The organism is Bacillus sp. 0209A (assembly GCF_036765095.1).
Classification (GTDB): domain Bacteria; phylum Bacillota; class Bacilli; order Bacillales; family Bacillaceae; genus Bacillus; species Bacillus subtilis_G.
The window spans coordinates 229833-287503 of sequence record NZ_JBAIZV010000004.1 but is presented as its reverse complement, the minus strand read 5'-3'; the positions used below and the strand labels follow the sequence as shown (position 1 = coordinate 287503).

Genomic DNA, 57671 nt, shown 5'->3' with positions numbered 1-57671 from the left:
CATTCAACTATCCGCTAATATCAGTACACTCGTTATTTGTGTCATCGTAATTCTGCTTGTCACTTCGATTGCCGTGTCATTTCCTCACGTCAAAGCAGCAGAATTCAAGCCGTTTCTTCCGCATGGCTGGTCTGCCGCAGGATCTGTTTCTGTAATGATTTTTTTCTCTTTTGTAGGCTGGGAAATGATTACACCATTGGCTGAAGAGTTTACACATCCTGAAAAAGATGTCCCGCTCAGCTTGTTTTTAGCAGCAACTTGTGTGGCAGGGCTGTATATCATGCTGTCGTTTGTGACGATAGGTACTCATTCATACGGAGTGAATGGAGAAATCGCATCACTTGCCATGCTCATATCAAAAGGAGTCGGTGAAGGCGGAGTATATGTAACGGTGTGTTTAGCACTGTTTATCACATTCGCCACCATTCATGCTAATATTGCGGGTTTTTCCAGAATGGTGTACGCATTGGCGAGAGAGGGGCACATTCCCGTATATTTCGGGAAACTCAGTGAGACAAAACTTACGCCTATCCGTGTATTAACAGCGCTGGCCGCAGTGTTTGGCTTCGTGCTTGCGGCATATGGCCTTTTTAAAACCGATTTAACAACACTGTTAAAAGGGCCGAGTGCGGCATTCATCGCATCATACATATGTACAATGGCGGCAGCGCTAAAACTGTTGAGCTGGAGAGATTCAGGCTGGTGGATGGCGTTAGGGGCTTTTGCGGCGTGCGCAGTGATTTACTCATTCAGCGGCTGGGCAGTCCTTTATCCAGCAGCACTGGCAGCCGCAGGGTATCTCTATATGAAGACAAAGAAATGTCATGAGAAAAAGCCTGATCACGTTTCGTGATCAAGCTTTTTTTGTTCATCTGTCTTGATGCTCTTGTTCGTTATGACCGGAAGCGCTGTTTTGAAGCATGTAGGTCACAGGGCAGAAGCGCAGGATTCCCGATCCTGCTTTCATGGCCCCCATAAAGATGTAAAAGAGGTGCATTCTGCACCAAGGCTTTTTCGTAAACTTTGCGCTGGCGGCTGACATAATCGTCAGTCCGCAGGCGATTCTGAAGACGGCATTGATGAGACTGATGTTTGGCTTCATGGAAATCCGCTCCTTTTTAATTAAAAAAGTTTTTTAATTGAACCTTCAAAAATTTGTAACGTTTTTATCATGCGTGATGAGGAAGGATGTGATAACATGAGTCTAATACATGTAAAGGAGAGTATGTGAATGTCCGAACGCACCTTTAACTGGAAAAACAAAGACATCAGGGCACAGGTTGATGTTGTAGACTCAAAGCTGCTTCCAACGCTCCTTTTACGGAATGCTCTCGTCTTAAATCCATATGTAAAACAATGGCTGAAAAAAAACATTTGGATTTATCAGGACCGCATTGTTTATGTGGGCCATGAACTTCCGAATAGAGCCGAAGAAATTCATACAATTGATTGTGAAGGAAAATACATTGTGCCAGGGTACATCGAACCGCACGCACATCCTTTTCAAATATATAATCCCCAAACGCTGGCGGAATATGTGTCTCAATACGGAACAACGACATTTGTGAATGATAACTTATTTTTGCTTTTACAAAGCGGAAAAAAGAAAGCGCTTACCATTTTAAATGAACTCAAAAAGCAGCCTGTTCAATATTTTTGGTGGTCACGTTATGACCTCCAAACCGAAGTTCTGAACGAGGACCACGTTCTTCCGTTTGATGTCAGAAAGCAGTGGATTGAACATCCGGATGTGATTCAAGGCGGAGAAATGACCGGATGGCCGCGTTTGGTAGATGGTGATGATTTAATGCTTCACTGCATGCAAGCTACAAAGAAGCAGAGAAAACGCATTGAAGGGCATTTTCCCGGCGCTTCAAATAAAACGCTTACAAAAATGAAGCTGTTCGGAGCGGATTGTGATCATGAAGCGATGACAGGTGATGAAGTGATGAGAAGGCTGGAACTGGGCTATTATGTTTCCCTTCGGAACTCTTCCATTCGCCCTGATGTAAGAAAAATCTTGCGGGAGCTGCATGAGAAGGGTTTCCGCTATTATGACCATTTCTTTTACACGACAGACGGCGCGACGCCTAATTTTTATAAAGGCGGCATGACAAACGAGCTGATCCGCATCGCGTTAGAAGAAGGAGTCCCGGCAATCGACGCCTACAATATGGCATCATTTAATATTGCAAAGTATTATCAAATGGATGATTATTTAGGAGTTGTCGGACCGGGAAGGCTGGCATCGTTGAACGTACTAGAAGATCCGTTAAATCCCAATCCCGTGACCGTTCTCTCAAAAGGGGCCATCCTTCGTGAAGATGGCTGTGATTTGAAGGCGTTTACAAAGACGGGCTGGAGCAAAGGCGGTCTTGTCCCGCTTGAGCTTTCATATGATATGACGATGGATGATTTACAGTTTTCCATGCCGATGGGCGTGAAAATGCGGAATGCGGTCATTATGGAGCCGTATATGATTGAGATCGACAATTCGATGGAACAGCTCTCGTTTGACCATGATGAAAGTTATTTGACGATGCTTGACAGACATGGGAAATGGCGTGTCAATACGATGATAAAAGGCTTTGCCTCAAGCGTGCAGGGATTTGTGAGCTCCTTTACGACGACAGGTGATATTGTCGCGATCGGAAAAAATAAAGCGGATATGCTGCTCGCTTTCGCCCGCATGAAAGAGATCGGAGGAGGAATCGTTCTTGCGGAAAACGGGAACATTCTGCATGAAATTCCGCTTGCGCTGTGCGGCTGCGCCTCTTCGGAAGCGTATGAAGACGTGCTGGAGAAGGAACAAAAGCTGAAAGATCTTTTGACTGAAAGAGGTTACGAGTTTTGTGATCCCGTCTATACGCTGCTCTTTTTGCAAAGTACGCACCTTCCGTATATACGCATTACGCCTAGAGGAATCTTCGACGTCATGAAAAAAACTGTACTCTTTCCATCGATAATGCGTTAAAATATAAAAGAGCGGGGAGCCGACATATGAAAAAATGGATGACAGTTTGCGTGCTGTGTATCGTGTTTTTTCTGCTGGTATCCTGCCAGCAGAAGGATGCTGTCCCGGATTCTGAAAAGAAGCCGAAAGCTCCTTTGACAGGACTGGAGACGGAACAGAAGGTGACTGAACGCCGGCCTGTTGCTGTTATGGTGAATAATCACCCGAAGGCGAGGCCGCAGTCAGGACTGTCTAAAGCCGATATTGTCATAGAAGCGCTTGCCGAAGGGCAAATTACGAGATTTCTGGCCATTTTCCAAAGCCAGATGCCCGAAACTGTCGGGCCTGTGCGGAGCGCGCGGGAATATTTCGTCACTCTCAGCAATGGCTTTGACAGCATATTTGTCCATCACGGCTGGAGTCCCGGCGCCAAAGAGCAGCTGGAATCCGGAGCTGCCGATTATATGAACGGATTGGATTTTGACGGAAGCTTATTTTGGAGAGCTGATTTCAGCAAACCGCCCCACAATTCCTACACGTCTTATGATTACATAAAAAAGGCGGCGGAGCAAATGGGATATGAGCTGAAGCAGAAAACAGATCCGCTGCTGTTTCAAACATCAGAAGCAAAACCTGCAAATGACTTTTACAATGTTCGGGTAGATTATGGAACAAAGAACGTTACGAATCTTGTCGAATACAACTATGATAAAAAAGCCGAAGCTTATACAAGAAGCTCTGATGGTGTCATTACGACAGACCGGGAAACCGGAAAGCCGGTTGCAATGCAGAATATTTTCATTGTTGAAGCGAGCCATCATATTATTGATCAAGATGGAAGGCGGGACATCGATCTAGAATCAGGGGGGAAAGGTCTGTTGTTTCAGCGCGGAAACGTTATTGAAACAGACTGGAAACAAGTAAACGGCAGAATTGTGCCGGTGAAAGACGGCAAATGGCTGCCGCTTGTGCCCGGAAAAACTTGGATCAATATCGTGCCTGATCTCGATGCGGCTTCCATTAGTAAAGGAGAAGGTGTGTAACGATGCAAATCGATAAATTACGCGGCAAAGAGCTGGACCAGTTATTCAACTCGATCTTATCGCTGAAAGACCTGGAGGAATGTTACCGGTTCTTCGATGATCTTTGCACAATTAACGAAATTCAATCGCTGGCTCAGCGCCTAGAAGTGGCGCGCATGCTTCGCGAAGGTAACACGTATCATAAGATTGAAACAGAAACAGGCGCTTCCACGGCTACGATTTCCCGTGTGAAACGCTGCTTAAATTACGGAAATGACGCTTATGAAATGGCGCTTGACCGTGTGAAGGAGACGGAAACAGGGTCTTCTTCAAACTAACAAAGAGCCGCCCTGCCGTTTGGCATGGGCGGTTTCTTTATGAAACAAATTGGTTGATCAGTTTGTCGATGTCGACGATGCTTCCGTCTTCTTTTCGATAGACAACATGCTCCTTGGAAAAGTGGATGGGCGAATTGATGCCGGCTGCAGCTGCGAGATTAAACAGTCCCTCGCGCAGCGAAATGACGTAGTTGCAGACACGATGCTGTTTTTCCTCAACGCTTAGTGCTTGTTGCAGTTTTGGATCTGTTGTCGCTACACCTGCCGGACATGTATTGGTGTGGCAGACGAGGGCGCGGATACAGCCGACAGAAAACATCATCCCGCGCGCAATATTGACAAAGTCAGCGCCGAGGGCTAAGGCGACCGCAATTTTGTCAGGAGTCAGGAGCTTTCCGGAAGCAAAAATTTTCAGCTGGCCGCGCAAGCCGTATTGTCTAAGCAGTGTATCAACCATAGGCAGCGCTGTCATAATCGGAAGGCCGACTGTGTCAGCGAGCTCATAAAAGGAAGCGCCAGTACCGCCTTCACTCCCGTCTATCGTAATAAAATCCGGATGCTTTCCGCTTTTCTGCATATAAGAGAAAAGCTCGCGCAATTCGTCAGGGTGGCCTGCGACAAGTTTGATTCCCACAGGCTTTTGCCCGACATCTCTAAGTTTCTCGATAAAGTCGAGCATTTCAGGAGCGTTTGAAAATTCATGAAAGCGATTCGGGCTGTCAATTGATTTCCCGGGTTCGACATTCCGGATGTCTGCCACTTCCTCTGATACTTTGGCGCCATCCACATGGCCGCCGCGGGTTTTCGCTCCTTGCGCCAGCTTTAGCTCAAACGCTTTAATTTGGTCAAGCCTGCTTTTTCTTTTAAACTCCTCCCATGAAAATTCTCCGTTTCTTTTGCGCACGCCGAAAAGACCCGGACCGATTTGGCAAATGATATCGGCGCCGCCCTTTAAGTGATACTCAGATAATCCCCCTTCACCGGTATTCATCCATGTGCCGCCAGCCTGATGAAGCCCTTTTGAGAGCGCCGTAATCGCTCGTTCTCCAAGGGAACCGTAGCTCATGGCGGACTGGCCGACTAATCCCTTCACATAAAAAGGCTTCTCGCATGTATGGGAGCCGATCACCTGCACATCATCAGGGTGGAGATAATACGGATCGGCCTTGATTTGTTCGGCGTGTTCCTTTCGTTTGAACAGATTGTCAGCTTCTATTTCATAGATTTGGGTTTCAATTTTAGGTGTTTGGTTTACGTGCAATTCTTTTTTTTGTTTCGGAAATAGAGCATTACGGATATAAAAGCCCGGTTTGTCAAAATCTTTTACAGATCCAAAGCCCATCATTCTGCTTTTGTATTTGCCCGAGATAACGGTTTGCTCATATTCCTTTCGTGAAAAGGGCTTGCCCTCATTGTCATTGTTGAATAAATACTGCCTGAGTTCCGGCCCGATTTTTTCAAGGATATATCGAAATCTTCCAAGCAAGGGGTAGTTGCGGAGGATCGAATGCTCCTGCTGTTTTTCATCCTTTATGTAGATCCAGAGAAACAAAACGATGGGGATGGCAATGATCCCGATAAGAAAAGCGATAAGTGCAATGATGAGGGTTTCCATCTGTCATCCTCCCTTTTTTATGTAACCTTTTCCACAGTTGAGCGCTTTCCAAACAATAACAGAAGGGAGTCATTTGCCTAGGCCTTGATGCTATTGAAGGCTTTCTAGAGCTTTCTTTTTTTATGAAAAAAGAATCAAAACACCTTTTTCAGTGAATAACGAGATTAACGGCTTTTTCCGTTTTTACGCGCTATGTGAATTTGTTATAATGTTTAAATGGTAACAAACGAATGGAGGAACGTATGACGTGTACGATGTAACGGAGTGGAAGCATGTCTTTAAACTCGACCCAAATAAAGATTTGCCTGATGAACAGCTGGAGATTCTTTGTGAATCAGGAACGGATGCGGTCATTATCGGAGGAAGCGATGGTGTGACAGAGGACAATGTCTTGCGCATGATGTCAAAGGTGAGACGGTTTTTAGTGCCGTGTGTCCTTGAGGTGTCAGCGATTGAAGCGATCGTTCCCGGCTTTGACTTATATTTTATTCCGAGTGTACTAAACAGCAAAAACGCGGACTGGATTGTCGGAATGCACCAGAAGGCCATGAAGGAATACGGAGAACTGATGTCTATGGAAGAAATTGTGGCGGAAGGCTACTGCATCGCAAATCCGGATTGCAAAGCGGCTGCATTAACTGAGGCGAATGCCGATCTGAGTGTTGACGATATTGCCGCCTATGCGCGTGTGTCTGAGCTGCTGCAGCTTCCCATTTTTTATTTGGAATACAGCGGTATGCTTGGAGACATAGAAGCCGTGAAGAAAACGAAGGCTGTATTGGAAACGTCCACCCTGTTTTACGGCGGCGGCATCAAGGACGCGGAAACGGCAAAGCAGTTTGCGGAGCATGCGGACGTGGTTGTTGTAGGCAATGCGGTGTATGAAGATTTTGACCGGGCTTTAAAAACAGTAGCGGCTGTGAAAGGCGAGTAGTAAATTGTACGGATTTGGTTTATGATAGAACATATGTTTTGTATAGGCGGGTGAACGAATTTTGAATTACATTAGCAATCAATTATTAAGCGGATTAAACCCTGTTCAGCAGGAAGCTGTAAAAACAACGGACGGGCCCCTCTTGCTGATGGCGGGAGCGGGAAGCGGAAAGACGCGTGTTCTGACACACAGAATCGCTTTTTTAATGGCGGAAAAACATGTGGCGCCGTGGAACATTCTGGCGATCACATTTACAAATAAAGCGGCACGAGAAATGAAAGAACGTGTGGAAAGCATTCTCGGACCGGGCGCGGACGATATCTGGATTTCCACATTCCACAGCATGTGCGTGCGGATTTTGCGCAGAGATATCGACCGGATCGGGATCAACCGCAATTTCTCCATCCTTGATACGGCGGACCAGCTTTCGGTCATCAAAGGGATTTTGAAGGAACGCAATCTTGATCCGAAAAAGTTTGATCCGAGAAGCATCCTGGGCACGATCAGCGGTGCGAAAAACGAATTGACCGAACCGGAGGAATTCTCTAAAGTTGCCGGCGGTTATTACGATCAGGTGGTCAGCGACGTATATGCTGATTATCAGAAAAAGCTTTTGAAAAACCAGTCGCTCGATTTCGATGATTTAATTATGACAACGATTAAACTGTTTGACCGTGTGCCGGAAGTGCTTGAATTTTATCAGCGCAAATTCCAGTACATCCATGTTGATGAGTATCAGGATACGAACAGAGCCCAATACATGCTTGTTAAGCAGCTTGCGGAGCGTTTCCAGAACCTTTGCGTGGTCGGGGACTCGGATCAGTCGATCTACAGATGGCGCGGCGCGGATATCGCCAACATCCTTTCGTTTGAAAAAGATTATCCGAACGCAAGCGTGATTTTGCTTGAACAAAACTACCGGTCAACGAAACGGATTTTGAGCGCGGCTAACGAGGTCATCAAAAACAACTCAAACCGCAAACCGAAAAATCTGTGGACGGAAAACGATGATGGCGTCAAAATTGCTTACTACCGCGGAGATAACGAGTTCGGCGAAGGACAGTTTGTTGCCGGTAAAATTTATCAGCTTCACAGCTCAGGCAAGCGGAAGCTGTCGGATATCGCCATTTTGTACAGGACAAACGCCCAGTCCCGTGTAATTGAGGAAACGCTTCTCAAAGCTGGCTTGAACTATAACATTGTCGGCGGCACAAAGTTCTATGACAGAAAAGAAATTAAAGACATTCTCGCGTACCTGCGCCTCGTATCCAACCCGGATGACGATATCAGCTTCACACGTATTGTCAACGTGCCGAAGCGCGGAGTCGGCGCCACTTCACTTGAAAAAATCGCTTCGTATGCGGCGATGAACGGCTTGTCGTTTTTCCAAGCGATTCAGCAGGTTGATTTTATCGGCGTCAGCGCTAAGGCGGCCAACGCGCTCGACAGCTTCAGACAGATGATTGAGAACCTGACCAATATGCAGGACTACTTGTCTATTACAGAGCTGACAGAAGAAATTCTCGATAAGACCGAATACAGAGAAATGCTGAAGGCTGAGAAATCAATCGAAGCCCAAAGCCGTTTAGAAAACATCGACGAGTTCCTGTCTGTCACGAAAAACTTTGAACAGAAAAGCGAAGATAAAACACTCGTTGCGTTCCTGACAGATTTGGCACTGATCGCCGATATCGATCAGCTCGACCAGAAAGAAGAGGAATCCGGCGGCAAGGATGCGATCACGCTGATGACGCTGCACGCCGCAAAAGGGCTGGAGTTCCCGGTTGTTTTCTTGATGGGGCTTGAAGAAGGCGTCTTCCCGCACAGCCGTTCACTGATGGAGGAAGCGGAAATGGAAGAAGAGCGCCGCCTTGCTTACGTTGGGATTACAAGAGCGGAGCAGGAGCTTTATCTGACCAACGCCAAAATGCGCACCTTGTTTGGCCGAACAAATATGAACCCGGAATCTCGCTTTATTGCTGAAATACCGGATGATTTATTGGAAAACCTAAATGAGAAAAAAGAAACGAGAACGCCGTCTGCGAGAAAAATGCAGCCGAGACGCGGCCCTGTTTCACGTCCGGTATCCTACGCCGGCAAAACAGGCGGTGACTCCTTAAACTGGGCAGTTGGAGATAAGGCCGGCCATAAAAAATGGGGAACAGGAACTGTCGTCAGTGTGAAAGGCGAAGGAGAAGGGACGGAGCTTGATATCGCCTTCCCGAGCCCTGTCGGCGTAAAACGCCTATTAGCGGCATTCGCTCCTATTGAAAAGCAGTAATTGAAGAGGAAAGGAAGAAGCAGATGGACCAAGAAACAGCGAAGCAGCGGGCAGAAGAACTGCGCCGCACCATCAACAAGTATAGCTATGAATATTACACCTTAGATGAACCGAGCGTCCCTGATGCCGAATACGACAGATTGATGCAGGAGCTGATTGCGATCGAGGAGGAGCATCCAGACCTCAGAACGCCTGACTCTCCTACGCAGCGTGTCGGCGGAGCCGTGCTTGAAGCGTTTCAGAAAGTCACTCACGGCACGCCGATGCTCAGTTTGGGCAACGCCTTTAATGCTGATGATCTCCGTGATTTCGACCGCCGGGTGCGTCAGGCGGTCGGTGACGATGTGGCGTATAATGTGGAGCTGAAAATAGACGGTCTTGCTGTTTCTCTCCGTTATGAAGACGGCTATTTTGCCAGAGGCGCCACAAGAGGTGATGGCACGACTGGTGAGGATATTACGGAGAATCTGAAGACGATCCGCAATATCCCGCTCAAAATGAAACGTGGTCTGTCCATCGAAGTGCGCGGCGAGGCGTATATGCCGAAGCCTTCGTTTGAAGCGCTCAATGAGGAACGGATCAAAAATGAAGAAGAACCGTTTGCCAATCCGCGAAATGCCGCCGCGGGCTCACTCAGACAGCTCGATCCGAAAATTGCGGCGAAACGAAATCTCGATATCTTCGTCTACAGTATAGCGGAGCTTGATGAAATTGGGGTGGAGACGCAAAGCCAGGGACTTGATTTTCTCGATGAAATCGGATTTAAAACGAATCAGGAACGACAAAAATGCCGCAGCATAGAAGAAGTCATCGCGCTGATCGATGAGTTTCAGGCTAAGCGCGCTGACCTCCCGTATGAAATTGACGGCATCGTCATTAAAGTAGATTCCCTCGATCAGCAGGAGGAGCTCGGTTTTACGGCGAAAAGCCCGCGCTGGGCCATCGCGTATAAATTTCCTGCTGAAGAGGTCGTGACAAAGCTTCTCGATATCGAATTAAATGTCGGCAGAACGGGTGTCATTACGCCGACAGCGGTTCTCGAGCCGGTAAAAGTTGCCGGCACAACGGTCTCAAGAGCATCCCTGCATAATGAAGATTTAATTAAAGAGAAGGACATTCGGATCTTGGATAAGGTCGTCATCAAAAAAGCGGGCGATATCATTCCGGAAGTCGTAAACGTCCTAGTTGAACAGCGCACGGGAGAAGAAAAGGAATTCAGCATGCCGACGGAATGTCCGGAATGCGGAAGCGAGCTCGTTCGTATCGAAGGAGAAGTGGCGCTCCGCTGCATTAATCCTGAATGCCCGGCGCAAATCCGGGAAGGGCTGATCCATTTCGTTTCCCGCAATGCCATGAACATTGACGGGCTTGGCGAACGAGTCATCACACAGCTGTTTGAGGAGAACCTTGTTCGCAATGTGGCGGATTTGTATAAGCTGACAAAGGAACAGGTCATTCAGCTAGAACGAATGGGAGAAAAGTCCACTGAAAACCTGATCGGCTCCATCCAAAAATCAAAAGAAAATTCGTTAGAACGCTTGCTATTCGGGCTCGGCATCCGTTTTATCGGCTCAAAGGCCGCAAAGACGCTCGCTATGCATTTTGAAAGTTTGGAGAACCTGAAAAAAGCTTCCAAAGAGGAGCTTCTCGCGATCGATGAAATCGGTGAAAAAATGGCTGACGCGGTCATCACTTATTTTCATAAAGAAGAAATGCTTGATCTCTTGAATGAACTTCAGGAGCTGGGCGTAAACACACTCTACAAAGGCCCGAAAAAAGTAAAAGCAGAGGACAGCGATTCTTACTTTGCCGGTAAAACAATTGTTCTGACAGGAAAGCTGGAAGAACTGTCTAGAAACGAAGCCAAAGCGCAAATCGAAGCGCTCGGCGGAAAGCTGACTGGAAGCGTCAGCAAAAACACAGACTTGGTCATCGCCGGAGAAGCGGCGGGAAGCAAGCTGACAAAAGCGCAAGAGCTGGACATTGAAGTGTGGAATGAAGAGCAGTTAATAGGAGAGCTAAAGAAATAAGAGGAGTGTTTTCTATTGAAAAAGACGTTGGCAATGGCGGCAACGGCGGCAGTGTTAATGCTGTCTGCCTGCTCGTCAGGTTTTGGGGGGGAGAAGGAGGAAGAGATCACGCAAAAGACAGCGAAATCGTCAGAAAAAGCGATTGTCCCGAAATATAACATCTCTGACTCCTATTACAAAATGGTGCTGCCATTTAAGGCGGGAAAAGCGCGAGGCTTGACGACGGAACAGCTGAATACAAGACTGGACATTGATGAGTTTGAAACAGGGCTGATGCGTCTTGCCCAAGATTCTTTCTCGACTGAAGATTACCTGTTCCAAGAAGGGCAATATTTAGATGAAGATACAGTATTAAGCTGGCTGGCACGGAAAAAAACAGGCTCAGATCTGAAAAAAGCCCAAAAAGAAGATAAAGACTTCAAAAATGAAGGATTGAACCCGGCGCTGCCAAACTCCGGTTCAACAGAAGAGAAATACGAAAGCAGCCCGGTTTATTTAGCGTCCATGCTGGAGCACGATTATTTAGTCAGAAAAGACAAGAATTCCATCCAGCTTGGCGGCGTGATGATCGGACTGGCGTTGAACTCTGTGTATTACTATCGTGAAAAAACAGGCGACCCTCAAAAAGAGGTGGAGATTAAGGACAGCACGCTCCGCAAACAGGGAGAAAAAATCGCACAGGAGGTCATTAACCGCCTCCGTAAAAAAGATAACCTGAAGAATGTGCCGATCACCATCGCACTTTACAAGCAGGCGTCAAAAACATCGATTGTACCGGGGAACTTCATCTCCAAAACAGAAGTCAAAGCAGGCTCCACGGATATCTCGAATTGGGATGACATCAATGAAACTTATGTTTTTTATCCGGCGGATACAACCACAGCAGAAAAATACCCGGATGACACCGAGGTCTTTAAGCGGTTCAAAAACTCAATCGAAGAGTATTTCCCGAACTACACAGGCGTTGTAGGTGCAGCGTTGTATGAAAATGATGAAATGACGAAAATGAAGATCGACATTCCAATGCAATTCTATGGAAAAAGTGAAGTCGTCGCGTTTACCCAGTTCTTAACGGGTGAAGTGATGGATTACTACTCTAAGAGCTCACTTAATCTCGAAGTGAATATCAAATCTTCAGATGGACAGGAAGCGGTCATTATCCGCAATGCAGGAGATAAAGAGCCGACTGTTCATATTTATGACTAAAATAAGGTAACCCCTTGCGTCGCAACGGCGCTGGGGTTATTTTGCGTTTGTGTTGAATTTAGGTATCATTGGAGGGGATATATATTTATGTTATGATGTTCTAAAAATAGAAAAGGGTTGAAATTATGAAAAATAAATCCTTTTATTTCATATGGGCGGGTCAATCGATTGCCAATTTAGGGGATTCTCTATATGTGCTGGTTCTGACCCTATTCACCTATCAAGTCACAGACTCAGCTTTTTTGGCATCGCTTGTGGCTATGATGCAATTTGTCGGACAGTCATTAAGCGCAGTATTTATACCTGTTTTTATTAATAAATACAGGCTCAAACAAATTTTGATTTTTTTGCAGCTGACGCAAACTATTCTTTTATCTTTGCTGCTTGTTATATTTATCATAGATTTTAAATCTATTTTTATCTTTTTTTTGATCGTATTTTTCATGTCGCTGTTAGATGGAGGAACCATCCCGGTCAGAAATTCTATGATTCCCCGTTTTGTTCCCAAATCCATGCTATTGAAAGCAAATAGTCTTGTATTAACCTCTGATCAAATCGTGCTCCTGCTCGGTTGGCTGCTCGGCGGCATTTTGATCAAATGGCTCGGGCCCCAATTGCTTTTAATGCTGACTTTTGTGCTTTATGGCACTTCGACAGTGTCTTTATTTTTTGTCAAGGATGCCGGGAAAGGAGATGCTGAAAAAGAAGAAAATGAGTCTTTTATTGATAAAATCTCAGCTGGCTGGAAAGCGATTTATCAAATGCCTGTCATCAGAATGCTGACTGTTCTAGAACTTTTATCTATGTTTGGCAGAAGCATTTGGACTGGGGCCATCATTCTTGTTTATGTCGATGAAGTGCTTCATAAAAGTGAGACATGGTGGGGATTTATTAATGCAAGCTATTTCGCCGGCACCATTACAGGCGGTTTAATTGTATGGAAACTTTCGAAAAACATCAGTGGAAAACTGTTCTCAATGATCTTATGGACATCACTTGCCATAGGCGCTTGCACATTATGTCTTGCACTAAACAAGTATGCGCTGGCATCCCTGCTTTTTGTCTTTATTCTGGGACCATCATTTCAGCTCAGGGGGATTGCGATCAGAACGTATGTACAGGAGAACATAAACGAAACAATGCTGCCGAAAATCCTGTCTGCTCAGCATACAATAAGTACATTTGTATACGGCGCTTCCATCTTAATTATGAGCAGTCTTACTGATTGGCTTGGTGTGCAATATGTCTTTTTCTTGAATTTTATCATTTTTACTGCTTCAGCACTTCTATCAATAAAATTAAAAAATGAACAAATATAGACAATATATTATAAATATTTACAAAGATATTTTTGTATGTTTAAATGGGTGTTGTTAAATATTTTTGTAAAGAGGTGGGAATTTTTGAATGATAAATTGAATTTATTTCCTCTTTCTCATCATCAAAAAAGAATTTTAAATATCGAAAATTTATATCCTGATACAGCTATTAATCATATCGGCGGCCTTATACAAATCAATGGAAAGCTGAATCTGGAGACATTACAAAAAGCCATTCAGCTTTGTATCAGACAGACAGAATCCCTCAGAATACGGCTCGTGAAGCAGGAAGAATCAGTTCTTCAATACATAGACGGAAAAACTCAGGCGCAAGTGCCGTCAGCCGATTTTACCCAAACGGATTATCCTTATGAAAGAATGCTGGATTGGGCAGAACGGGAGTTTAAAATACCATTCTCTTTATATGATAACGCACTTGCTCAATTTTATGTGTTTCAAACAGATGAAGCGACATGCGGATATTTAATCAAATGCCATCATATTGTCGCTGATGGCTGGTCTATGAAAATCATCATTGATAAGATTAAGAATCTGTACATGCAGCTCACATCCGGTGAACTTCTTACAGAAGGAGCTGACAATTATTCGATTCTTATAGAAAAAGAGAAAAAATACCTTTCTTCATCACGATATGACAAAGATGCTGCGTTCTGGAAAGCTGAATTTTCTCACTTGCCGGACAGCTTCCTGTCAAAAAGCTCTGCACACATTGCCGGAAAGCGCAAGCGGTATAAGCTTGACCAAGAGCATTCTGCCGCAGTTTATGAATTTATTCAACGACAAGGCTCTTCGTTAAACGCTTTGTTTACTGCATCGTTGTTTTGGTATTTAAGCAAGGTAACCGGAGAGAATGATTTTATTATAGGCACGCCGGTATTAAACAGATCAGGCAAGAAGGAAAAAAGCACTGCAGGGATGACGGTCAGTACGATGCCGTTCAGAAAGAAAACAGACAGTGATGTATGTTTTTCGGACTTTTTAAAAGAAGTCAATTCCGATTACATGAAATACTTTCTCCATCAACGATACCCCTATGATGAATTGGTGAAGGAACTGCAGCTTGCAAAACAGGGATACGACCAGCTTTTCCAAATTTATATGAATTCATATAACACCGACCTGGCTTCTGATATAAGCGGGTGTCGTGTCGAATATGATGAATTATATAACGGGTCACAGCCTTATTCTCTGCAGATCGCTGTTAAAGAGTGGGATGAAGGCGGAGCGATCGAATTGCAGTTTGACTACAAGGTATCCGATCACAGCGAAGCGGACATTCAGCTATTGAATGAACGTTTACAGCGCTTGATTTTATCAGTCATCGAGAATCCAGATCTGGAATTAAGGAATTTGTCTCTATTAACTGAACAAGAAAAAAGAGACGAAATCGTGAAATGGAATCAGACACGGGCTGATTATCCGAAAGATCTCACAATCGATCAATTATTTCAAGGAAAAGCCGCACAGTATCCGTTTCATACAGCGATTGAGGATGGAACAAAACAGGTTTCCTATCAAGAACTGGATGAACGCTCCAACCAGATTGCTCGTTACCTAATCCATAAAGGAATAAGCCGCGGTCATTTTGCCGCCGTGAGCATGAAACATTCACCCGATTTGATCGCTGTGTTGCTGGGCATTTTAAAAGCAGGCGGCGCCTATGTGCCGATCGATCCCGAATATCCCGCCGAACGCATTCAATATATTTTGGAAAACAGCGAAGCGGCATTTTTTATCACAAATCCGCTTTTTGAGACAGACTGCCGTTTGCCAAGCCAAGTGAAAAAAATCAGTTTTGACTGCGCCATGTTTCATGATTTAGATACGGGACAGTTAGACATCAAGAACGATCCTTCCGACATTGCATATATGATTTACACTTCTGGATCAACAGGGCAGCCGAAAGGCGTGATGATCGAACATCAGAGCCTTGTAAACTACATTATATCAGCCTCAAAGAATTACACTTCTTCCCAAGATGATAGCTTTGCGCTCTACTCATCCATAGCTTTTGATTTAACCGTTACATCCATTTATACCCCATTAGTGACAGGAAATAAAATCATCATTTACAGACAAGAAGATATACCGGAGTTTGTACTCCATCGAATCGTAAAAGAAAAGAAAACAGCTGTTATCAAGCTGACACCAGCACATTTAGCGTTATTGAAAGATGAAAATTTGTCAGAATCCTCTATAAAAAGAATGATCGTCGGCGGAGAGCAGCTGCCTGTTTTATTAGCACGCCAAATAACAGAATCATCAGATCAATGCATTGAGATTTTCAATGAATACGGACCGACAGAAGCGACAGTGGGATGTATGATCCACAAATATGACCTAAAACAAGATCAGCAGGCTTCGGTGCCAATAGGGATTCCGATGCAGAACACTGAAATTTATTTATTAGACGAACAGCTGCAGCCTGTATTGCCGGGAACTCAAGGTGAAATGTATATATCAGGCGATAATGTCGCCAGAGGATATTGGAAGCGTCCGGATTTGCAAACCGAGCGTTTTCTGGATAACCCTTTCATGAAGGGAAGAAAAATGTATAAGACAGGCGATCTGGCGAAAAGAACGAATAATGGACTGCTTGAATATGCGGGGCGGAAAGATCATCAAATCAAATTAAAAGGCTACCGTATTGAACTGGGAGAAATTGAATTAGCTCTGCTTTCGCTTGAAGACATAGATGAGGCGGTTGTCATTGATTTTGATGATTCACAGGGCAGAAAACAATTGGCGGCATATGTTGTCAGCTCAACCAAAACGGCAGCGCTGGAGCTCCGGAAAAAGCTTTCTGACAAACTGCCTGTTTTTATGGTTCCGGCCTACTTTATTCATATGGATCGGATTCCGCTGACGCAAAATGGAAAAACAGACAGAGAAGCTCTCCCTGACCCTATACTGTCTCAAGAGCAGACAGATTATGGATTGTTAACTGAAGAGCAGAAAGAAGCGGAGGCGGTTCTTTTAGAAACCGCGAAGGAGATTCTCGGCCAGACTGATATTCGCCCAGAGGATCATTTTTATCAGCTTGGCGGAGATTCTATCAAAGCCATTCAATTCGTTTCAAAAATGAAAGAAAAAGGTCTTTTTATCAAGACTCAGGATATGATGACATATCCCGTATTTAGAGAACTTGTCAGTGCCGTGACTAGCAAACAATCGGTTTCAATTTCTCAACAACAAGCAGAAGGCAGAGTGATGGGAACGCCGATTACCCAATGGTTCTGGTCCTTGAATTTAAAGTGCGCTCATTTCTGGCATCAATCGGTTATGCTAACTGCTGAAAAAGAGATTCATCTTGAAGATGTAAAAGCGGTTCTATCTATTTTGATCAATCATCACGACAGCTTGCGAATGAATGTAGAAAAAGAAACGAATACCTTGTTTTATCACAATACAGATATCGAACCTTATACCGAATACTGGGATCTGTCTAATTTTTCCGAGGATGAGCAAACCAAACAAATAGCGGTAATCGGACAGGAAATGAGAGAAAGCACTGACCTATACAATGGAGTGCTTTTTAAAACCGGAGTGATCAAAGCAAACAAAAAAACGCATTTGTTATTTACAGCTCATCACCTGATCACGGACGGTGTATCATGGCAAATTTTGATTGATGATTTTCTTACTCTTTTACATTCAATAGATAAGAAGGAAGAGGGGAGACTTCCTTTAAAGACACATTCTTATCAAAAATTTTCAGATTCGATCCATGAATATGCTAATTCGCGTGAAGCGGAAGAAGAATGCAGCTATTGGGATGAAAAAGTGAAACAGATTGAGCCTCTCTATGAGTTTTGTTCGGAAAATTCCAAAGTTAAAAATAGCTTAAAACTGAAACGGGCTTTGAGCCGCCAGATGACTCAAAAACTGCTCAGTGAAGCAAATGAGGCGTATCAAACCCAAACCAATGATTTGCTTATCGCTGCGTTAATCCGGGCTTGCCATCATTGCACAGGCAAAGAGGTTATTTCTTTGGAATTAGAAGGTCACGGAAGAGAACCAATAAAAGAAGATTTAGATTTTTCAAGAACGATCGGGTGGTTTACAGCGATGTATCCTGCCGTATTTCAGGCAGAGGCTGAACTGCCGGCGCAAATCCGGTCAGTGAAAGAAAACCTGCGAAGCATTCCCAAAAAGGGTATTGGCTACGGCGCTCTCACCTATTTGAGTAAACGAATGCCGGCTCACAGGAAGCCTGAGCTGCGCTTTAATTATCTAGGAGAAGTTGACCGTTTTTTAGCAGACAAATCAGAATACCGGATAACTTATTTAAATTCAGGAGCCGAGTCATCACCGGAAAATGATTTGACAGTCAGTCTTGATTTGACAGCGGGAATCTATGACGGACAGCTAACGTTGGATTTAATCTGCAGCGATCTTTATCAAACAGGAGATATGGAACTGCTTTTAGATGAGTTTTCTCTACAGCTGAAGGAGCTGGCAGAACATTGTTGTAAACAAGAGTCTGTCGAATATACGCCATCAGATTTCGAGACCGCCTCATTATCTATTGAAGAATTGGATTCTTTGTTCAAATGATGAGAAACGTATGGCTGGTTTTATGTTTTTGTCTGTCAATTCTAGTCTGGGATGGCGGGCAGGTAAACGCTCAGACGCCAGTTGATAAGCGCATTGACGTCCTGATTAAAAAGCAAATGAAGGAAAGCGGAATACCCGGGATCTCTATGACAGTGGTAAAAGGAGATGATGTTGTATATGAAAAGGGGTTTGGTTATGCCGGCGAAAGGCATAGCCGCCCTGTAACTACTTCGACATTATTTGAGATGGGCTCAACCTCTAAAGCGTTTACTGCACTGGGTGTACTTAAGCTTGTACGTTCGGGGGCAATCAGTCTAAATGACCCTGTCAGCCGGTATATCAGCGGATTTTATCCAGTTTATGACGGAAAGAAAGTAGATATCACAATTGATCAGCTGCTGCATCATACAAGCGGGATTCCTTTTTTATCGATAGCTGATATCAAAGTTGATTCAAAAGAAGATGCCTTGGGGAAAACGGCGAAGGGATTAAGAGGAGTTGAGCTTAGCCATAAACCGGGAAGCACATTTGAATATGCCACAATCAATTATGATGTACTGGGATATATCATCGAACAGGCATCAGGCCAGCCGTACGAGCAATATATGGCTGAGCACGTTTTTAAGCAGTTAGATATGTCAAACACGTATGCTGGACGTCACGCTGGACAGGCCGGCTATGTATCATCAGGTTTTAAATTTGGATTTCTAAAGGCCAGAGCCTATAATGCGCCTGAGTATCGAGGGAACACGCCTGCTGGATATATCATCACGAACGCAGAAGATTTATCCAAATGGCTTCGTTTTCAGCTCAATCGCAGTGACACTGATATAAGCCGTTTGATCGAGCAGAGCCACCTGCCTGATAAAAGCGTAAAAACGGATGAGCCGGGCGTTTATTATGGTGCGGGATGGTCAATTTTTGAAAAAAAGGGCGCAGTCAAAGAAATGTTCCATGCCGGCTCCAACCCTAACTTTTCTTCGTTTATTATCATCAGCCCTAACGATAATGCGGCTGTAGGGGTTTTGGCAAATATGAACAGCGCGTACGCTGAGAAAATCGCACGTTCTGTTTTAGAAGTGGTTGCCGACCAAAAGCAAAAACAGGCAGGTTCTGTCACTGACCCGTTTCAGGTCATTGATCAAGTTGCGGTTGCCATGCTGGTTTTATTCAGTTTATTGCTTATTGTTTTGCTGTGGAGAATTTATATTTTTCTAAAAAGCGTAAAATCGAAAAATGTTCCTGTTCAGCAGCGAATCAGAATAAAGGCGCTGCTTTGGGGGATTTTGCTGGCAGCGGGAATAGTGGCGCCTAAGCTCATTTCAGTCTTCGCCTTTAATGGATTGCCTTGGAGCATGATATTTATTTGGGGGCCCGGTTCTCTTCTTTATTTGGCAGCGGTTTATTATATACTGCTCTTTGCCTCCTGTCTATTCGGTTTAGCCGCATGCTTTTTCAATCACCGTGCCGCAAGAAGGAGTGAAACGCATGAAATGTGAAGCATACATCCCTGGTATTCAGCCGTTTAACGATTTATTTTATCGAAGCTGTTTTTTCAACTGTTATTTTTCCGTGGTTCGCTCGTTTCAACAAGAAATCTATCCTTATCTTTTAAATGACGTGTATTCATATCAATTAGATGAAGACGGTTATCCAATAATCGATCGGACAGAAGTTTACGATCCTGAGTATGTCATGAATCAGCAGGGAATAAGCGCGGATAAGCAATCGATGAGCAGCAGTCTCATAGATGATGTCAAACGGGATGTTCTTAAAAATAAACCCGTCATCATTTGGTTGGATACATATGCACAGCCTTATAGACAGGAATATATGTCTAAGCATAATCGGAACAGCATACTGATTTATGGCTTACATGACGCAAATCAAACTGCTCTTGCCCTTGAAAACCGTTATCCCGATAACTTGTCATATGAAGCCAGACACATTTCATATGATCATTTGGCCAAAGCCTATCAAGGCTTTCATCGTTATTTCCAGACTCCTGCCGCTTTTCATTCTTATGCCTCCTTTTCTTATGATCCGGGCAGGGATCGCTCAGGGCAAAGCCTTTTCAAAGATGCTGCTGCCTTTTTTGTTCATAACATCACCGAGCACTTAGATCGGATGTTATCCGGTTTGGCGAGCTTCAGCCGGTTTACTGAGGAATTTCACGGCATAAGAGACAGCGAAAAACTCCTTCATTCATTTAATGGAATTTTAAATGTGAAAAAAACAGAGCGATACCGTCTCGCATTTCTTCCGGCTTTTGAACAGCTTGCCGCTGTGACATCTGACATTATTGATGAATGGGAAGCAGCGCGGCATCTTGCGGCTAAGCTTTATTTTTCAGGAAGATCTTCTTCTGGTTATAAAGACCGGATCAAAGATTCACTGCAGAAAGTGCTGGAGCTGGAAGCAGCCCATATTGAATGTTTGAAGGATATTGGTAAAGAGGAGAGGGTCAAATGATCAAATTATTCTGTCTGCCGTATGCCGGGGGTTCGAGCACCATCTTCAGCGGATGGAAAAGGTTTCTTGATGCGTCAGTTGAATTGGTGGCCTTAGAACTTCCCGGACACGGAACGAGAATGTCTGAACCGTTGCTGCATCATGCGGAACCCGTGGCGGAAGATCTTTTGGAACAAGCAATACCCCATTTGGGCCATTCGGATTATGCCATTTTTGGACACAGCATGGGATCGCTGCTTGCATATGAACTGCAAAAGAAGTTAGCCGCGGAACATAAACAGCCGATCCATATGTTCTTTTCCGGACGTTTCCCGCCCCACATCCCGGAAAAGAAAGTGCTTCATCAGCTTTCAGATTCCGCTTTAAAACAAGCGATTATTGAAATGGGGGGTGTGCCAGAAGAATTCAGCAAAAATGAGCAGGTGCTTGACTTTTTCCTTCCTATATTAAGAGCTGACTTTGAGTTGCTGGAAACATACAAGAATACAACTGTTGCTCCTTTATCCTGCGATATTTCGGTTTTGTATGGAGAACGTGATCTGCCGTCAGTGCTGTTTGATTTATCCGACTGGAATCAGTACACCGATCAGTCATGCAGGTTTTACGAATTTGAAGGGGATCATTTTTTCATTAATCAGAAGACAGAAGAAGTGACAGCTAAAATCAATCAAATTTTGAATCAGACAGGAGTGGTGTGAAATGGATTTCAGAACTGCCGGTGTTATCGGAGGAGGCGTTATGGGGGCCGATATGGCTCTTGATTTGTCTGCGAACGGGTATCAAGTGATTTTGCTGGATATCAGTGATGAAAAACTGAAAGCCGCAGAGGAAAATATTAAAAAGACATTCAGGCTTGTTCAACTAATGCGGAAAGAAAAATTCAGCATGTCACTGGAAAATGTGCTTGCTAACATTCAATTTACGACTGAGCCGCACCATTTGGAGCCGGCTGATATCATCATTGAAAACGTAACAGAAGATTGGGAGATAAAAAGACAAGTGTATTTACAACTAAAGGATATCTGCCGAGAGGATACCATCTACCTTGTAAATACAAGCTGTATCTCAATCACGAAGGTTGGTTCACTGATGAATCGTCCGGATAAGGTAATTGGAGCGCATTTCATGAATCCTGTTCCTCTGAAAGAACTTGTAGAGGTGATTCGGGGCGATGCCACTTCTGACGAGACTGTCAATGCAGCCGTCGAGTTTTTGAAATCTTTCGATAAAAATCCTGTCGTCGTTTATGATTTGCCTGGTTTTGTGTCAAATCGTGTATTAATGCTGACCATTAATGAAAGCATTTGGACGGTTCAAGATCAAGTGGCCACCCCAGCCAATGTGGATAAAATCTTCCGCGGCGGGTTCGGGCATAAAATGGGTCCGCTCGCGACTGCGGATTTAATTGGTCTTGATACGATCCTTAACTCCTTGCTGGTTCTATATGAAAGCTACAAAGATTCAAAATTCAGGCCATGTCCGCTGCTCGTGAAAATGGTAGACGCAGGAAAGTTAGGGAGAAAGTCAGGACAAGGATTCTTTCAATACAGTTAAAGGAGGAGCAGACCATTGAAAAAGGGAGTTAAGTGTGTTGTCTGGGATTTAGATCATACGCTATGGGATGGTATTCTGCTTGAATCTGATGATGTAAAGCTGAAGGACAATATTAAAGAAATTTTGACTGAGCTTGATGAACGCGGCATATTGCTGTCTGTCGCAAGCAGAAATGACGAAGCTGCTGCTATGGAAAAATTAAAGGAATTTGGAATAGATCATTTCTTTTTATATCCGGAAATCAGCTGGAATGCCAAATCGGTTTCTTTAGAAAAAATCAGCAAAAACCTCAATATTCATAAGGATACGCTTCTCTTTATTGACGACCAAGCGTTTGAAAGGGAAGAAGTGAAAAATGCCCATCCGGAGATTTCGTGCTGGGATGCCGTTCGATATAAGGATCTCATCGTCGATCCTTTGCTGAAGCCTGCATTCGTAACGGAGGATGCCAAAAGACGCCGGCAGATGTATCTTGAGGATGACCGCAGAAAAGAGGACGAAGAGCAGTTTGAAGGACCGTCCGAACAATTCCTTGCCACTCTGAATATGAAGTTTACGATCAGCCATGCGCAAGAAAGCGACTTGCAGCGGGCAGAAGAGCTAACGGTACGTACAAACCAGCTGAATGCAAGCGGAAAAACATATGATTATCAGGAATTAAATGATTTCCGAAAGTCAGATTCTCATATGCTGTTAGTCTGCGAGCTTGAGGACAAGTACGGCTCTTATGGAAAGATCGGACTCTCTTTAATAGAAGAAAAGGGAGATGAATGGCATATTAATCTTCTTTTAATGTCATGCCGGGTTATGTCCCGCGGTGTCGGTACCATATTACTGACAGCTATTTTAAATGAAGCGAAACAAAAAGGAAAAAAACTGTTTGCCGATTTTAAACAAACAGATCGCAACAGAGTCATGTATATCACCTATAAATTTGCCAATTTCAAAGAACATACGAAGGGCCCGGACGGCTTCATTCTATTTGAAAACGACCTGAGCCGGATTCAGCCGTATCCTGCGTATGTCGAGGTCAAAACGGAATTCAGCCAATCACCTGTTGCGGGAAGCAGCAATTAATCTAAATAGCGGGGAGAGCAAATAGATGAATCTTCATGAACAAATTAGAGAATATATTGAACAAAATTTGGTGGTCTTTGACGATGAAATCGAATTAACCAATGATGATCACATTTTTGAAATGGGATTTGTAAATTCTTTATTTGCGATGAAGCTTGTAACATTTCTTGAGCAAAACTTTGGGTTTCAGCTTGATAACGAAGATTTAGATATTGCTAACTTCAGCACAGTAAACCGAATCGTCAGCCTAATTGAAAAGAAACAGAACGGAGCGCTTGCTAATGAAAACAGCTGAGATGAAAGCCGACATCATTCAAGATTTCCGAGGTTACTGCGATGAAAAAATCAGACCTTTTGCAGGCGAATTTGATGAGAAGGAATGCATCCCGGCAGAATTAATAAAAGAGTTAGGGAGCAAATCTTATTTTGCTGCGGGTATTCCGGAAGTTTATCACGGATTGGGATTGAACCCTGTCGAGTACGGTTTGTTTACTGAACAAGCAGGTAAAGCGTGCTGTAATATTCGAACCCTTTTGACTGTAAATTCGTTAGTCGGTGAATCTCTGCTGCGGTACGGTACAGAGCGCCAAAAAGAAGAATGGCTTGTCCCCATCGGAAAAGGAGAGAAAATCGGAGCGTTTGCATTGTCTGAACCAAATATTGGTTCAGACGCAAACCACATTGAAACATCGTATACAAGAAACGGAAGCAGCTATGTCATCAACGGGAGAAAAAAATGGATTTCTTTTGGCGCCATTGCTGACTTTTTTCTGGTTATAGCCCGTGATAGAGAAGTGGTTACAGCCTTTATCGTAGACAGCCGTCAGAGCGGAGTAACGGTTAAAAAAATGGAAGGCATGATGGCCAATAGAGCTTCTTATCTTGCGGAAATAGAGTTTGACAGCGTCGAGGTTTCTGAAGATCAGATATTAGGGCCAATCGGGGGCGGCTTTAATTACATCGTTAATTTAGCCTTGGATCATGGGAGGTACAGTGTGGCATGGGCCGGCTTGGCGATTGCACAGGAAGCCGTCGATTCTTTAGTCACATATTCACGGAAGAGAAGCCAATTTGGAGAGAAGCTCTACAAACATCAAATGATTAAAGGAATGATCGGTGATGCTGTAACACAGCTGCATGCAGCCCGAGCCTTATGTATGAAAGCAGGCGAAATGCGGATGAAACAAGATCCAGAGGCCGTGACGGAAACGTCTATCGCGAAATATTTCACTTCAAAGATTGCTGTGGAGATTACCAATTCAAATGTGCAGATCCATGGAGGAAGCGGTTTCAGCAGAGATCATTCAGCTGCCCGCTTATACAGAGAAGCCAAAGTGTTGGAAATCATTGAAGGAACATCTCAAATTCAGCAGCAAGTCATAGCGAATTATGGATTGAGACGATATTTTGTCAAACATATATAGGCAGAGGATGGAGAGGATTCTGTGAGTGAGCAAATGAAAAAAATAGATAAAAATAACATAGCCAACATTCTCGGACTGACCACCATTCAGGAAGGTCTGCTTTTTCATCATTTAATGGAGCCGGAAGGTAATGCTTATTTTGAACAAATGCTAATCAAGCTAGAGAGTGAGCCAGCCCGCGATCTTTTTGAAAAAGCATGGCAGCAAACGGTTCAGCAAAATGAAATGCTTCGGACGGTGTTTAGGTGGAAGGAAACAGCTAAGCCAATTCAGGTTATATTAAAGCATCATAAAATAGATATCCGTTATCTGAGCCTCTCGTTCGAGAAAGGCATTTCTCAGGAAAAGCTGAAGGAAGAGCTTGCGGAGAGTGATCGGGAAGAGCCGTTTCAACTTCTAGAAGTACCTTTCCGTGTCACACTGTATCAAACAGAAGAAAACGGGACCTGGATGATGATCAGCTTTCATCATATCTTGATGGACGGCTGGAGCATGGGGATTGTCCTCAAAGAGTGGATGGAGTCCTATCAAGCGTTAGCCACGGGTCAAACACCTGTTATACCACAAAAACCGTCATATCAAGAATTTGTGAAATGGCAGCAGGCACAGCAGCGTAAAACAAAAGACAGCCAGGCGTCATTTTGGAAAGGATTATTGAAAGACTGGGAGCCTGTGCAATTGCTGCCGAATACAGAAAGACCAGGGAAGCGAAATGCTATTTTTTCTAAACATGAAATACAGCTTCCGGCTTCAGCAGGAAAAGCTCTGCGCTCACTCGCTTCTGAAAGGCAGGTTACACTGGCTTCAATTCTATATAGTGTCTGGGGTCTGCTGCTAAAGAATTATTCTGATCAAGAAGAAGTGGTGTTCGGGACAACCGTTTCCGGAAGAGGCGCGGATGTACCTGGAATAGAACAAATGACGGGGCTGTTTATCAATACCATTCCGCTTCGTCTCCGCTTCACGCCTCACTCCACTCCTTTAGATGTGATTCAGCTTGCACATGAGCAGATTGCTAAGAGAAGTGAGTATGAACATACACCGCTGTCTGATTTAAAAACCTATGCGGGTCTGACCGCTGAGCAGTCATTATTTGACACGATTGTCGTGATTGAAAATTATCCGCTTGACCAGATGCTTAAGTCAAACAGTCTTCCTCTTTCAATCGAGCAATACGACATGTTTGAACAAACTGAATTCGATTTGACATTGAGCGTACAAGCTTTTGATGAGCATATCCATTTTTCATTTATATACAATCCTGGTGTCATGTCTGCTCTTCAAGTGAAGCAGCTGGGAGATCATTTTCTCAACCTGTTATCGGAAGTTATTGAGTATCCGGCAGACAGATCTGTGCACTGCTTGAATATGCTTTCCGAAGACGAAGTGCATTATCAGCTTGAAGAGTTTTGCAGCTATAAAGGTATGACCGGCAACACACATCAAACTGTTATTGATTTGTTTGAACAGCAGGCGGAAAAGACGCCGGATGCGCTTGCTGTGGACTTTCGCTCGGAATCCCTGACCTATGATCAATTAAATAAAAAAGTGAATCAGCTCGCCCGCTTTTTAGAAAGTCGGGGAGTCAAACCTGCACAAAGAGTCGGTATTTTAACAGAACATTCAATTGAAATGGTGATCGCTTGTCTCGCTGTATTAAAAGCGGGCGGCGCTTATGTCCCAGTTGATCCCGATTATCCTTCGGAAAGAATTGAATATCTCCTGCAGGACAGCGGGATAAAACTGCTGCTGACAGAAGATATTGAGGGGCTGGTTTACTCGTTCGATGGTGTGAAAATAGATATTACCGATCAAAACCTTTATCGAGGAAACGACAGCAATCTGGTGAAACAATACGGTTCGCAGGACATTGCGTATTGCATCTATACCTCTGGAACAACAGGCAGGCCAAAAGGGGTGCTTGTTAAGCATCTTGGTCTTGAAAATTATGTTTCCTGGGCCGCCGAGCAATATGTAAGAGATGAGAAAAGAGATTTTGCCCTTTATACGTCCCTATCTTTTGATTTAACTGTAACTTCTATCTTTACCCCGCTTATTACAGGAAACGCAATTATTGTGTATCGTGATAAAAACAAGCAGCTTCTTGTGGAACAGATTCTGAAAGATAATCGAGCCCATGTTATGAAGTTAACGCCATCCCATCTGCATTTCATTTCCGGAATGCCGTTTCGGGACAGTGTGATGAAGTGCCTGATACTGGGGGGAGAGCAATTAGAAACCTCTCTTGCGGCGAAAATTGAACAGAACTTCGATGGGGAAATTGAAATCTTTAACGAATATGGCCCGACGGAAACGGTAGTCGGCTGCATGATTCACCGCTACTCATCTGAAAGGGATAAAGGTCTGTATGTGCCGATCGGCCGGCCGGCAGCACATACTGATATATACATTCTAGATTCACATATGAATCTGCTGCCTCAAGGAGCAGCGGGAGAACTATATATTGCCGGAAAAGGAGTAGCAGAAGGCTACTTAGGCCGGGAGGAACTGACGGCAGAGCGCTTTGTGGCGAATCCTTTTAAACCCGGAGAAAAAATGTATAAAACAGGAGACGCAGCCCGCTTTTTACCGGATGGAACCATTCAGTTTTTAGGCAGAAACGATGACCAAATCAAACTTAGGGGCTATCGGATTGAGAGCGGGGAAATTGAGCACTGGCTCTGCCGGTACGGGCGTATAAAAGGGGCAGCGGCTGTCGTGAAGAAGGATGCGTCCCAGACGCCGTGCCTGGCTGCTTATCTTTTCACTGATGAGACGATTGATGAAAAGCAGCTGCGCGTTTACTTGCGCCGTTATTTGCCGGAATATATGATCCCATCCCGATTTATTGTGATGAGTGAGATGCCGCTGACGGCCAATGGAAAATTGGATAAAAAAGCACTGCCCGAGCTTGCAGCAGAGACAAAACGAGAGGTGTTTGCATCGGCCCCCGCTTCTGAAACAGAAAAGATGGTGCTGGAGGTTTGGAAACGCGTACTTGGTCAAGACAGCATCAATGTGCAGGATAAATTTTTTGAAATCGGCGGCACATCCCTGCATTTGATCCAAGTCAATCAGCAGCTTTCTAAGGAAACGGGAAAAAGTATTCCGATGGTTGAGATGTTCCGCCGTCCAACAGTTCAGATGCTTGCTGAATTCTTATCAGGTCATGATGAAGAGCAATCAAAAAAGAAAACACCATTCATATCAAAGCGGAAGGATCCTTCAGATGACAGCATCGCCATCATCGGGATGGCCGGGCGTTTCCCCGGAGCTAAAAACATAGATGAATTTTGGCATAACCTGCAAAATGGCAAGGAATCCATCTCTTTTTTCACTGATGAAGAACTGTTTGCGGAAGGCATTGATGAACAAACATTTACGAGAACTGATTATGTAAGGGCGAAAGGAATCATCGACGGCCCCGATTTATTTGACGCCTCCTTCTTCGGCTATTCACCGGGACAGGCAGAGGTCATGGATCCGCAAATCCGTCTTCTTCATGAGTATGTATGGAAAACGCTGGAGGATGCAGGGTGTGTTTCAGCTGAATATGAAGGAAAAATTGGTTTGTTTACAGGAACAACCTCAAATTTTCAATGGCTCCAGCATTTCGCTGACTCATTAGACGGCAGGATGTCAGAGCTGTTTGAAATCGGCTCTTTAAATGATACCTATACGATCAGCACACGGGTTGCTCATAAACTTAATTTAAAAGGTCCAGCCATTACACTGCAGACAGCTTGTTCAACCTCCTTAGTCGCGCTGCATTTGGCTTGCAAATCAGTGCTGAATGGAGAATCTGATATGGCTCTCGCAGGCGGTGTGTCCATTCTCCACCCGGTTAAGTCAGGCTACATCTATCAAGAGAATATGGTGAAATCGCCAGACGGTCACTGCCGAGCCTTTGATAAAGACGCGAAAGGCACTGTAGGAGGCGATGGAGTCGGATTTGTCGCAGTGAAATCGTTGAGCCGCGCTTTGGCTGACGGCGATAGGATCTATGCGGTTGTAAAAGGGTCTGCAGTCAACAATGATGGTGACCAAAAGGTAGGCTTCAATGCGCCGAGTGTGGAAGGCCAGACAGAGGTCATAAGAGATGCGATTGCTGACGCGGGGATTGAGCCGGAAACCATCAGCTATGTGGAAACTCACGGAACAGGCACAGCTCTCGGAGATCCAATTGAAATAGAAGCCTTAACAAAAGCGTTTCAAACGAATAAGACCGCGTTTTGCAGGATTGGTTCCGTAAAAACGAATATTGGGCATCTTGATGCTGCTGCTGGAGCGGCAGGTCTCATTAAAACAGTTCTCTCTCTGAAGCATCAACAATTTGTGCCTAGCCTTCATTTTAGGGAAGCGAATCCGAATATTGATTTTGAAAACAGTCCTTTCCTTGTGAATGACAAGCTCCGAATGTGGAAGAAAACAAATACCCCAAGACGAGCAGGCGTGAGCTCATTCGGTATGGGCGGCACCAATGCCCATGTGATTCTGGAGGAAGCGCCTGTCAGTGAACGTGAACAACATTCGCGTTCGTATCAGCTGTTTCCGCTTTCAGCAAAAACGATGAATGCTTTAGAAAAAACGAAAGACCTTTTGCTCGAGCACATGGAAAGGAACTCAGAGCTTAATGCAGCGGACGCCGCTTATACGCTGCAGGCCGGGAGACAGCACTTTGATTATAGGCAAATGTTTGTGGCAAAGGACAGACAGGATGTCATCCGCCTGCTTTCTGAGAAAAAGGACAGAGGACTTAGCCGAATGTCGCGGATTCAGGAAAAAAAGGAGAAAAAATTGATCTTCATGTTCTCGGGCCAAGGCAGTCAATATGTGAACATGGGCAGGGATTTGTACACGGAAGAGCCGTTTTTCAAAGAGACGATGGATCATTGTTTTCAAGAATTCTATGAAGCGACTGGTGAGAGGCTTGAGGATATTCTATACCCTGACCAGCAGGATGAAGACGCTGCCGCGATAAAGCTTCAAGAGACGAAATATGCCCAGCCTGCTATTTTCATGCTGGAATATGCGCTGTCACTTTTGCTGATGAAGTGGGGGCTGCGGCCATGGGCTATGATCGGCTACAGTTTCGGTGAATTAACGGCTGCCGCGGTATCGGGAGTGTTTACGCTAAGTGATGCCATCAAGCTCATCAGCTTACGTGGACAAGTTATGCACGAAGCGCCGTCAGGCATCATGCTAAGCGTCCCATTGCCAGAGGAGGAATTGAAACCGATTCTCCCTGATTGCATTTCATTGGCTGTTGTTAATGACGCTTCTTGCATTGTGTCGGGGCTTGAGTCTGACATTTCCGCATTTGAAGAACAGTTAAAAGCCAAAAAAGTGCTTTGTATGAGAGTAAAAGGTTCAATTGCTGCTCACTCGCACGTCATGGCTTCCGCTGCTGAACGATTTGGAAATACGGCTAAGCGCATTTCTTATCAAAAACCGGGTGTTCCTTTCTTTTCGAATTTAACGGGAGACTGGATAGCGGATGAAGAAGCTGCGGACTATGACTATTGGAAGCGGCACATGACTGAAACTGTTCGCTTTGCCGAGGGTATTGGCGTGTTAACGAAGCAGGAAGATGCTATTTTTATCGAAATCGGCCCGGGACAAGATTTAAGTGTGCTGGTGAAGAGATCGATTAACGATGAGCTGCGCCAGCATGCTTGCAATGTGCTGAAACACAGCAGACAGAGTATGTCAGATGTCCAATTTTTACTCAGCAGAATTGGCACGCTCTGGATGTATGGCGCGGACATTGATTGGCGCGGGCTGCACGAGGGCAGACACCCTGAAAAAATTACTATGCCTCAATATCCTTTTGAAAAGGAATCCTTCTGGCACAAACGGAAACATACTGCCAGCGGAAAAGGCAAAAAACATTCTGGAGGAAAGCTCCCGCTTCAGGAGTGGTTTTATCTGCCGCAATGGGAAAAAGAAATCCTGCCGATTTCCCGCGAGATTGAAGCGACGGAACAACGTTTGCTTGTCTTCATGGAGGATGGAGATTTTTCCTATAAGCTTATTCAGGGGCTGCAATCCACCTGTGCTTCTTGTGTCATCGTTAAAAAAGGGCATAACTTTCAGCAGGTTGAAAAAGGAGTGTACACATTCCGCCCAGACTCTGCGGAAGATTACTGCCGTCTTTTTGAAGTGTTGGAGAAGGAAAAGATTCAGTACAGCCGGATTTTGCACCTCTGGGGGCTGGCAGAGAAGAATGAAACCGCTGCTGCCGAGTGGATTGAGCAGATGCAAAACGAATCCTATTACTCTTTGCTTTACTTAGGGCAAGCATTGAAAAAGAAAGAAACAAAGCAGGACATTTCGATCTTTGTGTTATCGTCCCTTACGTATCAGCTTGGCGGAGAAGACATGCTGTATCCAGAGAAAGCCGTACATCTGGGGCCGAGTATGGTCATATCTCAGGAAACACCGTTCCTTCGCTATCGAGTGATTGATATAGACAGACAGAAAGAAGATTCCTGGAAAGAAGACAAGCTGCTGGGACTCATCAGATCAGAGCTGATGACCGAATCCGGCAATCTCTTAACGGTTTATAGAAGTAATAAAAGGTACACCAGGAACTTTATTCACAAAGCCGTGCCTGCAGAATCATCGCAGGGGCACCTTCGTCCCGGAGGTGTATATATTCTGATTGGCGGTCTGGGCTTCATCGGTTTACATGCTGCAAAAACCATTGCTGAGAAAACAAAAGGAAAACTTATTCTGACAAGCCGTTCCGGCCTACCGCCGCGGAGTGAATGGGAGTCCTTAATCAGCACGCATGCTGAGGATGATCCAACCGTTAAAAAAATAAAATCAATATATGAGATAGAACAGACAGGCGCGGAAGTTATTGCTGTTGCTGCGGATGCAAGCTGTGAAGCGGATATGTCTGAACTGGTTCATATGGCTGAACGTAAGTACGGCTCCATCGACGGTGTAATTTATGCAGCTGGAATAACAGGCGAACAATCATTCAGAATGATGGAACAAACGGATAAAGGTTTCTCGGATGCTCACTTTCAAGCAAAAATGACGGGCGTTGCGGTATTAGAAAAAGTGCTGGCTGATCGATCGCTTGATTTCTGCTTTTTGATTTCGTCCTTGTCTCCAATATTAGGAGGACTTGGATTTACCGCCTATACTGCCGTTAACCAGTTTGTTGATGCCTTTGTATATAAACATAATGCGCAGCATCCTGTTCAGTGGACAGCCCTAAATTTAGACGGATGGGAATTTGAAGACGGCAAAAAACCGGATATTCCAATCGGAGGGGATTTAGAAAATACCCTGATTCGTACGCATGAGGGCAGAGAGATCTTTGAGAAGATTTTTACATTTGATCATATGGATCAGATTGTAGTGTCTGCCACGGACCTGCAGGAAAGGATACAAAAATATGTGAACCGTCTGCAGAAGCCTAACGGTGAAGAGCAAGAGGAAGTTTCGCTGTACGGCCGGCCGGAACTTACCGCTGAATATGCCGAACCGGTGACTGATATGGAAAGAGAACTTCTTGTTCAATGGCAGTCGTTTTTCAAGATTGATCAAATCGGCATAGACGATGATTTCTTTGAAATGGGCGGGGATTCGTTAAAGGCGATTACTTTCATTTCCATTATTCATCAAGCATTCAATGTGGAAATTGCGCTGCCGGATTTCTTTAACATTCCGACGATCAGGCAGATGGCCGAATTTATCAGCCAAGCCGACAAGAAGATGTACAGAAAGATAGAAAAAGCTGCGAAAAGGGATTATTATCCGTTATCCTCAGCGCAAAAACGGCTTTATCTTGTACAGCAGTTAGATCCAACAAGCACAGGCTACAATGAGTTCACGGCCGGCAAGATTGCAGGAAAGCTTGACATGCAAAGGCTTGAGAATGTGTTCAAGCAATTGATTATACGTCATGAGAGTTTAAGAACATCCTTTAAAGCAATAGACGGTGTTCCTATGCAGTGCATAGCTGAGCATGCGGAATTTCATGCGAACTTTTTTGACCTATCAAATGTGGCAGGCCAGGAAGGACAAAATCAAAAAGAACAAGAAGTCATCAGCAGCTTTTTAAAGCCGTTCCAGCTTGATCAGGCTCCCCTGATGAGAGCTGGTGTTATGAAGAACTCTGAAAACGAGTATATTCTGATGCTCGATATGCACCATATTATTTCTGACGGTCTATCTCAGGATATCTTAGTCAGCGAGTTTATGGATCTATATGACGGCAAAGAGCTTGCGCCGCTTGAATTGCAATATAAAGATTTCTCAGAATGGCAGAATCTGATGCTTCAGTCTGATGATCTGAATGAGGTGAAAACATATTGGCTGAAACGGCTTGATGGATTTAGTGAGCTTCAGCTGCCGGCTGATTATCAGAGACCTGTTGTCAAAAGCTTTGCCGGCGCCCATTATCGTTTTTATATAAGCAAAAAAGAGCTGGAGGCGTTCAAAGCCATTATGGCCGATGAGGATGCGACGCTGTTTATGGGACTTTTATCAATCTATCAAATCCTGCTGCACAAGCTTACTGGACAGTCCGACATTGTAGTCGGCGTTCCGGTCGCGGGGAGAAGGCAGGAGGAACTGCAGCGGATCATCGGTATATTCGTTAATATGCTTCCGCTTCGGTTTTATCCGAAAAAAGAGATGGCGTTCACTCAATTTCTGCACCATGTCAAGCAGCTGGTGATAGATGACTTTGATCATCAAGATTATCAGTATGAACATATGGTTCAAGATTTGAAGTTAGATAGGACGTTAAATAGGAATCATATTTTTGATACTGTTTTTGCACTGCAGAATCTAAGCCAGCCTGCTTTAGAGGTAGACGGGATCTCATTAACCGACTATGAATATGAAACAGCGGTTTCCCGGTTTGATTTGCTTTGGATCGCTTCAGAAGACGAAAACGGTTTATCTTCTGTCATTGAATACAGCACTGAGCTGTTTACAAGAGAAACCATTGAAAGCATTGCGAAAGGGATTAAAAAGGTGCTGTCAGCCGTGATTGATTGTAAGCAAACCGCTCTCGAGGATATTGACCTGACTTCAGGCATCAATGATTTAGAAAAGGTATCGTTGTTGGAACTAGACGATCTGAAAATCTAGCAGAAATAGGTGAATAACAATGAATCAAACCGATGTCTTTCAATTGAAAACCGCGGCTCTTGAAAAAGTGAAGGAGCGGCAATTTTGGACTTCTCTATTAACTCAAATTTCGTCGGACTGCCGTTTTCCTTATGATTCAAAGCAGTTTGATCAAACCGATGAAGAAGCTTCATTCACTTTTTCATTTCCGGTTCAGCTGGAAAAGGCCATCTTAAAGGCATCCGGAGCTTCAGATTTGCGTATGTTTATCATTTTTATGACTGTGGCAGTCACATTGCTGCACAGGTACAGCGGAAGAACGGATATCGTGGCGTCGGCTCCAGTGATGAAACAGCGGGAAACACAGCCGGTGATCAATGACCTTCTTCCGCTGCCGGTGAAAATAAACCCTTCTATGAGTTTCAGAGACTGCCTTGAGCGGGTGAAACAGTCTTTTCAACAAGCGTATGCCCATCAAAATTATCCTGTGAAAATCCTGTTGGATGAGCTCTATCCTTTGCATATAAAAGGGGGTCCCCGCTTCGGCATTTCCGTGGCAATGGCTGACCTTCAGCAGCCCGCCTCATTGAAAGAGATGGACACCGATTTGTTGATTTCCATTCAGCGTGACGAAGGGATACTGACTGGTAAGGTGAGCTGGAATTTAAGGCATTACACCTTTGAAACGGCTGAACGGATAGCCGGCCATTTTTGCACGCTGGCAGAGCAGGCGATGTCAGCGCCAGAGACGCCAGTTACTGAGCTGCAATTTCTTTCTCAAGAAGAGAGAGAGAAAATCACCATGACATTTAACCAAACAAATCAGCCATATCCGAAAAACAAATCAATTGTCGATCTATTCAAAGAACAGGCCGATCGCAAGCCGGATCAGCCTGCGATTGTTTATGAAGATATCAGCTTCACATACAGTGAGGCTGATGAATTGTCAGACAGGATCGCTGCTTTTTTGATAAAAGAGGGTGTTCGTCATGAGGAGGCTGTTGGGCTGATGGTTCATCGTTCGGCAGAAATGGTTATCGGCATATTAGGCATATTAAAAGCCGGCTGTCCTTATTTGCCGATAGATGTAAATATGCCGTCCGAACGGATGGATTATATGCTGAGAAACAGCGGTTCGCGGTTTGTGATCACGAACGAGGATCATGACATTTCTGCTGGGGATAAAAAAAGCTTATTGATAGAGGAAATGATGAAATTTGAAGGGACGGCGGAGCATGGGCGTCTGCCGTCTCCTGAAAATCTCGCTTATGTGCTGTATACATCCGGGACAACAGGCAAACCGAAAGGCGTGATGGTGGAGCATCGTCAAGTCATCAATTTAGTATATGGCATAGACAGCCTTCATTTTCAGCCGTTTTCACAAGTGCATCTACGCATCGGCATGCTTGCATCTCATATTTTTGACGCATCTGTGCAAACGTTATTTCCTGCGGTGCTTCTCGGACACACCTTATATATTGCACCGGATCATGCAAGGATGGATGGAAAGCAGCTGTGGTCTTTTTATGAGGAGAACCGCATTCATATTTCAGATGCGACCCCCTCTCATTTGCGCCTAATGATCAAAGCCGCTGAGAAAGAGCCGCACCACGTTAACGAATTGAAGTTAATATTGGCAGGCGGCGAAGTTCTTCAGCCCCAATTGGTTGACCAGTTTTTACAAACGTTTCAAGCCGACAAGCCGGTGATGACAAATAATTACGGCCCGACGGAATGCGCTGTACAGTCAGCGGCTTTTATTATTCCTGAGCCTTGGAATGAAGCCGCCGTGCCGATCGGCAGGCCGATGCCAAATGAGCAGATTTTTATTCTGGATCATTGCGGCCAGCCTGTGCCCATTGGCTTGTACGGAGAATTATGCATTGCCGGCGACGGTGTGGCAAGAGGATATATCGGTCAGCCTGAGCTGACGGCTGAAAAGTTTACAGTACCGCAGCATATCCCCGCCAGCAAGCTTTATCATACCGGTGACTTGGCGAGATGGCGTTCTGACGGCTTAATCGAATTTTTTGGCAGGTATGATGATCAAGTGAAAATAAGAGGATTCAGAGTAGAGCTGGATGAGATTAAAAAAGCCTTGCTTGATTACAGTGAGTCCGGACAAATCATTCATGACGCGGTGATTATTCCAGTTCAAAAGGAATCGGATGACCAGTTTCTTGTGGCGTATCTCATTTCCGATCAAAAGTTGAAAACTCGAAAAATGAGAGAATTTTTAGCAGCAAAGCTGCCGGCTTATATGATTCCAAGGCGATTCATTCGCATAGATTCGTTTCCGATGAACCTGTCAGGAAAGCTTGATATCAAGGCTCTTCCAGATCCTTTGGAAGAGCCTGAATCTGACGAGCAGGTCATAAAACCGCACAATGAAACAGAGAAAAAGCTGGTTTCCATTTTTGCTGGCATTTTGAATATATCTGAATCTGAAATCAGCATGGAAGATAACTTTTTTGATATCGGCGGAAACTCATTTCACATCGTAGAACTATCGAACAAATTGAAAGAGCAGTTTGGACAAGAACTGTCAGTTGTTCAGCTGTTTCAATATACATCCGTTTCAGCAATAGCTGCCCAGCTCAGCCGGCAAACGGAGTCTGAGGGTTCTCAGGCAAACGCTGAGAGAGCGGAAGAGGCAGCGGAAGATTTAGAAAATGTCTCACAACTGTTAGGCGGGATCTCTGATGAGTAAAACAACAGGCTTGGAAATCGCGGTTATCGGAATGGCTTGCCGTTTCCCAGGTGCCAAAAATATTGAAGAGTTTTGGGAGAATATCAAAACGGGCACGGAATCCGTTACATTTTTCTCAAAAGAAGAGCTTATGGAAGCTGGTGTGCCTAAAGAGCAGCTCGATCATAAGAATTATGTCAGGGCCAAAGGAAAAGTAGACCGGCATGACCACTTTGACGCAGCGTTTTTCGGCTACTCACAGCGCGAAGCAGAGGTGATGGACCCGCAAGTGCGCATGTTTCATGAAGTCGCGTGGGAATCCCTTGAAAACGCCGGGTACAATCCCGAAAACTATTCCCAGCCTATAGGCTTATTCGGCGCTGCGTCTGCGAATTTGTACTGGCAGGCAAGTTCAATGCTGCTGAGAAGCAGCAGTTCTTCTGAGCAGTTTGCTGCTGTGCAGTTGACGGACAAGGACTTTATGAATACGCAAATTTCTTACAAATTAAATTTGAAAGGGCCGAGTATCGCAGTGGATACAGCTTGTTCTTCTTCTCTGACCGCTGTGCATCTCGCATCCAGAGCTTTGCTTACCGGCGACTGTAAAATGGCGCTGGCCGGAGGTGTAACGGTGACTTGTCCCCACAAAAAGGGTTATATGTATCAAGAAGGGATGATTATGTCGCCAGACGGCCGCTGCCGCGCATTTGATGCGGAAGCAAAAGGGACAGTCGGGGGCGAGGGCTGCGGTGTTGTAGTGCTCAAAACCTTAAAACAGGCGCTGAAGGATCAAGACCATATTTACGCTGTCATTAAGGGATCAGCATATAACAATGACGGCAGCCGTAAAGTCGGTTACACCGCGCCAAGTATCGAAGGGCAGGCGGATGTCATTAGAAAAGCACTGAACATCAGCCGTGTAGAGCCCGAAAGTATTTCTTATGTCGAAGCGCATGGCACGGGCACTTCGCTAGGAGATCCAGTTGAAATAGAGGCGCTTAACCAAGCGTTTCAAACAGAAAAGAAGCAATACTGCGCGATCGGCTCTGTTAAAACAAATATCGGTCATTTGGATTCCGCCGCGGGAATTGCGGGGTTTATTAAGACGGCGCTGAGTCTCAAAGCGAGAATCCTGCCGCCAAGCCTTCATTACAAAAATCCCAATCCTAAAATTGATTTTGAAAACAGTCCTTTTTATGTCAGCACATCAGCAAAACAATGGACAGCATCTGACCGTGTGTTTCGGGCGGGGGTCAGTTCCTTTGGGATCGGCGGCACGAATGTTCATGTTGTCATGGAGGAGCCGCCGATGAAGGAAAGACGCCATAAAGAGGATCATGAAGACTGCCTTATGCTTATTTCTGCCCGGTCTGAAAAAGCTGCAACTAAGGCTGCGGATCAAGTCAAGCAATTTATAAAAGAGAATGAAGAGGTACCGCTCCAAGACATTTCATACACGCTGCAAGAGGGCCGCAGGCATTTTCAGTATCGTCAGGCATTTACGGCGGGTCCTTTAGGAATAACAAGCGATAAGGCAACTTCTTCAATAGCGCTGGAAAAGCCGGCGGTTGTCTTTATGTTTTCCGGTCAAGGCTCTCAATACGTCAATATGGGGAAACAACTGTATGAAATGGAGCCCATATTTCAGGAGGAGCTGCACCGCTGTTTTGCCATTCTGCAAGCTGAGGAAGGACTCAATATTAGAAGCATCATGTTTCCGGCTAATGAAGCAGAAAGCAAAGAAGCCGAACGGCTTATCCATGAAACTTCGTATACACAGCCTATTTTATTTTCTTTTGAATATGCGCTGGCGTCCTTCTTGATCAAAAAAGGTTTAAAACCGCAATACATGATAGGCCACAGCATAGGAGAAGTAACGGCAGCCTGTCTGTCAGGCATTTGTTCATTGGAAGACGCGCTTCATATGGTTGTGGTGAGAGGCCGATTGATGCAGGAGATGCCGGAGGGAGAAATGTTGAGCGTCGGCCTGTCTGGCAGAGAGATAGAAATGGAATTGACGGAGGGCGTTGAGCTTTCGGCTTCAAACAGCTCTGATTTATCCGTTGTATCAGGTTTTATGGAGCCAATCAATGCTTTTGCCATGCGCCTTCAGTCCAAAGGAGTGGCAATTCAGCACTTAAAAACGTCCCATGCGTTTCATTCAAGCATGATGAAGCCGGCGGCCTCTCGTTTTGCTGATATTCTGAAAAACATGGAATTCCAAGTACCTGGCCTTCCGTTTATTTCGAATGTGACAGGCGATTGGATACAAAGAGAGCAGGCGGCAGATCCGGAGTATTGGGCTTCGCAAATCATAGAAAAGGTTGATTTTCATTCAGGGCTGAACACACTTTTACAAATGGGCAATGTTGTATTCGTTGAGATCGGGCCAGGGAACACTTTAACGCAGTTTGTGAGAAAGCATAAGGGTTTTATGACAGAGCGGCATGCCGCGGTAAATATCATCAGGCATCCAAAGGAAGTATCATCTGATCGTGTCTATCTGTTAAACAGCATCGGCAGGCTTTGGACGCATGGTGTAAACATGAACTGGGAGCAATTTCGCAAGGGAGGCTCATACGAAAGGGTCCCGCTTCCGACTTATCCTTTTGAGCATCAAGTATTTCCCGATCCGCAAACATCTCAGGGCGGAATGGAAGAAAAGATCAAAAACGAATTGAAATTAAACGTTGCTTCAAGTGAAAAACAGCTTCCTTTTGATAAGTGGTTTTCCGTTCCGTTCTGGGAACGAATGGAACCAGTCAATGAGACATTCACTCATCAAGGAAAGAGGATACTTGTTTTTGAAGAAAACAGTGATGTCAGCCAACATCTCATAAAACAGCAAGCGGAGGCAGTGTCTGTCCTGCCGGGTGATTGCTTTGCGGAAACAGATAGCAACACGTTTACGGTAAAACGCGGGGATACGTCCCACTTTCGGAAGCTGCTGGATGAACTCAATTCAAGAGGGTTTGTCCCTGATGAAATCATCTGGATGTGGCTGCAAGACTGTGATTGCCGTGATGGAGACATTGCGGAGCACACAATAGCCGGTTATCTCCCTCTTCTTGATCTTGTCCGTTTACTTGGAACACAGAGCAATAAAAGATTCAACATAACCGCAGTGACCAATCAAGCCCACGATGTGACGGGAACGGAGGAACTTCAGCCTCATCAGGCTGCGCTGACCGGAGTCTGTTTGACCATTCCGCAAGAGTATAAGCAGATCAGCTGTAAAGCGGTTGATCTTTATCCGGATCCGAGACGCGGCCAATCAAGCTGGCCTGAAATGATTTCTTATGAACTGCAAAAAGAAGATGATGAGCCTATTGTGGCTTATCGCGGAAACAGCAGATGGATTCGGCAGGCGAAGCAGCCGGCCAAGCAAGATGAGATCAATATGACCGGCAAACTCAGGCATAAAGGAGTTTATATCATTACAGGCGGCCTTGGCGGGATCGGGTTATCTCTTGCATCTCATTTAGCTGTAACGGTTCACGCGAAGCTTGTGCTGCTAAGCCGGACAGGACTGACTGATCAACTAAGAGCAGACGATAAAGCAAAAAAACGCAATGCTGTGGCAGAGCTCGAGAAGGCTGGAGCCGAAGTGCTGGTATTGCAGGCGGATATTTCAGACGAGGCAGAGCTTCAAAAAGCCCTGCAAACAGCAGAATCTCGCTTCGGACAAGCTATTCATGGCGTTATTCATGCGGCAGGCATTCCTGATGGCAAAGTGATTCACGCAAGGACGCCAGACGATGAGAGGCATATGGCGAAAGCCAAAATAACAGGAACGGCTCTGTTAAGAAAAGCGCTTAGAAACAAAAAGCCAGACTTCTTCTTCATTTGTTCCTCTCTTGTTTCATTTTTGGGAGCGGGGGGCCAAGTCGGCTACGCTGCATCAAACGCATTTTTGGACAGTTATGCTCACGCATGCCAAAAAGAAGGCGAAAACATGGTGACGGTTAACTGGGACCGTTGGGAACAAGTAGGGATGGCATATGAATCAGAAACGGCGACCATTCTTTCGAAGATAGCGAACAAAGAAGAGCAAAACCAAGGAATTCTGCCGAGTCAAGGCGCAAAAGCGTTTATGAGAGCTTTGCAGCTGAGCTACCCGCAAGTCCTGATTTCACTGCAGGACGTAAACAAACGAATGAAAGACAGCTATGTGAAAAAGGACAGACAAACCGCAGAGCATGTGCTGACAAAAGACCGGTTAGATACACTTGAAGATAGGTTAATGAATATCTTCAGAGATTATTTTCATTCTGAAACAGATGTAAATATGAATTTCTTTGAATTAGGAGCCTCTTCACTGGATCTGCTTCAGGTGAGCGGGAGAATCAAAAACGAACTCGGCGTGGATATCCCGGTTGTGATGATGTATGCCCACCCGACGGTTGCGGCGTTAACCCAAGCTGTTAAAGCGCAGCAAAGCGGTGATGACTTACACATAAAAGGAGTAGAGCCAGATCGCCAAAAAGCCATAAATGAAGGGAAAAAACGGCGAAAACAGCGAATGAGACGAAAATAGATAGGAGGCTGATTTCCATGGCTGACGAAAAACAATGGACAGAAACAGGACTGGAAATAGCGGTAATCGGTATGGCGGGCAAGTTTCCAGGCGCGGCACATATTGATGAGTATTGGAGCAACATTTCAAAAGGGATAGAATCGGTCACTCAATTTACCGATGAAGAATTAATCAAAGCCGGAGTGGATGAGGCGCTGCTTCGCCAAGATGCGTATGTAAAAGCAAAACCGATCATTGATGAAGTTTCTGACTTTGATGCGGAGTTTTTCGGCTATTCACCGAGAGAAGCTGCCTTAATGGATCCGCAAATCAGACTCATGCATGAATGTGCCTGGGAAGCGCTGGAGCATGCGGGCTGTGACCCTGAACGGTTTAACGGGCTGATCGGGCTGTATGCTGGTGCTTCTAGCAATTTGTCCTGGATGGGCCGGCATATGTCTTCTCTTCATAAGCATGAAGACGCTTTTCAAATCATGCATTTAAATGATTCGTCGTTCGCATCACGAATCGCTTATAAACTTAATTTAAAAGGGCCGAGTGTATCAGTTCAAACCGCTTGCTCGACTTCTCTTGTCGCGATACATATGGCGTGCCAGGGCTTGATTGGGGGAGAATGTGACCTTGCATTAGCCGGAGGTGTTACCCTGAGCCTGCCGCATATATCTGGGTACCTTTATCAGGAAGGAATGATCTATTCTTCAGATGGTCATTGCCGTCCGTTTGATGAACAGGCGAACGGAACCATTTTTGGTGAAGGAGCCGGAGTAGTGGCGTTAAAGCGATTGAAAGACGCACAAGCTGACGGCGATGCGATTTATGCCGTCATCAAAGGCTCTGCCATTAATAATGATGGAAACAATAAGGCCGGGTATACGGCTCCAAGTGCTGAAGGCCAGGCGAATGTCATTGCCACAGCTATGGAGATGGCGGAAACGGAACCGGAAACCATCGGTTATGTTGAGGCTCACGGGACAGGAACGCCTGTCGGAGATCCGATTGAAATTGAGGCGCTGACCCGCGCTTTCAATACAGATAAAAAAGCATACTGCCGAATTGGTTCTGTCAAAGCGAATATCGGACATCTGGACGCCGCCTCTGGGGTAGCTGGATTTATCAAAACCGTTATGATGCTCCATCATAAAAAACTGCCGCCCGCTTTTCACTATCAAAATTCGAACCCGCGCATCAAATTTGAGAACACGCCGTTTTTTGTCAATACAAAGCTGACTGAGTGGGCATCCCTGCAAGGGCCGAGAAGAGCCGGCGTGAGCGCTTTTGGAATCGGCGGGGCTAATGCGCACGTTGTTCTTGAAGAGCCCCCATCTCTTACTGATGAAATGCCAGCCGGCGGTCCTGAGTTAGTTGTTCTTTCTGCGAGAACAAGACAGGAGCTGGCCCGCTCAATGGATCAAATGGCTGATTTTCTTCGCCGGAACCCGGAATCGCCGCTGCCAGCTATAGCTCGCACGTTACAGCTTGGCAGAAAGCAATTTCAGTACAGAGTCGCTTTTGTTGCCTCAGATCAAAAGGATCTGCTTGATCAGCTTTCTGATCATCGGGATGAGAAACAAATCAGCGAATCGGCGGCTGTATCAAGCAGCACCATGTTTGTATTTGCGGGAGACGTTCAAGAGGGCTTTGACCGATATGCGGAACTATACCGTACAGAGAACCTGTTCAAAAAAGAAGTTGATGTTTGCCTTGAAAAGGTGCATAACGCTTTTCAGCAGGATGTTCTCGGTTTCTTTAAAGTGTGCATTTCTGCTCCAAACACATACCGGGAAGAGAAAGATCTGGGATTGGTCCATACGTTGTCGTTCATCATGGAATACGCCGCAGCCCGTTATTTACAACACATCGGCATAACACCGGGCCGCTTTATCGGACGGGGATTCGGGGAGTTTACGGCGGCCTGTGCGGCAGGAATATTCTCCTTTGAAGAAGGGGCTGTTGCTGCATATAAACGCGGAGAGTTCATCAGTATGTCGCCGGCAGGAAAAATGCTCGGTGTCAGCCTGTCAGAACCGAATATCGTTCAATACTTAGAAAAATCATTATCCTTGGCGCTGATTGATGAGGGGTATTGTGCCGTCTCCGGTTTGCCAGAGGATGTGTATCAGCTGAAGGAGCGGCTTGAACAAGAAGGGATAGCTGCTGAATTATTTGATGGGGAGATCGCGTATCAATCGGATCTGCTGGTTGACGCGGCCGAAGAATTCATGCACTTCCTTGGCATGCTGGACATGAAATCACCAGACATTCCAGTCGTTTCGTCTGTTACTGGAAAAGTTATAGCAGATTCAGAAGCAGCAGATCCAAGCTATTGGGCCGGCCAAATCTGCAAGCCGATACGATTTTTTGAACATATCTCGTCTTGTTTGCGGAAGGAACCTGCTGTTTGCATAGATCTGCGTTTGACTCAGGGTGCATCAGTATTTACAGAGCGCCGTTCAGTTGGCGTGACAGATAAACTCGGCACACAAGGACACACAGACGTTTTAAAGTTACATATATACGGAGCGTTGTGGAGTCTCGGTGCTGAGATTGATTTCAGCGTCCTGCACGAACCTCAGGATAATAAAAGGTTAGCCCTGCCGACTTACCCTTTTACAAAGCAGCATTTCCCGCTGTCTGACAATTCAGCGCAGGATAGGGAGGAAGAAGCGCCTCGGCAACTGGCGGATACACATCCCGAATTGCCGGCACTGACGTTATCAGCTGTTGAAAAGACAATCGGAGAAATTGTCCTAAAGCATTTTGGATTCCATGAACTGGACGATGAGGTGCCGTTTTTTGAACTGGGGGCTACATCGCTTGATATCTCTCAATTAGCGGCAAAATTCACAGATCATTTGAAATGGAAAGTGGAACCAGTTGTGCTTTATCAATTTGCCACAGTTCGCAGCCTGGCGAAGCATCTTCATCAACAGGTTCCAACGGTGGCCGGCCAGCCGGAAATGATGCAGCCTCAAAAGGTGCCTCAAACCCATTCGAATGGCCGGGGATCGGATATCGCGATTATCGGTATGGCAGGGCGTTTTCCCGGAGCCGGCAATTTGGATGAGTTTTGGAAAAATCTTGTAAACGGCAAAGAATCTATCAGCTTCTTTACGGATGAAGAATTAAAAGCGTCAGGTATGGATGATCAGCTCTTGAAGCACCCCAATTATGTAAAAGCGAAGGGTATCCTCGAAGATCCTGATAGGTTTGATGCTGATTTTTTTCAATATTCCTCAAGAGAAGCAGAATTGATGGATCCGCAATTCAGGCTTTTACATGAATGTGCATGGGAGGCTTTAGAAGATGCGGGCTGTGACCCTGAGCGGACAACAGGGAAAATTGGCGTCTACACTGGGACAAGTCCGAACCTCGAATGGATCACACGTTTTGCAGGAAAACTGGATGGGACTGAACAGTTCAGCTCCATGCTGTTAAATGACAGAGAATTTTTCAGCACCCAGCTTGCTTATAAATTAAACCTGCATGGGCCGAGCATCACAATGCAAACAGCCTGCTCCACTTCTCTAGTGAATATTGGAGCGGCATGCCAAGCGCTGCAAAACGGAGCATGTGACGCAGCGCTTGCAGGAGGCGTAACTGTCAGCACGCCTTTGCGGTCAGGTTATGTTTATCAGGATGGCATGATTCAATCACCGGATGGGCATTGCCGGCCTTTTGATGAGGAAGCGGGCGGTACAGTTTTTGGCGATGGCGCGGGAATTGTCGTTTTAAAAAGATATGAGGACGCCGTTAAAGAAGGGCATACCATTTATACAGTCATAAAAGGGGTCGGAATGAATAATGACGGAAGCCGAAAAGTCGGTTTTACCGCCCCGAGCGTAGAAGGCCAGACCGAAGTGTTAAAGAATGCATACGAGAATGCAGGTATTGATCCGAACACAGTAGGGTATATCGAAGCTCACGGAACCGGTACAAAAATGGGTGATCCAATTGAAATAGAAGCGCTGAGCCAGGTTTTTAAAAGTGACAAGCCAATGTCAATTCCAATCGGGTCAGTGAAAAGCAATGTCGGACATTTGAACAGCGCTTCCGGCATTGCCGGTCTCTTTAAGGCCGTTTTATCGATAAAACATAAAACAATTTTGCCAAGCTTGAACTACACAACACCTAATCCGCATATTCATTTTGACCGGACGCCTTTTTATGTCAATACCGAGGCGACTTACTGGAAGGAATCCGATTATCCTAGGCGGGCGGGTGTCAGCTCCTTCGGAATTGGCGGCACAAATGCACATATAGTACTGGAAGAAGAGCCGGAGTCTGGCAGAGAAGCTTCCGAAAGCCAGCGGCATTTGCTTGTTTTGTCCGCAAAAACAGACACAGCCTTAGAGCTGATGACAAATCGATTAAAGGAATTTCTTCGAACGCATCCAAACGTTCCATTAGAAGATGTGGCATACACCTTGCAAGTCGGCAGAAAACAATTTTCATACCGAAAATCCGTCGTGCTGTCAACATCAACGGAATGGGAAAGCGGTTCGGAGATCACCGGTTATCAAAGACACAGCGGGCGCCCGACTGCCTTTATGTTCTCCGGCCAAGGTTCTCAATATATTGATATGATGAAAAATTTATATGAAGCTGAACCAGTATTTCAGAAAGAAGCGGACCGCTGTTTTGCCTTGGCTGAAAAAATACATCAGGTCGATTTGAAGGCAATCGTCTTCCCGGATTCAACTGATGGGGCGAAGCTGACGGAGACCGCTGTAGTGCAGCCGCTGCTGTTCATATTTGAATACGCGCTCGCAAAGCTGCTGCAAAGTGCAGGCATCTCGCCGGATTATATGATTGGACACAGCATTGGTGAATACACTGCTGCATGCTTGTCAGGCGTGTTTTCATTAGACACGGCTTTAACGCTCGTCATGGAGCGGGGACGATTGATGCAGCAGCTGGAATCTGGAGCAATGATAAGTGTTCAGCTATCAGAGGAAGAGCTGCAGCCGCTGCTAACGAACGGTCTGTCACTTGCGGCTGTCAATGCTCATGACTTATGCGTAGTCTCAGGAAAAAGTGAGGAGATTGAGGCGTTAGCCATTTTCCTTGAAGAGAAGGGCATTGCCGGACGGCAGCTGCATACTTCTCACGCTTTTCATTCTTATATGATGGAGCCGATTCTTGCGGAATTTGAAGCGCTTGTGAAGCAGATGGATATGCATATTCCCCGCATCCCTTTTGTCTCTAATGTCACAGGGACTTGGATACTGCCGGAACAAGCACAAGATCCGGCTTATTGGTCTCAGCACTTAAGAGGCACAGTGCGTTTTCATAAAGGATTAGAGCAAATTCTAAATGATGAAAACGTGCTGTTGATCGAAGTCGGGCCCGGCAGCACACTCAGTACATTTGCCAAAAGGCACAAGAAGCGATCAAACCGGCATGACATTGTTCATACAGTCCGGCATGCTCAAGAACCAGCTGATGACCATGCTTATTTCTTGAAGAAACTAGGGCAGATTTGGGTATGCGGTTATGAGATTGACTGGAATCGGTATAGCGGTGATAAGCCTAAGCGCCTCGTACCGCTGCCGCCTTATCCTTTTGAGAGAAAACGCTATTGGATAGAAGCGGCTGACAATGCGGCTACTGCTATCGCCTCCGCTGATGAGCCAAATAAAAAGGAGCAGATGGATCAATGGTTCTACCTTCCATCATGGGAAAGAAAGATCAAGTCCGCGAATGTCCGAAAACAAGAACAGCCGGCTGAAAGCGGAAAAACGCTTGTGTTTCATGAAGGAACAGCCTTTGGAGACCGGCTTGTGCAATCGATACGCCGTCATGGACGTGAAGCGGCAGTTGTCACGAGGGGCCGGCAATTTGAAAAGGTGAGCAGCGGATTGTATATCATCAATCCGGCTGACAGCACGCATTATGAGCGTTTGTTTTTTTCACTTGCTTCAGACGGACTTCTTCCAAACCGCATCATGCATCTCTGGAGCGTTTCTGAACAAAGTGAATCTCAGCAATCTTTCAGTGCTTACAGTGAAAGCGGCTATTACAGTTTGATTTTTACTGCACAGGCAGCAGCCAATCAAAAACAAATGAACCAATGTGACATATTTGTGCTGACAAGCGGCATTCATGAGGTGACGGGAGAAGAGCAAATCGATGCAGAAAAGTCTCCGGTTTTAGGGCCATTGAAAGTGATTCCGCAAGAATACAACCATATGAAGTGCTGGAACATCGATATCCCTCCTTTGCCGGACAATTTGACATGGAAAGAAGAGGAGCTGATCGACCAAATCCTTGAGGAAGCCGAAGACCCAGACCCAGATCAGATTATCGCATACCGAAGCCGCCGCAGATGGGTGCAGGCGTATCAGCCTGTACAGTTAAATAAAGCATCCGCCTTACCGGAGATGATCCGCCCTAATGGCGTATATCTTATCACCGGAGGATTGGGCGGAATCGGTTTTATTTTATCTAAGATGCTTGCGCAAGAAGGGAATGTCCGTCTGATTCTGACAGGAAGAAGTGAACTTCCGCCGCCAAGCCAGTGGGAAAGCTGGTGCAAAAAACATCAGGAAGATGATCCGATGACTGCGAAAATCCGAAAAATACAAGAATTGGAGAATCTGGGCGCAAAGGTGACAGCTCTTCAGGCGGATGCAGGAAGCCTATCAGATATGCAATCTGTTATGAGAGAGATTCATGCTGAATTCGGACAGCTGAACGGCGTCTTTCACGCCGCTGGTCTCCCGGGTAGTTCGTCATTCCGGGCTATTAAAGATATACCCGGGGCAATTGAAGGCGGAGAGGACCAATTCAAGTCTAAAGTAAGGGGCCTGGAAGTGCTTGAATCGTTATTGGAAAACGAAAAAATAGATTTCTGCTTCTTATTTTCATCGATCAGTGCTTTACTCGGCGGTCTCGGCTTTTCCGCTTATTCTGCAGCAAATATTTATATGGACGCCTTTTCCGCGAGGATGAATCAGCGCAGCGAGATTCCTTGGATATGCGTCAATTGGGATGCCTGGAACTTCTGGGGACAGCTTGAATCTACAATTGGTGAATCCATTGCTGATCTTGCGATTTTGCCCGAAGAAGGGGCCGAGCTTTTTCAATATGTGCTGTCTGATATCCACAATCGCCATCTATTGGTTTCAACAGGTGATTTGGGCCATAGAATCAAGCAATGGATATCCATGAATACAGAAAGCGCAGCGGGTGAGAAGAAAAAAGCAGCCGCCGTACACACAAGACCTGAATTGAATAATCCATATGTCGCTCCCCGCAGTAAAACAGAACAAGTGATTTGCGGCATCTGGCAGGATTTTATGGGTTTGGAGCAAGTCGGCATACATGATAACTTTTTTGATCTTGGGGCCAGCTCTTTAGATATCGTACAAGTGACAAACCGCTTAAATAAGGAATTGGGAACGAATGAGGCAGTGGTGACTTTATTCACATACCCGTCAGTGGCTGCTTTAGCGCAATTTATCAGTCCTGATCAAGAAGAAAGTGAAGAGGAGACAGAGGAAATGGCGGCTGTATCCAGCGTACGGAGAAAAACGCGGTTACGCAATCAGCGAGATAAAAGATTGAGAGGCGGCGAATAGAATGAGTAATTCTAACAATTCGAATCACGGAGCTGAAATTGCTGTTATCGGAATGGCAGGCCGATTTCCGGGTGCGAAAAACATGCAGGAGTTTTGGAGCAATTTGATAAATGCGAAAGAGACGATTTCTTTTTTCACTGATGAGGAACTGAGAGAAGAAGGCGTGGATGAAGAGCTGCTGAATAATCCGCGATTTGTAAAAGCAAAAGGAATTGTGGAGGATGTAGACCTGTTTGACGCCGGCTTCTTTGACTATACGCCAAAGGAAGCTGCTATGATGGATCCGCAGTTCCGAATCTTTCATGAATGTGTGTGGACCGCGTTGGAAGACGCTGGATACGATCCTTTCACTTACAAAGGGCAGATCGGCCTTTATACAGGAGCCGGCCTCAATGCAGAATGGGTGCTGAGGGCTCTTCAGGGGGCAAAGCATGGAGAAGACTCAAAGACGCTGGAAACAGCTGTTTTGAATATGAGAGATTATATGGCAACACTTATTTCTTATAAGCTTAACCTGAAAGGGCCGAGCATGATGGTGCAGACTGCTTGCTCAACCTCGATGGTCTCTATTCATCTTGCTGCCCAGGCTTTGTTAAATGGAGACTGCCATATGGCGGTTGCAGGCGGAGTCTCTATCCGCCTGCCGCAAAAATCCGGATATCTCTACCAAGAAGGTATGATCCATTCTCCAGACGGGCATTGCCGCGTCTTTGATGATGAGGCGGCGGGCACAGTATTTGGAGACGGGGCAGGAGCGGTCATTTTAAAAACGCTAGAAGATGCCGAAGCAGACGGAGATCATATTTATGCTGTTATAAAAGGTACTGCAATCAATAATGACGGCAGCAGAAAGGTTGGATATACAGCGCCGAGCACCAAAGGCCAGGTAACAGCTATCAAAACAGCCCTGCACATGGCAGAGGTGGAGCCTGAAACCATTACGTATGTCGAGGCTCACGGCACAGGGACGACACTCGGTGACCCGATAGAAATAGAAGCGCTAAAACAAGCTTATCAAACAGACCGTCGCGGCTACTGCAGAATTGGTTCTGTCAAATCCAACATTGGTCATTTAAATGATGCGTCAGGTGTGGCCGGATTTATGAAAGCAGTTCTAAGCTTAAAGCATAAAATGATTCCGCCGACTCTGAGTTTCGAAAAGCCAAACGCCAAAATCGATTTTGAGCAATCACCATTTGTCGTCAACACGGAACTCACCCCTTGGGAAGAAAACGAATTCCCGCGCAGAGCGGGCGTTAGTTCATTTGGCATAGGAGGAACAAATGGCCATGTCATATTAGAGGAAGCACCAGCGCATCACAAAGAAGCGGAAAGACACGACGCGGAACTCTTATTGCTGTCAGCCAAAACACCGGCCGCTTTAAACAACATGACAGACCGGCTATCAAACTATTTCATGAAAAATCAGCAAGCCAATTTGGCAGCCGCCGCATATACCCTTAAAGTAGGGCGTCATTCGTTCCCTTATAAAAAAGCGATTGTGGCAGCGGATGTGTCTGAGCTTATTCAGGCTATTCATGAAAATGACTATGAGTCTGTTAAAACCGGAAGCTCTCAATCAGCAAGCCGGCCCGTTGTCTTTCTTTTTCCGGGACAGGGGGCGCAGTATGTTGATATGGCTAAAGGGCTTTACAATACTGTACCGATTTTTAAGGAGGAGCTCGACGCCTGTTTTGACATATTAAAAAATCATATGGATACAGATCCGCGCTCGGTGCTTTTCTCTGACAATAAGCAGCATGATGCGAAACTGATTAACCAAACTGAATATACGCAGCCTCTTCTGTTCTGTATCGAATATTCACTTGCAAAAATGCTGATCGATTGGGGAATTAAGCCGAAAGCAATGGCGGGGCACAGCATCGGTGAGTATACGGCTGCAGCCATATCGGGTGTGCTCTCATTGGAAGATGCGCTTGACATCGTCAGCTTTCGAGGGGCAGCGCTCCAAAATCTTCCGTCCGGATCTATGCTTAGCGTATCCTTAAGCGAAGCAGACATCAAACCGTATACAGACGAAACTGTTTCAATCGCTGCGGTGAATGCGCCAAATTCATGTGTTGTCTCAGGGGAACTAGACGAGATTGAGGCATTGGAAAGGAAGTTGAGCGCCGAGGGGCATAGCTGCAGAAAACTCCATACATCTCATGCCTTCCATTCACATATGATGGAACCGGTTTTAGAGAGCATGAAACATAAACTCTCTGGCTATCAATTTAAAAATCAAAAGATTCCGTTTGTTTCAAATGTAACAGGGAATTGGATCACAGACGAAGAAGCCGGAGATCCGGCATATTGGGCTCACCATTTACGTGGGACCGTCAGATTTATGGACTGCGCAAAACGTTTAAAAGAAGAATTAAATCCGATTTTTATAGAGGTTGGCCCTGGAAACGCTTTGCGATCGTTTGTCAGCAAGCTGTATCAGGCGGAGGATCAGCCGCAAATCGCGATCCAGCTGTTAAGGCACCCGAAGGAGTCAGCATCCGATTATCGGTATTTGCTGAGCAGGCTGGGAGATATGTGGCTGCACGGGGTTCCGATCGACTGGAAAGCTTTTTATGAGAAGGAGCAGTGCCAGCTTATTCCGCTTCCGACATATCCTTTTGAAAGAGAAAGATACTGGATTGGCCGGACAAAAGAACAGCCGGGCACACCGGCGGCAGAAAATGTCGAGCTTTTGGTGCCTGAGCAAGTAAATGACGAGAAGGCAGCGGATACAGAATCAGATGTTCCATTGAATGAGACAGAAGCGGCTTTGGCGGCCATGTGGAAGGACATTCTCGGAGTCAAACATGTCACATTCGATACACATTTCTTTGAAACAGGAGGGCATTCATTAAACGCCACTGGTCTGATTTCCCGCATTCACAAGGAATTTGGAGCGGAGCTTACATTAAGCGACGTGTTTCAGCATCCGACAATCCGTGCGCTTGCCGCACTTATTGAGCGTTCTGACCGAAATCAATATACATCCATTCAGCCTTCAGAAATAAAAGACGTGTACAGGCTTTCAGCGGCACAGCGGAGAACGTATTTGATTCATCAGAGAATCGGGCAAGTCACCACATATAACATGCCGATGGCCCTTTTATGCTTCGGGAAAATTGATGCCGCCCGCTTCGAGGACACATTCAAAAAGTTGATCGAAAGGCATGAAACACTGCGTACAACCTTTGAAATTAAGGATGGAGAACCTGTTCAGAGAATCCATCATAACTTTGATTTTTCGATTGAACAGACCGAAGCGAGAATGGATGAGCTCGATGACGAAATCAGTTCATTTATACGGCCGTTTGACCTTAAGGTCTCTCCATTAATTCGGGTGAAATTCGTCAAAATTGAAGAAGAAAAACATGCGTTGCTTGTTGATATGCACAATATTGTGGCGGACGGCGCCTCGATGAATATTTTCATAAAAGAATTTACTCAATTATATAGAGGGGAACAGCTCCCAGAAAAAATCATTCAGTATAAAGATTATGCGGAGTGGCAGCAGACATTTTTTAATAGTGACATGTTTAAACGCCAAAAAGAGTATTGGCTGAAACAGCTTGAGGGTGAAGTGCCTGTGCTGAATATGCCTCTTGATTATGAACGCAAAGAACAAAGCTTTTTAGGCAGGGCAATCAAGTTTACAATCCCGCCGCGCGTTTTAGAAAAGCTTGAAAAAATCGGAGAGGCGCAGCAGCTGACCAACAATGTCATGCTGTTTCAGCTCTATGCCATGCTTTTGTCCAGCTATACAAAACAGCAGGAGTTGATGATCGGGTCATTGGTGGCAGGCCGGCGTCATGCGGATATTGAGAATACGATCGGAATGTTTACAAACTTTTTGCCGATCAAAATTCATTTAAATCCTGAAGAATCGTTTGCCGGCAACCTTCAACACACTAAACAAACTCTGCTTGAAGCTTATGACCATCAGGATTATCCGTACGATCAAATGGCAGAAACACTGAAGCCGGTGATCAAGCCGAACCGCAACCCTTTCTTTGACACCATGCTGATCTATCATAATGAGTATGACCCGAATATAAAAATGGAGGCCGGCGGATTAACATTTGAAACATATGAATTCGCAAAAGGCATTTCAAAGCTTGATATGAAAATGGACGTCGTCAAGGAAGTGACGGGAGAGCTTAAATGTGTGCTTCAATACAACCGATCTCTTTTCACTCATGAATCCATGCAGGCATTTGTTTCTCATTTTATCTCTCTTGCTGAAAAAGCTGCGGAAGAGCCTGAAAAACGCATAAAGGACATTCCGGTGCTGAGCCAAAAAGAGCAGGAAGAGGCCGAACGAAAAAGGGAGAGAGAGTCAAATCGAGTCATCGCGTGCCCATTAACCATTTGTTCCAATTTTACGGCTGATCCGATTGTGCCTTACCTCAAATGGTGGGGCGAACAGTTTGATATCAAGCTTGATATCAAGCTGTCTCCTTACGGACAGGTGTTTCAAGAATTGCTTAATGAAGAAAGTTTACTGTCACAGCAAAAAAATGGTGCCAGCCTGCTGTTGATTCGCCTTGAGGATTTGGCGGGGGATTCAGGCCTTTCTTTGGAAGAAAGAATGGCCCACGTTCAATATAATTCAGATGAACTGCTCGCCATCATTAAACAAAAGAAAAAAGAAGTGCCTTATTTCATTGGATTGCTGCCGCTGGAAAATGTGAAAGAGCAGGAGCTTCGGGATATTCTTGTACAGTCCCAGCAGAATTGGATCACGGGGCTTGCTGGAGAAACGGATGTACATTTGATTGATCTCCGACAGCTGCATCAAACATACCAGCTTGATGCCATATTTGACCCGCAAAGTGAAAGAGCGGCAAGAATACCGTTTACTGAAGAATTTTATGCGGCGATGGGAACACGGGTGGCCCGTGAGTTTGCGGCATGGCTCAAACCGCCGTTTAAAGCGGCCGCCATCGATTGTGACGGCACTTTGTGGAGCGGAACCGTGTCTGAAACTGGGGCGGAAGGGATCTTGATTACGCCTGCCCATCGAGCGCTGCAGCAATTTTTAAAGAGAAAACAAGAAGAAGGTTTGCTCCTTGTGCTTTCAAGCAGAAATAATGAAGAAGACGTCTGGAATGTGTTTGAACGACATCCAGATATGATTTTGAAGAAAGAGGACTTTGTCCTGTCACGCATTAATTGGGATGAGAAAGCCAGAAACATGAAAGAAATGGCCGATGAGCTGAACATTTCAGTGGATCGGTTCATATTCTTAGATGATGATCCGGCTCAATGCCTGGAAATGACCGAACGCCTGCCAGAGGTTCTGACCTTGCTTCTGCCATCTGATACAGATTCTATTCCGATGTTCTTAGAACATGTCTGGGCATTTGACAGGTTCACAGTGACAGAAGCTGATCAAAAGCGCACGGAACGATATTTGGCCGCGCAAGAAAGAAAAATAGAATTGAATACGTCCCGTTCGCTTGAAGAATTTCTTTCCGGTTTACATCTGCGTATAGTCTTGACTGAGATGACAGAAGAGCATTTGCCGCGAGTTGCTCAAATGAGCGCGAGAATTAATCAGTTCAATATGAATCCGTCAGTCTACCGTGAGGAGCAGATTGCCCAGCGGCTCAGTACGGACGGCCATATCGGCTGGATCGTTGAAGCAGCGGACAGATTCAGTGATGAAGGCATCGTCGGTGCAATTATGGGAATTCGAACAGAAGATTCATTAAAGTTAGATACTTTCCTTCTCAGCTGCCGCGCACTAGGCAAAGGCATTGAACATAAATTGCTGTCGGGTCTTGCTTCATATGCAAGGGAAAAACAGCTTGCGACGTTGTCCTTGGAGTTTAAGGATTCAGGCAGAAACCGCGCCTTTTCTGAATTTTTGGCTGCACATCGTTTTGCGGAAGAAGCGGGTCCGTTAAAAACAGTTTGTCAAATCTCTGTGCATGATGTTGAGGATCAAAGCAGGCATATTGAATGGGCATCCTCTTTGCAGCCTTCGTCTGGCAAAAAGGAGAAAGCGATTGCGGATGACGGATTGCAACCCGCTTTAATGGAAAACACAAGCGCTCATTGGGAAGTGCTGCATGCTGAGAAATCCTTGCATTCTCCATATTTACTGGCCTTAGATACTCATCAGCCGAAGCATTTGCGGGCGCTGCTAGTAAAGGAACAATTAGGAGCTGAAGCAGAAGATAGCGGACCGAAGACAGAACAGCAAAAAATACTTGTGGACATTTGGAAGGAAATCCTCCACTTGGATTATGTAGGAATTGACAACGATTTCTTTGATTTGGGAGGAAATTCGTTGCTCGCTGTCAAAATGGAAGTAGAGATGGAAAAGAAAGGCTGGTATGTTGATGAGTTGAATCATGCGAAAAAACACACGATAAGGGAATTATCTAAATATATGAAGAGGGAGAATCAGCATGCATAAAGATATTAAAGCAATTTTTGATGAAGATAAGGTTTTGGCAGAAGCTGCCGTTATATATGGATTTACTAGAGATCAAGTACAGTTTTTAGCGGATGCGGAAAACTATGTGTATGAGTTTGCCAAAGACAATGAATCTTATATTTTAAAGATTACACACACGATTCGCCGGTCGCCGGATTATATAATGGGAGAGATGGAATGGCTCCACCATCTTGCTGAAGGCGGGCTTTCAGTCGCCAAACCAATTCCGTCGTTAACCGGTAAAGATGTTGAGGAAGTGCCGGACGGAAACGGCGGAGCATTTTTATTGAGAGTCTATGAAAAGGCGCCGGGTCATAAAGTAGACGAATCTGAGTGGAACGAAACCCTATTTTTCGAGCTTGGCAGATATACAGGGAAGATGCACAGCCTGACAAAAAGCTATAAACTGAGCAATCCTAGATTTAAAAGACAGGAGTGGGATGAAGAAGAGCAATTAAAGCTCAGAAAATATGTCCCCGAAGATCAGACAAAGGTTTTTCAAGAGGCGGACGATTTAATGAATGAGTTGCGTCAACTGCAAAAAAACCGTGACAGCTACGGCCTTGTTCACGCAGATCTTCACCATGGTAATTTTAACTGGGATCATGGTAAGATCACTACATTTGATTTTGATGATATTGGGTACAACTGGTTTGTGAATGATATCAGCATTCTCCTTTACAATGTCCTATGGTATCCAGTCGTCCCATATGAAAATAAAGCAGCCTTTACAGAAGAATTTATGACGCATTTTATAAAGGGATACAGGGAGGAAAATGAAATTGCCGCCGAGTGGCTCAAGAAAATCCCGGATTTCCTCCGTCTGCGCCATATGCTGATTTATGGATTGCTGCATCAAATGTTTGACCTTGATTCAATAGGAGAAGAAGAAAAAGAAATGCTTAAGGGATTCAGAAACGATATCGAAAATCAAACGCCGATAACCGAATTTGACTTTTCGAAGTTAGCGTAAGAAATTTGCGCCGATCCCCTTATTAAAAAACTCCGGCTGTGAGCCGGAGTTTTTTATTTTTGTTCTAAAATAGCAAAAATGTTTTTCGCCTGCTGCGTATTGTCGATGAGCCCCTTCCATTTTCCCTTTCCCGGTCCGTAAGCATAAACCGGTACGTCTTCACCGGTGTGGGCTAACGTTGTCCAGCCTGAAAAAGACCGTTTATCAAAAATCAATTGAATGCTTTTTTGGACAGCAGCTGTATTTGATTGTGAGGCTGCGTTTTTCACCTGATTTATCTCATTTTCCGTTAGCTTCATATTAATATAAGTGCTAAGCACCTTCTCGGCATCTTGGCCTTCAGCGATCTTCTCTGCCATATAGCCCGGCGTTTTTTTAGCGGCGATGATTAGGGAAGGATCCCATTTATAGCCGGTCTCGCGCGTCATTCCCTCTGCACCGTAAGAGAAACCGCCTGTAGAGTGATCAGCTGTAATAATAACCAGTGTTTCTTTATCTTTTTTCGCAAAATCCAGAGCAGCTTGAACAGCTTTCTCGAAATCTTCCATTTCGCTCAGAGCGCCCACCACGTCATTTTCGTGGGCTGCATTGTCTATATTGCTTCCTTCCAGAAGCATAAAAAAACCGTTTTCGTTCTTCTGTAACTGGGTGAGTGCCGCTTCTGTCATGTCTTTTAGAGAAGGTGTGCTGTTCTCTCTGTCAATCGCTTTATCTAATTCAACTTCTCCAAACAGTCCGAGCAGCTTATCGTGCTGGTTTTTTTTCAAGTCTTGCTTTGTGTTCACATAATGATAGCCGTCTTTTTGGAATTCTTCAGCAAGATTTCGGTCTTTGCGAATGAAATATTTCGCTCCGCCTCCGAGTAAAACATCAACCTTATGAGAACCATTAATACGTTCATCATAGAATTGGTCCGCAATTTCAGTGTAGTTTTTCCGTGAGACGTTATGTACACCGAAAGCAGCGGGGGTGGCGTCGGTTAAGTCCGAAGTCACGACGAAGCCGACGGACATCTTGTTCTCTTTGGCAGCTTCTGTTACGCTTTTGAGCTGCTGATGTTTGTTGTCTACTGCAATCGCATCATTATATGTTTTCGTTCCGGTTGCCATGGCGGTTGCAGCAGCCGAAGAATCAGTAATATTGTCTCTGGGATCGTTAGGATGTGTCATCTGCATGCCTGTTAAATAAGGGTCCCATGCTGTTTGGACGGGGGTATTCAGCTTTTCGCTTTTTAATGTCCTATAGCTGTTAATCATCGGCATACCCATTCCATCTCCGATGATTAAGATCACATTTTTAGGGTTCTTGCTGCTTGTCTTAGATGATTGAGAATGAGGAGAGGATATGAATTCTGTTATGGCGAAAACACTTAAGAAAGCAGTCAAAATGAGGGTGACAGTTACTGTAAAACGCGCTTTGGTAATAAGAAACATCTCCCTTGTTATATTTATTTACTAATATGTATTTTATTTGAAAATGATAGAGACTTCAATGCTTTTTTCGATAACAGCGAAAAGCCAATAGGGAATCTAACCCCATTGG

Annotated in this window: 26 protein-coding genes (1 of these 26 only partly in view); 23 read left to right on the top strand and 3 right to left on the bottom strand. The window is 45.1% G+C overall.

Annotation, left to right across the window (positions count from 1 at the left end; translation table 11 throughout):
• Positions 1-853, top strand: partial view of an APC family permease gene (locus V6D44_RS16495; protein WP_202328342.1) — the 3' portion only. Its footprint begins 422 nt before the window's first position; the window shows 853 of its 1275 coding nt (coding positions 423-1275); the start codon falls outside the window, past its left edge; its stop codon occupies positions 851-853.
• 15 nt (positions 854-868) lie between these two features.
• On the opposite strand, the gene V6D44_RS16490 is transcribed toward V6D44_RS16495, so the two are convergent.
• Positions 869-1102, bottom strand: a complete 234-nt coding sequence (locus V6D44_RS16490; protein WP_087991352.1) for a YgaP family membrane protein — start codon at positions 1100-1102, stop codon at positions 869-871.
• A 129-nt stretch (positions 1103-1231) separates the two neighbouring features.
• Between V6D44_RS16490 and V6D44_RS16485 the strand changes: the two genes are divergently transcribed.
• The 3 genes from V6D44_RS16485 to V6D44_RS16475 are packed head-to-tail and all read left to right on the top strand — an operon-like array spanning position 1232 to position 4313.
• A complete protein-coding gene (locus tag V6D44_RS16485; protein ID WP_253268876.1) occupies positions 1232-2974 on the top strand; it encodes an adenine deaminase in 1743 nt (580 codons plus the stop codon).
• A gap of 26 nt (positions 2975-3000) precedes the next feature.
• Positions 3001-3996, top strand: coding sequence for a DUF3048 domain-containing protein (locus V6D44_RS16480; protein ID WP_087991354.1), 996 nt, complete (start codon positions 3001-3003; stop codon positions 3994-3996).
• Between the two features lie 2 nt (positions 3997-3998).
• Complete coding sequence (locus tag V6D44_RS16475) at positions 3999-4313, top strand: YerC/YecD family TrpR-related protein (RefSeq protein ID WP_087991355.1); 315 nt, start codon at positions 3999-4001, stop codon at positions 4311-4313.
• Between the two features lie 37 nt (positions 4314-4350).
• Here the strand turns inward: V6D44_RS16475 and V6D44_RS16470 are convergent, their stop codons facing one another.
• Positions 4351-5928 carry an FMN-binding glutamate synthase family protein gene (locus V6D44_RS16470; RefSeq protein WP_333516740.1) on the bottom strand — a complete coding sequence of 526 codons (1578 nt, stop codon included), beginning with the start codon at positions 5926-5928 and terminating at the stop codon, positions 4351-4353.
• Positions 5929-6175: 247 nt separating this feature from the next.
• Between V6D44_RS16470 and V6D44_RS16465 the strand changes: the two genes are divergently transcribed.
• From V6D44_RS16465 to V6D44_RS16375, 19 genes are all read left to right on the top strand, one after another.
• Complete coding sequence (locus V6D44_RS16465; RefSeq protein ID WP_087991357.1) at positions 6176-6862, top strand: heptaprenylglyceryl phosphate synthase; 687 nt, start codon at positions 6176-6178, stop codon at positions 6860-6862.
• Between the two features lie 61 nt (positions 6863-6923).
• Complete coding sequence (gene pcrA, locus V6D44_RS16460; RefSeq protein ID WP_087991358.1) at positions 6924-9143, top strand: DNA helicase PcrA; 2220 nt, start codon at positions 6924-6926, stop codon at positions 9141-9143.
• 23 nt (positions 9144-9166) lie between these two features.
• Positions 9167-11173: an NAD-dependent DNA ligase LigA gene (gene ligA / locus V6D44_RS16455; protein ID WP_202328339.1), complete on the top strand. Its 2007-nt coding sequence runs from the start codon at positions 9167-9169 to the stop codon at positions 11171-11173.
• Positions 11174-11188: 15 nt separating this feature from the next.
• On the top strand, positions 11189-12379 hold the full coding sequence (locus tag V6D44_RS16450; protein WP_087991360.1) for a CamS family sex pheromone protein: 1191 nt from the start codon (positions 11189-11191) through the stop codon (positions 12377-12379).
• Positions 12380-12504: 125 nt separating this feature from the next.
• The gene (locus tag V6D44_RS16445) at positions 12505-13698 is read left to right on the top strand and encodes an MFS transporter (protein ID WP_087991361.1); all 1194 of its coding nucleotides are present in this window, start codon (positions 12505-12507) and stop codon (positions 13696-13698) included.
• An 84-nt stretch (positions 13699-13782) separates the two neighbouring features.
• A complete protein-coding gene (locus tag V6D44_RS16440; protein ID WP_253268880.1) occupies positions 13783-18276 on the top strand; it encodes an amino acid adenylation domain-containing protein in 4494 nt (1497 codons plus the stop codon).
• The gene (locus tag V6D44_RS16435; RefSeq protein ID WP_087991363.1) at positions 18273-19775 is read left to right on the top strand and encodes a serine hydrolase domain-containing protein; all 1503 of its coding nucleotides are present in this window, start codon (positions 18273-18275) and stop codon (positions 19773-19775) included. Before V6D44_RS16440 ends, V6D44_RS16435 begins: the two co-directional genes overlap by 4 nt.
• Positions 19765-20748, top strand: coding sequence for a hypothetical protein (locus V6D44_RS16430; protein WP_087991364.1), 984 nt, complete (start codon positions 19765-19767; stop codon positions 20746-20748). Before V6D44_RS16435 ends, V6D44_RS16430 begins: the two co-directional genes overlap by 11 nt.
• Positions 20745-21446: a thioesterase II family protein gene (locus V6D44_RS16425; RefSeq protein ID WP_087991365.1), complete on the top strand. Its 702-nt coding sequence runs from the start codon at positions 20745-20747 to the stop codon at positions 21444-21446. Before V6D44_RS16430 ends, V6D44_RS16425 begins: the two co-directional genes overlap by 4 nt.
• 1 nt (position 21447) lies before the next feature.
• Positions 21448-22302 (top strand): 3-hydroxyacyl-CoA dehydrogenase family protein, encoded by an 855-nt coding sequence (locus V6D44_RS16420; RefSeq protein ID WP_087991366.1) that lies wholly within the window; start codon positions 21448-21450, stop codon positions 22300-22302.
• A 15-nt stretch (positions 22303-22317) separates the two neighbouring features.
• Positions 22318-23379, top strand: coding sequence for an HAD-IIIC family phosphatase (locus V6D44_RS16415; RefSeq protein ID WP_087991367.1), 1062 nt, complete (start codon positions 22318-22320; stop codon positions 23377-23379).
• Positions 23380-23404: 25 nt separating this feature from the next.
• Positions 23405-23674 (top strand): acyl carrier protein, encoded by a 270-nt coding sequence (locus tag V6D44_RS16410; RefSeq protein ID WP_003240117.1) that lies wholly within the window; start codon positions 23405-23407, stop codon positions 23672-23674.
• On the top strand, positions 23661-24803 hold the full coding sequence (locus V6D44_RS16405) for an acyl-CoA dehydrogenase family protein (RefSeq protein ID WP_087991368.1): 1143 nt from the start codon (positions 23661-23663) through the stop codon (positions 24801-24803). Before V6D44_RS16410 ends, V6D44_RS16405 begins: the two co-directional genes overlap by 14 nt.
• Positions 24804-24824: 21 nt before the next feature.
• Complete coding sequence (locus V6D44_RS16400) at positions 24825-33920, top strand: non-ribosomal peptide synthetase/type I polyketide synthase (RefSeq protein ID WP_333516739.1); 9096 nt, start codon at positions 24825-24827, stop codon at positions 33918-33920.
• A gap of 19 nt (positions 33921-33939) precedes the next feature.
• Positions 33940-36609, top strand: coding sequence for a non-ribosomal peptide synthetase (locus V6D44_RS16395; protein WP_087991369.1), 2670 nt, complete (start codon positions 33940-33942; stop codon positions 36607-36609).
• The gene (locus V6D44_RS16390; RefSeq protein WP_253268882.1) at positions 36602-41125 is read left to right on the top strand and encodes a type I polyketide synthase; all 4524 of its coding nucleotides are present in this window, start codon (positions 36602-36604) and stop codon (positions 41123-41125) included. Before V6D44_RS16395 ends, V6D44_RS16390 begins: the two co-directional genes overlap by 8 nt.
• Before the next feature lie 17 nt (positions 41126-41142).
• The gene (locus tag V6D44_RS16385) at positions 41143-48705 is read left to right on the top strand and encodes a type I polyketide synthase (RefSeq protein ID WP_253268883.1); all 7563 of its coding nucleotides are present in this window, start codon (positions 41143-41145) and stop codon (positions 48703-48705) included.
• 1 nt (position 48706) lies between these two features.
• Positions 48707-55135 (top strand): HAD-IIIC family phosphatase, encoded by a 6429-nt coding sequence (locus V6D44_RS16380; protein WP_333516738.1) that lies wholly within the window; start codon positions 48707-48709, stop codon positions 55133-55135.
• On the top strand, positions 55128-56129 hold the full coding sequence (locus tag V6D44_RS16375; protein WP_202328333.1) for a phosphotransferase enzyme family protein: 1002 nt from the start codon (positions 55128-55130) through the stop codon (positions 56127-56129). The genes V6D44_RS16380 and V6D44_RS16375 overlap by 8 nt, the downstream gene beginning before the upstream one ends.
• A 53-nt stretch (positions 56130-56182) precedes the next feature.
• Here V6D44_RS16375 and V6D44_RS16370 read toward each other — a convergent pair whose 3' ends face one another.
• A complete protein-coding gene (locus tag V6D44_RS16370) occupies positions 56183-57562 on the bottom strand; it encodes an alkaline phosphatase (RefSeq protein WP_087991374.1) in 1380 nt (459 codons plus the stop codon).
• Between the last annotated feature and the right edge of the window lie 109 nt (positions 57563-57671).

Coding starts and splice junctions, on each gene's coding strand:
- V6D44_RS16490 (WP_087991352.1), bottom strand. CDS start 1,102: ATGAAGCCAAACATCAGTCTCATCAATGCCGTCTTCAGAATCGCCTGC.
- V6D44_RS16485 (WP_253268876.1), top strand. CDS start 1,232: ATGTCCGAACGCACCTTTAACTGGAAAAACAAAGACATCAGGGCACAG.
- V6D44_RS16480 (WP_087991354.1), top strand. CDS start 3,001: ATGAAAAAATGGATGACAGTTTGCGTGCTGTGTATCGTGTTTTTTCTG.
- V6D44_RS16475 (WP_087991355.1), top strand. CDS start 3,999: ATGCAAATCGATAAATTACGCGGCAAAGAGCTGGACCAGTTATTCAAC.
- V6D44_RS16470 (WP_333516740.1), bottom strand. CDS start 5,928: ATGGAAACCCTCATCATTGCACTTATCGCTTTTCTTATCGGGATCATT.
- ligA (WP_202328339.1), top strand. CDS start 9,167: ATGGACCAAGAAACAGCGAAGCAGCGGGCAGAAGAACTGCGCCGCACC.
- V6D44_RS16445 (WP_087991361.1), top strand. CDS start 12,505: ATGAAAAATAAATCCTTTTATTTCATATGGGCGGGTCAATCGATTGCC.
- V6D44_RS16435 (WP_087991363.1), top strand. CDS start 18,273: ATGATGAGAAACGTATGGCTGGTTTTATGTTTTTGTCTGTCAATTCTA.
- V6D44_RS16430 (WP_087991364.1), top strand. CDS start 19,765: ATGAAATGTGAAGCATACATCCCTGGTATTCAGCCGTTTAACGATTTA.
- V6D44_RS16425 (WP_087991365.1), top strand. CDS start 20,745: ATGATCAAATTATTCTGTCTGCCGTATGCCGGGGGTTCGAGCACCATC.
- V6D44_RS16420 (WP_087991366.1), top strand. CDS start 21,448: ATGGATTTCAGAACTGCCGGTGTTATCGGAGGAGGCGTTATGGGGGCC.
- V6D44_RS16410 (WP_003240117.1), top strand. CDS start 23,405: ATGAATCTTCATGAACAAATTAGAGAATATATTGAACAAAATTTGGTG.
- V6D44_RS16405 (WP_087991368.1), top strand. CDS start 23,661: ATGAAAACAGCTGAGATGAAAGCCGACATCATTCAAGATTTCCGAGGT.
- V6D44_RS16395 (WP_087991369.1), top strand. CDS start 33,940: ATGAATCAAACCGATGTCTTTCAATTGAAAACCGCGGCTCTTGAAAAA.
- V6D44_RS16390 (WP_253268882.1), top strand. CDS start 36,602: ATGAGTAAAACAACAGGCTTGGAAATCGCGGTTATCGGAATGGCTTGC.
- V6D44_RS16385 (WP_253268883.1), top strand. CDS start 41,143: ATGGCTGACGAAAAACAATGGACAGAAACAGGACTGGAAATAGCGGTA.
- V6D44_RS16380 (WP_333516738.1), top strand. CDS start 48,707: ATGAGTAATTCTAACAATTCGAATCACGGAGCTGAAATTGCTGTTATC.
- V6D44_RS16375 (WP_202328333.1), top strand. CDS start 55,128: ATGCATAAAGATATTAAAGCAATTTTTGATGAAGATAAGGTTTTGGCA.
- V6D44_RS16370 (WP_087991374.1), bottom strand. CDS start 57,562: ATGTTTCTTATTACCAAAGCGCGTTTTACAGTAACTGTCACCCTCATT.